General features: G+C 39.4%; 41 protein-coding genes and 1 pseudogene. 25 read left to right on the top strand and 17 right to left on the bottom strand.

All coding sequences use genetic code 11. The annotated features are described in order from the left end of the window. The first annotated feature begins 364 nt into the window (after window positions 1-364). The 5 genes from ACEN36_RS11145 to ACEN36_RS11125 all read left to right on the top strand — a co-directional run bounded on the left by ACEN36_RS11145 (window position 365) and on the right by ACEN36_RS11125 (window position 2,894). A complete protein-coding gene (locus ACEN36_RS11145; RefSeq protein ID WP_407102068.1) occupies window positions 365-547 on the top strand; it encodes a hypothetical protein in 183 nt (60 codons plus the stop codon). Next, the gene (locus ACEN36_RS11140) at window positions 544-1,446 is read left to right on the top strand and encodes a helix-turn-helix transcriptional regulator (RefSeq protein ID WP_407126600.1); all 903 of its coding nucleotides are present in this window, start codon (window positions 544-546) and stop codon (window positions 1,444-1,446) included. Before ACEN36_RS11145 ends, ACEN36_RS11140 begins: the two co-directional genes overlap by 4 nt. Window positions 1,447-1,511: 65 nt before the next feature. After that, on the top strand, window positions 1,512-1,859 hold the full coding sequence (locus tag ACEN36_RS11135) for a nuclear transport factor 2 family protein (protein WP_407102070.1): 348 nt from the start codon (window positions 1,512-1,514) through the stop codon (window positions 1,857-1,859). A gap of 102 nt (window positions 1,860-1,961) precedes the next feature. Then, entirely contained in the window at window positions 1,962-2,279 is a 318-nt protein-coding gene (locus ACEN36_RS11130; protein ID WP_407102071.1) for a MazG-like protein, read from the top strand. 15 nt (window positions 2,280-2,294) lie between these two features. Further along, window positions 2,295-2,894, top strand: a complete 600-nt coding sequence (locus ACEN36_RS11125) for a GyrI-like domain-containing protein (protein WP_407126599.1) — start codon at window positions 2,295-2,297, stop codon at window positions 2,892-2,894. A 163-nt stretch (window positions 2,895-3,057) separates the two neighbouring features. Here ACEN36_RS11125 and ACEN36_RS11120 read toward each other — a convergent pair whose 3' ends face one another. After that, complete coding sequence (locus tag ACEN36_RS11120; RefSeq protein ID WP_204211935.1) at window positions 3,058-3,423, bottom strand: helix-turn-helix domain-containing protein; 366 nt, start codon at window positions 3,421-3,423, stop codon at window positions 3,058-3,060. Window positions 3,424-3,562: 139 nt separating this feature from the next. On the opposite strand from ACEN36_RS11120, the gene ACEN36_RS11115 reads away from it, so the two are divergent. The 3 genes from ACEN36_RS11115 to ACEN36_RS11105 all read left to right on the top strand — a co-directional run bounded on the left by ACEN36_RS11115 (window position 3,563) and on the right by ACEN36_RS11105 (window position 5,800). Then, window positions 3,563-4,399 (top strand): aldo/keto reductase, encoded by an 837-nt coding sequence (locus tag ACEN36_RS11115; RefSeq protein WP_407102074.1) that lies wholly within the window; start codon window positions 3,563-3,565, stop codon window positions 4,397-4,399. 16 nt (window positions 4,400-4,415) lie between these two features. After that, window positions 4,416-5,210 (top strand): SDR family NAD(P)-dependent oxidoreductase, encoded by a 795-nt coding sequence (locus ACEN36_RS11110; RefSeq protein WP_407126598.1) that lies wholly within the window; start codon window positions 4,416-4,418, stop codon window positions 5,208-5,210. Between the two features lie 332 nt (window positions 5,211-5,542). Continuing rightward, complete coding sequence (locus tag ACEN36_RS11105) at window positions 5,543-5,800, top strand: hypothetical protein (RefSeq protein WP_407126597.1); 258 nt, start codon at window positions 5,543-5,545, stop codon at window positions 5,798-5,800. 247 nt (window positions 5,801-6,047) lie between these two features. Here ACEN36_RS11105 and ACEN36_RS11100 read toward each other — a convergent pair whose 3' ends face one another. Genes ACEN36_RS11100 through ACEN36_RS11075 form a run of 6 tightly spaced genes read right to left on the bottom strand, consistent with a single transcriptional unit; the run spans window position 6,048 to window position 11,336 of the window. Then, window positions 6,048-6,311, bottom strand: coding sequence for a chorismate mutase (locus tag ACEN36_RS11100; RefSeq protein ID WP_204211916.1), 264 nt, complete (start codon window positions 6,309-6,311; stop codon window positions 6,048-6,050). Next, entirely contained in the window at window positions 6,304-7,401 is a 1,098-nt protein-coding gene (aroC, locus tag ACEN36_RS11095) for a chorismate synthase (protein ID WP_407126596.1), read from the bottom strand. Before aroC ends, ACEN36_RS11100 begins: the two co-directional genes overlap by 8 nt. Continuing rightward, window positions 7,382-8,635, bottom strand: a complete 1,254-nt coding sequence (gene aroA, locus ACEN36_RS11090) for a 3-phosphoshikimate 1-carboxyvinyltransferase (protein ID WP_407126595.1) — start codon at window positions 8,633-8,635, stop codon at window positions 7,382-7,384. The genes aroC and aroA overlap by 20 nt, the downstream gene beginning before the upstream one ends. Continuing rightward, on the bottom strand, window positions 8,632-9,720 hold the full coding sequence (gene aroB / locus ACEN36_RS11085) for a 3-dehydroquinate synthase (RefSeq protein WP_407126594.1): 1,089 nt from the start codon (window positions 9,718-9,720) through the stop codon (window positions 8,632-8,634). The genes aroA and aroB overlap by 4 nt, the downstream gene beginning before the upstream one ends. Window positions 9,721-9,738: 18 nt before the next feature. After that, window positions 9,739-10,779 (bottom strand): 3-deoxy-7-phosphoheptulonate synthase, encoded by a 1,041-nt coding sequence (gene aroF / locus ACEN36_RS11080; RefSeq protein WP_407102081.1) that lies wholly within the window; start codon window positions 10,777-10,779, stop codon window positions 9,739-9,741. 20 nt (window positions 10,780-10,799) lie between these two features. Continuing rightward, window positions 10,800-11,336 carry a hypothetical protein gene (locus tag ACEN36_RS11075; RefSeq protein ID WP_407096623.1) on the bottom strand — a complete coding sequence of 179 codons (537 nt, stop codon included), beginning with the start codon at window positions 11,334-11,336 and terminating at the stop codon, window positions 10,800-10,802. A 474-nt stretch (window positions 11,337-11,810) separates the two neighbouring features. On the opposite strand from ACEN36_RS11075, the gene aroE reads away from it, so the two are divergent. From aroE to ACEN36_RS11055, 4 genes are all read left to right on the top strand, one after another. Beyond that, window positions 11,811-12,626: a shikimate dehydrogenase gene (gene aroE, locus ACEN36_RS11070; RefSeq protein WP_407096622.1), complete on the top strand. Its 816-nt coding sequence runs from the start codon at window positions 11,811-11,813 to the stop codon at window positions 12,624-12,626. Beyond that, window positions 12,623-13,156: a shikimate kinase gene (locus ACEN36_RS11065; RefSeq protein ID WP_079650605.1), complete on the top strand. Its 534-nt coding sequence runs from the start codon at window positions 12,623-12,625 to the stop codon at window positions 13,154-13,156. The genes aroE and ACEN36_RS11065 overlap by 4 nt, the downstream gene beginning before the upstream one ends. Continuing rightward, window positions 13,153-13,995, top strand: coding sequence for a prephenate dehydrogenase (locus ACEN36_RS11060; RefSeq protein ID WP_407102082.1), 843 nt, complete (start codon window positions 13,153-13,155; stop codon window positions 13,993-13,995). Before ACEN36_RS11065 ends, ACEN36_RS11060 begins: the two co-directional genes overlap by 4 nt. Before the next feature lie 81 nt (window positions 13,996-14,076). Next, window positions 14,077-14,712, top strand: coding sequence for a pentapeptide repeat-containing protein (locus ACEN36_RS11055; RefSeq protein ID WP_407126593.1), 636 nt, complete (start codon window positions 14,077-14,079; stop codon window positions 14,710-14,712). A 114-nt stretch (window positions 14,713-14,826) separates the two neighbouring features. On the opposite strand, the gene ACEN36_RS11050 is transcribed toward ACEN36_RS11055, so the two are convergent. Both ACEN36_RS11050 and ACEN36_RS11045 read right to left on the bottom strand, forming a co-directional pair. Then, window positions 14,827-15,861 carry a YdcF family protein gene (locus ACEN36_RS11050; RefSeq protein WP_407126592.1) on the bottom strand — a complete coding sequence of 345 codons (1,035 nt, stop codon included), beginning with the start codon at window positions 15,859-15,861 and terminating at the stop codon, window positions 14,827-14,829. A 415-nt stretch (window positions 15,862-16,276) separates the two neighbouring features. Continuing rightward, window positions 16,277-16,861 (bottom strand): TetR/AcrR family transcriptional regulator, encoded by a 585-nt coding sequence (locus tag ACEN36_RS11045; protein ID WP_407096618.1) that lies wholly within the window; start codon window positions 16,859-16,861, stop codon window positions 16,277-16,279. Between the two features lie 192 nt (window positions 16,862-17,053). Here ACEN36_RS11045 and ACEN36_RS11040 point away from each other — a divergent pair, with 192 nt between their 5' ends. Beyond that, window positions 17,054-19,849: a YhgE/Pip family protein gene (locus ACEN36_RS11040; RefSeq protein WP_407126591.1), complete on the top strand. Its 2,796-nt coding sequence runs from the start codon at window positions 17,054-17,056 to the stop codon at window positions 19,847-19,849. A 915-nt stretch (window positions 19,850-20,764) separates the two neighbouring features. Here ACEN36_RS11040 and ACEN36_RS11035 read toward each other — a convergent pair. Beyond that, window positions 20,765-21,451, bottom strand: coding sequence for a YjjG family noncanonical pyrimidine nucleotidase (locus ACEN36_RS11035; protein WP_407126590.1), 687 nt, complete (start codon window positions 21,449-21,451; stop codon window positions 20,765-20,767). A 75-nt stretch (window positions 21,452-21,526) separates the two neighbouring features. Between ACEN36_RS11035 and yeiL the strand changes: the two genes are divergently transcribed. Then, window positions 21,527-22,210, top strand: coding sequence for a transcriptional regulator YeiL (gene yeiL, locus ACEN36_RS11030; RefSeq protein WP_407096615.1), 684 nt, complete (start codon window positions 21,527-21,529; stop codon window positions 22,208-22,210). 237 nt (window positions 22,211-22,447) lie between these two features. Here the strand turns inward: yeiL and ACEN36_RS11025 are convergent, their stop codons facing one another. Both ACEN36_RS11025 and ACEN36_RS11020 read right to left on the bottom strand, forming a co-directional pair. Then, window positions 22,448-23,905, bottom strand: a complete 1,458-nt coding sequence (locus ACEN36_RS11025; RefSeq protein ID WP_407126589.1) for a PTS transporter subunit EIIC — start codon at window positions 23,903-23,905, stop codon at window positions 22,448-22,450. 144 nt (window positions 23,906-24,049) lie between these two features. Further along, on the bottom strand, window positions 24,050-24,400 hold the full coding sequence (locus ACEN36_RS11020) for a YbaN family protein (RefSeq protein ID WP_407126588.1): 351 nt from the start codon (window positions 24,398-24,400) through the stop codon (window positions 24,050-24,052). Window positions 24,401-24,889: 489 nt separating this feature from the next. On the opposite strand from ACEN36_RS11020, the gene codB reads away from it, so the two are divergent. The 4 genes from codB (at window position 24,890) to ACEN36_RS11000 (ending at window position 29,513) form a co-directional block, all read left to right on the top strand. Beyond that, window positions 24,890-26,152: a cytosine permease gene (gene codB / locus ACEN36_RS11015; protein ID WP_407102087.1), complete on the top strand. Its 1,263-nt coding sequence runs from the start codon at window positions 24,890-24,892 to the stop codon at window positions 26,150-26,152. Beyond that, window positions 26,153-27,424, top strand: a complete 1,272-nt coding sequence (locus ACEN36_RS11010; protein ID WP_407096611.1) for a cytosine deaminase — start codon at window positions 26,153-26,155, stop codon at window positions 27,422-27,424. A gap of 308 nt (window positions 27,425-27,732) precedes the next feature. Beyond that, entirely contained in the window at window positions 27,733-28,341 is a 609-nt protein-coding gene (locus ACEN36_RS11005) for a DUF1819 family protein (RefSeq protein WP_407096610.1), read from the top strand. Window positions 28,342-28,553: 212 nt separating this feature from the next. Continuing rightward, the gene (locus ACEN36_RS11000; protein ID WP_407126587.1) at window positions 28,554-29,513 is read left to right on the top strand and encodes a glutathione S-transferase family protein; all 960 of its coding nucleotides are present in this window, start codon (window positions 28,554-28,556) and stop codon (window positions 29,511-29,513) included. Window positions 29,514-30,574: 1,061 nt separating this feature from the next. On the opposite strand, the gene ACEN36_RS10995 is transcribed toward ACEN36_RS11000, so the two are convergent. Together ACEN36_RS10995 and ACEN36_RS10990 are read right to left on the bottom strand one after the other, a co-directional pair. Continuing rightward, window positions 30,575-31,546 carry a nuclease-related domain-containing protein gene (locus ACEN36_RS10995; RefSeq protein WP_079650488.1) on the bottom strand — a complete coding sequence of 324 codons (972 nt, stop codon included), beginning with the start codon at window positions 31,544-31,546 and terminating at the stop codon, window positions 30,575-30,577. A 54-nt stretch (window positions 31,547-31,600) separates the two neighbouring features. Beyond that, window positions 31,601-32,479, bottom strand: coding sequence for a MurR/RpiR family transcriptional regulator (locus ACEN36_RS10990; protein ID WP_079650490.1), 879 nt, complete (start codon window positions 32,477-32,479; stop codon window positions 31,601-31,603). Window positions 32,480-32,666: 187 nt separating this feature from the next. Between ACEN36_RS10990 and ACEN36_RS10985 the strand changes: the two genes are divergently transcribed. The 3 genes from ACEN36_RS10985 (at window position 32,667) to ACEN36_RS10975 (ending at window position 36,460) form a co-directional block, all read left to right on the top strand. Then, window positions 32,667-34,103, top strand: coding sequence for a 6-phospho-beta-glucosidase (locus ACEN36_RS10985; RefSeq protein ID WP_407126586.1), 1,437 nt, complete (start codon window positions 32,667-32,669; stop codon window positions 34,101-34,103). A 61-nt stretch (window positions 34,104-34,164) separates the two neighbouring features. Continuing rightward, window positions 34,165-35,004: a Cof-type HAD-IIB family hydrolase gene (locus ACEN36_RS10980; RefSeq protein ID WP_407126585.1), complete on the top strand. Its 840-nt coding sequence runs from the start codon at window positions 34,165-34,167 to the stop codon at window positions 35,002-35,004. Between the two features lie 157 nt (window positions 35,005-35,161). After that, window positions 35,162-36,460 (top strand): M20 family metallo-hydrolase, encoded by a 1,299-nt coding sequence (locus ACEN36_RS10975; protein WP_407126584.1) that lies wholly within the window; start codon window positions 35,162-35,164, stop codon window positions 36,458-36,460. 57 nt (window positions 36,461-36,517) lie between these two features. Here ACEN36_RS10975 and ACEN36_RS10970 read toward each other — a convergent pair whose 3' ends face one another. Then, entirely contained in the window at window positions 36,518-37,339 is an 822-nt protein-coding gene (locus tag ACEN36_RS10970) for a hypothetical protein (RefSeq protein WP_407126583.1), read from the bottom strand. After that, window positions 37,329-37,673 carry a PadR family transcriptional regulator gene (locus ACEN36_RS10965; RefSeq protein ID WP_407126582.1) on the bottom strand — a complete coding sequence of 115 codons (345 nt, stop codon included), beginning with the start codon at window positions 37,671-37,673 and terminating at the stop codon, window positions 37,329-37,331. Before ACEN36_RS10965 ends, ACEN36_RS10970 begins: the two co-directional genes overlap by 11 nt. Before the next feature lie 308 nt (window positions 37,674-37,981). Here ACEN36_RS10965 and ACEN36_RS10960 point away from each other — a divergent pair, with 308 nt between their 5' ends. From ACEN36_RS10960 to fghA, 4 genes are all read left to right on the top strand, one after another. After that, window positions 37,982-38,473: a PH domain-containing protein gene (locus ACEN36_RS10960; RefSeq protein ID WP_079650557.1), complete on the top strand. Its 492-nt coding sequence runs from the start codon at window positions 37,982-37,984 to the stop codon at window positions 38,471-38,473. Continuing rightward, entirely contained in the window at window positions 38,466-39,908 is a 1,443-nt protein-coding gene (locus ACEN36_RS10955) for a PH domain-containing protein (RefSeq protein ID WP_407126581.1), read from the top strand. The genes ACEN36_RS10960 and ACEN36_RS10955 overlap by 8 nt, the downstream gene beginning before the upstream one ends. 1,019 nt (window positions 39,909-40,927) lie before the next feature. Beyond that, entirely contained in the window at window positions 40,928-42,037 is a 1,110-nt protein-coding gene (locus ACEN36_RS10950; protein WP_407126580.1) for an S-(hydroxymethyl)glutathione dehydrogenase/class III alcohol dehydrogenase, read from the top strand. 38 nt (window positions 42,038-42,075) lie between these two features. Beyond that, on the top strand, window positions 42,076-42,915 hold the full coding sequence (fghA, locus tag ACEN36_RS10945; RefSeq protein ID WP_407096599.1) for an S-formylglutathione hydrolase: 840 nt from the start codon (window positions 42,076-42,078) through the stop codon (window positions 42,913-42,915). Between the two features lie 105 nt (window positions 42,916-43,020). Here fghA and deoC read toward each other — a convergent pair. Beyond that, window positions 43,021-43,452: pseudogene (deoC, locus tag ACEN36_RS10940) on the bottom strand (deoxyribose-phosphate aldolase); the annotation flags it as partial. Window positions 43,453-43,579: the final 127 nt, after the last annotated feature.

Here is a 43,579-nt window from a genome sequence, read left to right as displayed (position 1 = left end):
CATAAGTTGGGTCCTTTTTATTGGTCTTGGATAAGTCATCCAAGTTCAGTATAAAGGACTTTTTTGCATATTGGAATAGGATACATAACATTGTGAAACATATTATGTTTCATGCAACACTAGTGAATTAGATTATATATGAAAATGATTGAGAGAAGCTGTTACACACCCATTAAGGTTCTGATGTTCTTTTTTCTTCCAACTAAAAAGGTATATCCTGAACATTATGTTCATAGATGACCTTCATAAAAAGTTTACAGTGTACTTCAAGAATTAAAATAGTAATATAAAACAAAGGTTTAGAAGAATTTTGAATGGAATATAAAATAGAAATTATATTGATTGCTGTTGGGAGGTAGTTGATATGGAAAAAATTATTAGGATTTTTCTAATTTTAGGATTAATAATTACAAATATTTTTAGCTATCAATCAAGACAATCAAGAAGTTACAAGATAATTGAACATAAGATTGGAATCAGTATTAAAACCCATAAAAGAAGATGTAAGCAATTTTTTAAAATTCAAAATGAAAGTGTGTTTATATGAAATCAAATCGCTTGTTTCAAATGGTCTATTTATTAATGAGTAATGAAAAGCTGTCAGCGAAAATGTTAGCCGATAAATTAGAAGTTTCAGTAAGGACTGTTTATCGCTATATTGATAATCTGTCAGAAGCCGGTATCCCAATTTATGCTAGTCAAGGGAGGAATGGCGGGATTTCTTTGTTGCCCCAGTTTAGAATAAACAACACCTTAGTTTCAGAGGACGAGCAGATAGACATATTATCCTCATTGCAAAGTTTAGTAGGAGTTGGGCAAAGCGATCAAGAAACGTTGGATAAACTATCCGCAATTTTTCAAAAAAAACCTATTTCTTGGATTGCAATTGATCCTACGAATTGGAGTAATAGTCAAGAACAAAGGTCGACATTAGCTTTGATAAAGCAAGCCATTTTCCAATCTGAATTACTTGCTTTTAACTATCTGAACTCTAAAAATGAAGAACTATCAAGAAAAGTCTATCCCTACCAGGTGATATTTAAAGATAAGGCATGGTACCTGAAGGGGTACTCCGTTGAAAGAAAAGATTGGCGGTTATTTAAATTAAATAGAATGCACGAGACTGCAATAGTTTCTACAGAATCCAAGTCCCAACGGACCATTGCTCCCGTAACTGCACAACAGGATGATAAAAAAACAGCTGAGTCAATATCCCTAACGTTAAAAATTCATACTAAGATGCGGTATCGCTTATTTGAAGAATTTACGCAAGAACAAATCAGCAAGATCGATGACAACTATTATCTTGTCAATTGTTTAGTCGATGACGGCGAATGGCTAGAGGGCTATTTGCTTTCATTCGGGCAAGATTTGCAAGTGTTGTCGCCGAATATAATCCAACAACGATTAAAAAAAGAATTAAAAAATATGCTTGAATATTATTAAAACATGACAGACTATTGTCATGTTTTTCTTTGTATACTTCAATTATTAAGAAAGGAAGTGTCGGGATGGGAGAACAATTGCCAGAGGTTATATTAAACTATATTGAAGCTAGTAATAATTATGACGAGAATGGATATGCCGACTGTTTTGCTGAAAATGGTGTCATCGATGAACAGTCAGTCGGCAGGGAGTTTGAAGGTAAGGAAGAAATCAAAGAGTACTTCAGAGATTATTTTATTGATTACAAGACTAGTACGAAAATCAAAAAATATCAGATTGAAGACAATGTGGTCACTGTAATGGTTATGTTTAAAGGTATTTTTCCTAATGGAGATCAAGGGATTTCAGGATATTATCAGTTCATTCTGTCACCGACAGGAAAAATTGAAAAGCTGATCGCTGATCTTAAATAGAATAGAGACAGCAGAATACAAGCTATGTACAAACTGCCTCCAGAACAAGTCTCTTTCGCTGCGGTTCTTTGGAAGTAAATTAACAATAAAGGAGAAAACAAGATGGATATCAATGAATTAATACAACGTTCTAATGAGGTTAGAGAGCAATATCATCGAATTGAGGAAGCAACACAGGGGAAAAAATGGACGATCGAACAAGATACACTAGCATTTTTGACCGACGCTGGTTTAGTAGGCCGGTTGATCATGGATAAAACAGGCAGTTGGCCGACTGGAGAAGATAACGAGAAATTATTGGAACACAAAATCGGAGAAAATATTTGGTGGCTTACAATTCTTGCTGATCAAGCGAATATTAATGTTGAACAAGTCTTAGATACTTTTTTGACAGAAACCCAAAAAAGATTATCAAATTAATAAGGGGACTTTTAAATGGCAGAGATTAAATCAACTGAACACTATTCGGCAACAAACACTCCAGAGATTGTCCATACAGAAGCTGTCCACTATTTATCAGTTCTTGGGAAAGGTGCTCCAGGAAGCGCTGAGTTCTATCGAAAGAAAACCTTGGTTGCAGACTTATTAAAAGTTTTAGATGCACAGATAGGTTTTCCAATTATAGAAGTTCAATATTGGTATCCAAAAGGCGCTGAATCAGTAAATATTGCTGATTTCTATACTGCTAATCCGTTATCATTGCTGGAATATCGTATCCTGACAAAAACGTCCCAACTTTTAACAAAGGAAAAAATTGAAGAGATCGTTTCTGCTAGTTCGAGTTCATATAAGACGCCTTCTGATATCGATATCCTTGAACCTTTTTCAATTCCAGCCCAAACAGTCATCCAAGTCATGCATCACGGCCCTTTTGCAGATGAATTCAGCACTCTCGCTGATTTAGAGCAGTATGCTGAACAAAATGGAGTAAGACGCAGCGGTCCTCATCTTGAAATTCATCTTGACTCATTTACAGCAAAAACACCTCAAGATAATCTGCGTACAATTCTTCGTGATCCTGTTCGCAATATATGAAAAGCAGCTAATATAATGCAAGTACCCCTAAAGTTAAATTAAAGGCTAACTTTAGGGGTACTTTTATAAATAAAATACGAGAAAGAATTTAACAGTGCGTAGTTGAGTCATACTCATCTGGAGCAACAGCCATGATTAATGATCTGTTTTCCTATTTGAAAGGTTAAAGTTCAGTATGTTCTAAAATAATATTCTCATTAAATTGTGTTTTTCGGCGATCAATATGTTCTTCGCCCCAAGTACATAATAATTCTAAAACAGGTTCCAAAGAGCGACCGTAAGTGCTTAAAGAATATTCGACTTTAGGTGGAACTTGTTCATAAACGGTGCGATCGATCACTCCAGAATCTTCTAACTCACGTAATTGTTGAGTCAACATTTTTTGGGTAATTGTGGGCATGAGGCGTTTTAACTCAGAAGGACGTCTAGTATTATGCTTTAAATGACACAGAATAATTGGTTTCCATTTTCCACCAATTACTTCAATGGTAGCTTCAACACCAATACCATAAACAATCGCTGGTTTCATTTTATTCTATTTCTCTCCTTTTTTATAGGTACTTTTTAGTTCCTATAGCACAAAAAAGTACCTACTTTCCATTAAGTTATATAGGGTCTATAATAACGACATGTTAGGCAAATGTAAATACAAAATTGGAGGAATATTTATGAAAATGCAAGAAATGGTCACTTTGAATAACGGAGTTGAGATGCCGACTTTAGGATTAGGTGTTTTTCGGGTGGAAGATTATCAAGAATTAGTTGAGGCAATTAAAACGGCTATTGTTGCAGGTTACAGAAGTATTGATACAGCAAGTATTTATGGCAATGAAGAAGCAGTAGGTGAAGGTATTCGTCAAGGGATCGCTGCAGCGGGAATTAGCCGTGAAGATTTGTTTATCACTTCTAAAATTTGGAATGAAGATATACGTAGTGAAAAAGTAATAGAAGCTTACGAAACAAGTTTAACTAAAATAGGCGTTGATTATTTGGATTTATATCTGATTCATTGGCCAGTTGCAGAACACTATGTTGCTGCATGGCAAGAAATGGAAAAAATTTATGCCGCTAAAAAGGTTCGTAGTATTGGGGTAAGTAATTTTCAAGTTCATCATTTAGAAGAATTGGCGAAACACAGTACTGTGACTCCGGTTATTAACCAAGTGGAGTACCATCCATTGTTAACTCAAGGGGAACTAAAGGGTTATTTAACAAAAAAACATATTCAAATGGAAGCTTGGTCTCCTTTGATGAATGGGGAAATTTTACAAAACGATTTAATTTTAGCATTGAGCCAAAAATATGGGAAGTCAGCTGCCCAAATTATTTTACGTTGGGATCTACAAAATGGTGTCATCACAATTCCTAAATCAACCAATAGAGGTCGTTTACTTGAAAATAGAGATATCTTTGATTTTGCTTTAACTGAAGAAGAAGTTGCAAGTATTACAGCACTAAACCAAAATCGTCGAATTGGACCAGACCCAGATAATTTTGAATTTTAGAAAGGAAGAGTAGACTATGAAAATGCAAATGACTGGATTAACCGCTCTTGTAACCGGATCGACTAAGGGGATCGGAAAAGCCATCGCTCTAGAGTTAGCCAGTGAAGGTGTAAATGTGATTATTAACGGTCGTAGTGAGGCAGGGGTTGAGGCAGTAATCGATGAAATTCAAACAAAGTTCCCTACCACTCATCCTCAAAGTGCAGTTTACGATCTAAGCCAGAAAAAAGAAATCAATCAATTGATGGAGAAATTTCCGCAAGTGGATCTGTTGATCAACAATTTAGGTATTTTTAAACCAACGAATTATTATGAGATTGATGATGAGGAATGGTTGCGTTTTTTCAAAACGAATGTACTGATCAGCAATACTTTAGCGAAATACTATTTGCCGCATATGATCAAAGCTGATTTTGGACGGATCGTTTTTATTGCCAGTGAAGAAGCGTTAATGCCTTCTGGGGAAATGGCTCATTATAGTATGACTAAAACCATGCAGCTTTCTCTAGCCAAAACCCTAGCCACCCAAACCAAAGGAACACAGGTTACAGTCAATACTGTTTTACCTGGACCGACTTTAACTGAAGGAGTGAGCGGGATGTTAGAAGAACTTTATGGAAAAGAAAACATAAGCTTTGAAGAACAAGAACGTCGCTTCATGGCGGAACATCGCAGTGCTTCTTTAATTCAACGATTTATTCCGGCAGAAGAATTAGGTCGCTTAGTTACTTTTGTTTGTAGTCCTCTAGCAAGTAGTTTTAGTGGTTCGGTTATTCGAGCAGATGGCGGAATGGTACCCACTATATTTTAGAAAACGAACAAGGAGCAGCTCGTTTAAGAGAAATAAATACAAGTTATGATAACAAGAGAGGTTGACAGATGATTCAATCATCTGTCAACCTCTAACTTTTTTATTGCCCAATTGACCCCAATAAAGTGTTTTTGTTGTTGGATGCTAATAGAACCAGCTAAATAAGCAAATTTTTTCTGGAAATAGTCACCCTTTGCGTAAGTATGAGAGTTTTTCATTTTTTTCCAAAAAAATAAAAAGCCGGAATATTTTTAATCTATCTTCCTATAAGTAATGTAAGCGATTATAATTCAAAGTAGAAAGATAAAACTGAGGACTGAAGGTGCTGCTTTATGAAGATTAAGTTTTTCTTAGCCAGTGTAACTCTTATGCTTATATTAAGTGGTTGTTCAACCATATCCCAATCTAAAGCTGAAGAATTGATCAGAGAAGAATACAGAAATCATTTAGGAGACACCACTATTATTTCTACAGAAGAGGACGCTGACGGCTATATTATCGAATGGGAAAATAAAAATAATAAACATCGTGGCACCAGTAAAATTTCGAATAATGGAGAGATCACCATCATTTATGCTGAAATCGAATAGAATTTGATACTAAAGATTAAATAGGCTAGTCAGCCGGAGCAAAACCAGAAAAAAAGCGAGAATACATCGTTCTCGTTTTTTTGCGTTCCATTGTGCATGAAAAATTCGGGAAAAGGGAACGCAAAATCAATTTGCGTTCCCTTTAAGATGAGTTTGCTCCAAAAAAAGGAACGCAAAACTAATTTGCGTTCCTTTTCGGGCGTAAAATTTGTCAAAAGGGCACGCAAATTGATTTTCGATACTTCAACTACAGCTTCTCTTGTGTTTCCTTCGTAATATCCATCATAGATTGAAAAAACTGAGTGACTTGCGGTTCGAATTGCGGGTCTTTTAAACGACTAATATTTTTCTCGATGACCGCTTGTTCGCGGCTAGCATCCAGTACCGGTAAATCATGTTCTTTTTTATACTCACCAACTTTTAAAACTGTGTTCAAACGTAATTCAAACAAACGAGTCAACTCTTGATCAATTGCATCAATGTCTTTGCGATATTGTTCTAGTTCACTCATTCGATTGTCCTCCCAGCATCAAATCCATCAAAACGATAGCGGTCACTGCCTCTAAGACGGGCAATACGCGAGGGACGATACAAGGATCGTGGCGACCTTCAACTTCCAGTTCGGTTTCTGTACCTTCTTGGATGTTGATCGTTTGCTGTTTTTTCTTGATGGAAGCAGGTGGTTTTACAGCAGCTCGAAAGACGACCGGCATCCCGTATGTAATTCCGCCGATGATTCCGCCATTGTTGTTGGTACGCGTTTTGATCTGACCTTGTTCATCGTAGTAGTATTCGTCGTTAGCTTCGGATCCACGCATCTTAGTGATGTCGAACCCTGTACCAAATTCAATTCCTTTGATGGCTGGAACAGCGAATACGAGGTGAGCCAATTGAGATTCAACCGAATCAAAGAATGGATTTCCATACCCGGCATCTAATCCCAAGATAAATGTCTCAACAATGCCACCTACAGAATCGCCGTCTTCTTTTGCCTCTAAAATCAGCTCGGTCATTGCCGCTTCTTTTTCAGCATCAAAGAGGGGAAGTTGCTGTCCTTTTAACTGCTCGATTTGTTCCAATGTGACATTTTCTTGATCATTAAAAGTCGTGTCTTCAATCGTTCCAATAGATTGAATGTGAGCGCCTATCGTAACGCCTTTTTGTGCCAGCCATTGTTGGCAAATAGCCCCTGCAAATACTAATGGAGCAGTAATCCGTCCTGAGAAGTGGCCGCTGCCTCGATGGTCGTTGTGCCCATTGTAACGGACACGTCCAGGGTAATCGGCTTGTCCTGGACGCATGACATTTTTCAGCACACTGTAATCTTTTGAGCGTGTATTGGTGTTCCAGATGATAGCTGTCAATGGTGCACCAGTTGTTTTCCCATCTAAAAGTCCGCTTAAGATCTCTGGATGGTCTTTTTCTTTTCTTGGTGTGGTCAATGCATTTTTTCCCGGTGCTCTACGCGCCATTTCAATTAAGACTTGTTCCATATCCAATTCCAAACCTGGCGGCAGGCCATTGATAGTGATTCCGATAGCGACACCATGTGATTCTCCAAATAATGAAAGTTGTAAATTGTTACCCCATATTCCGCTCATGAATTTCTCCTCCTAGTTGCTGAAATATTTCCCAAAAATCAGGATAAGACTTTTTGACACAGTCGCTGTCTTTTACGTGAATCGGATCAAGGCAGACAGTTGAAGCAATAGCCAACATCATAGCTATTCGATGGTCCTTATGGCTCCAAACATCTTGACCGCCTGCTAATTGAGAAACTCCTTCAATCAACAGTGAATCTTCTATGATTTCAATATGCGCTCCTAAAGCAGCTAACTCTTTTTGAGTAGCAACTAAACGATCGCTTTCTTTGATTCGCAATCGTTCCAAATTGGTAATCGTTGTTTTGCCTTTACTTAATGAAGCAACTAAAGCAACAACTGGAATGATATCCGGTATTTGGGCTCCGTCGATGATGTGTTCGCTCTCATCAGATCCGGTGCTCAATGTATTTAAAACATCTATAATAGCACGATCTCCTTGTAGAGAAGAGGAATCTAAACCTGTTACGGAAAGAGTATTTCCTAGTGCATTTGCACTCAGCCAGAATGCCGCTTGCGAATAATCTCCTTCTACTTCGTATTGACGGGCTGTATAAGCCTGATTGCCTTTAATCCGGAATTCTTGTCCATTTTCATCTTGTTTGACAACAATGCCAAATGATCTCAACACAGAAAGGGTCAAATCGATGTAGCCTTTTGATTCCAAATGAGTCGTGATTTTCAAGACAGAGTCTCCATTTAGTAAGGGCAAAGTCAGCAGCATGCCGGTAATGAATTGCGAGCTGATATCGCCGCGCATTTCATATATTCCAGGAGTTAGTGGTCCTTTGACGGATAAGTGCAAGTTTTTTGAATCAGCCAAATGGTAAGGGAGAGATTGATTTGCAAATAGTTCTTGATAAGGTTCAAGTGGACGTTTGCCTAATTGTCCTTTACCGACAAAATGGGTTTCCCCGGCAAATAATGTCGCTAAGGGAATTAAAAAGCGCAGTGTAGAGCCTGACTCATTGCAATCGATCGTGCGACTCTGGGAAGCTGTACCAAAACCTGCTCCATCAATAGTCAATGTCTGATGGTCATAGGAAATGACTGCTCCAAACGAGCGCATGCCTTCAATAGTAGCAATAATGTCATCTGATAGCTGGATATTTTTGATTGTGCTGCGGCCTGTTGCCAAACTGGCACAAATCACTGCTCGATGAGCCATACTTTTAGAGGGTGGGACAGTGACTTCTCCAGTTAGTTTTTTAGGAGTCAAAGTTAAATTCGTCATGCTGTTTTCCCTCCAGTTTTTAAAGAATCAAAGAATGAAAGAGCTGTTTGATGCCTTTGGGCAGAGCCGATGTCAGCTAAAAGGATCACCGTCAAATGTCCCTCGATATTTTTTTTGTCTTTAGTGATGTAAGGCAATAATCTAGGGTAATCCTCAAGAGACGCTAGTTGTGTAGGTAAATGATGCTGCTGTAAGAGCGCCGCTAGTCTATCAGTGGCTCCTGCTTTAGTCAGCTGCTGAGTTTCTGCGATCCTTGATATCGCGACCATACCAATGGCAACGCCTTGACCATGAGTGTATTTTTCATAATGGTAGTAAGCTTCGATCGCATGTCCCAATGTGTGCCCGAAGTTCAGCAGCATACGCTCACCCACATCTTTTTCGTCTGCTTGCACCACCGTTTGTTTGATCGTGCAGCACGTTTCAATGATCCACTCAATGTGCTGCATGACTTCTGTCCGTGAATAGAACTCCATGAGACGATCAAATAGATCCAGGTCTCTGATGCAGCCATATTTGATCACTTCAGCCATTCCATCAGCAAAAGCTGAATCAGTCAATGTCTCCAACACTAAAGGATCGATCAAAACAAGAATCGGATGGTAAAAAGCCCCAACTAAATTTTTCCCTTCTGGTAAATCGACACCCACTTTTCCGCCGACACTGCTGTCAACTTGAGCGAGCAGCGTGGTAGGGATCTGGACATAGGAGATGCCACGTAAGTAAGACGAAGCTGCGAAACCAGTTATGTCGCCAATCACACCGCCCCCCAAAGCAACGATCAAGTCGCTTCGGGTCAAACCAAACTCTGCTAAGGCGCTGTAAATCATGGGCATGGAGTCAAAGGTCTTGGTCTGTTCTCCGGGAGGCAAAACAATACACTGCACTTCAAATCCCGCTGCTTCCAGGTCTTTGACGACAGATGTACCGTAATGTTTATAAACGTTCTCATCTGTGACAATGGCGATTTTAGCCCCAGTAAAGACTTTTGAGACTTCATGACTGATGCTGTTGAGTAATCCTTTTTCAATTTTTAACTCATAAGTTACTTCCTGTGAGGGAAGTTTAACGGTCAGTACAGACATATCTTATCCCTCATCTTCTTAGTTTGTTAGAATAGTTGATGCTTCTTGTATCGAACGTCCTTCGAGATCAGCCAGCTTGCGAGCTTTTTCCATCAGTCCAGCGAATTCATCTGGTGTCAGACATTGTTCGCCGTCGCTCCAAGCATTGGCTGGGTCGTTGTGGACTTCGATCATCAATCCGTCTGCTCCGGCGACGATACCTGATTTAGCCCCTGCTTCCACCAAGTAAGACATTCCGCCAGCATGGCTCGGATCGACAATGATCGGCAGATGAGAGAGTTCTTTGATGACCGGAACGGCCTGGATATCTAACGTATTGCGTGTGCCAGTTTCGAATGTCCGGATGCCGCGTTCACACAAAATAACATTTTCGTTTCCTTCCGCCATAATGTATTCCGCTGACATCAACCACTCTTTGTAAGTTGCCGACAATCCGCGTTTCAACAGAACCGGTGTCTGCGTGCGGCCAACTTCTTTTAACAAATCAAAATTTTGCATATTGCGGGCACCGATTTGGATGATGTCAACAGAGTCTACAAATTGATCGATCCATTTGGTAGACATCAATTCTGTCACGATAGGCAATCCAGTTTCAGCTTTTGCTGTTTCAAGCATTCTTAAACCTTCCAGTTCAAGCCCTTGGAAACTGTATGGAGACGTTCTGGGTTTGAAGGCACCCCCGCGTAAGAAGTTCGCGCCAGCTTGCTTCAATTGTTTAGCGATTGCGACAATTTGTTCTTCACTTTCTACCGAACACGGTCCAGCAATAATCCCCAATTGATTTCCACCAATCGTTTCATTTCCAACAGTCACGATAGAGTTTTCGGGATGGAATTTTCTGTTTGCACGCTTGTAAGGTTCCTCTACTCGAATCACTTGTTCTACATTCGGAGAAGCTTGCAATTGATGCATTTCGATTCCACTAGTATCGCCGATCAATCCTAAAAAATCGCGTTTGATATCTGTAAAGTGACTCACAGCCACTCCTTTTGCTTCTAATTTAGCTGATAAATCTTTAATCGAGTTTGCATTAGTTCCTTGTTTTAATACGATAATCATAGTCATTCTCCTCTGTATTGTTAGTTTATTTTGTACAAACACCACACCATTACTGGTTCATATCGAGCTTCTATCGTGTAATCTGCTTTCTTTTCTCTTTCAAACACATCCTCACTGATGATTGTGTATTTCAAATTTTTCTTGCAGAAGGCTATCCAAGCTTTGTATTTACTGTCTGCAAATTCAATGGCTGTCTGCTCTTGTTGGGCAGTTAAGTATTTTTTCAAAAAAATCGTGGTGGCCGGATGGATCATCGCTCGGTCTTCCGCATAATATTTATTCTTTACTAAGACCATGGGCTTGGTTTTAAGTTGGAAAACGTCTACCAAATCTACTTTGTCCCAGTAATCATAGTTGAATTCTTTCCAGCCGTAATCTTTTCGAGCGCTTTTGAAAGCTACAGGAAACAACACGTACTGTTCAGAAAGGGAATCAATGCTGTGCAGCAAGCTATCAAAAGACGGATACTCCACAATCCCATCGTCTTGGGATTGCAGTAAAGATTCTGCGACGGCATAACTATCGGTGCTGCTTGGACCTAACGTATGAATAATCATCTATTCTTCCTCCACAAAAATTATTGAAAAACGAAAAAACGCCACACCCGATAGTCTTGTGAAAGAGTATCGAATGTAGCGTTGGGTGAGTTCACTAATAAATTGATGTTAGTTTAGTTCGTTGCCCCATTCGATTTCTTTCAAAATCTATAGGGCAACTGTTGTCAGCAGCTTAAAAATCTCTAGCCTCTATAGATGTGTTCCTAAAGAAGCTAAAGAAATAACTATTCAATTGTGGGGCCATTTTAGTTTGAAGTTGTAAGTTCATGTTGGTCTCTCCTCAAATAGTTATTTCAGCTGTTGTTCAACTGTGAGACCAATACTAACAATTAAAAAATAGGTTGTCAACAGATTAATTAGAAAAATATTAAAATGACCTAAGGGGCTGGTAACAGCAGTATGAAATTTACCGTTGTTTTTTAGCGTTCTTTTGTCTATACTTCAAACAATATCAAATTTTGAAAGGAGTTCGTCATGAAATTCTATGGATTATTCGGAGAAAAACTAACACATAGTTTGTCGCCAGATTTGCATCAGCTCATTTATCAAAAAATAGGATTGGATGCTGCGTATAAACTTTTTCCGTTCCCTCCAACACAGTTGCAACATGCGATGGATGGGATTCGAGCGCTGTCCATCAATGGAGTTAATGTTACGATTCCTTATAAAGAAGCCGTTCTCCCATATTTGGATGAGATCGATTCATTTGCTGAGAAATTGGGAGCAGTGAATACGATTGAAAACGTCAGTGGAAGATTGACAGGGCACAACACGGATTATAGCGGATTTGGGCTGATTTTGGACCGCAGAGGTTGGGATGTTAAAAACAAAACAGCTGTCGTTTTAGGGTCCGGAGGTGCATCTAAAACGGTTGAAGCATATTTAATAGATCATGGAATTAAGCACCTGTACATTATTTCTCGGGCTCCTGAGCGATTTGAAAACACAAAAAGGAAGACGTATACCAATTATGAAGAAGCGGGGACACTTGCTGGCGATTTTTTGATCAATACGACTCCTGTTGGGATGTATCCTAACGTCAACGGCACTCCGATAAGTAAAACGATCATCCAACGATTTGATTACCTGATCGACTTAATCTATAACCCTGGCGAAACAACTTTCTTAAGGCTGGGGCGGGAACAGAACAAACAAACTGCTAACGGCTTAGATATGTTGATTGGTCAGGCTGTTCGGGCAGTCGAGATTTGGGAAAAGTGTTCCATTGATGAGCAGGTCACGGAACAATTGATCTCTGAATGGAAAGGACGACAAGGTGAGGGGCTATGAAAACAAATATTGTGTTGATCGGGATGACGGGCAGTGGGAAAACCAGTATTGGAGAACTGCTGAGCCAACAGTTAACTTTACCGTTTAGAGATATGGATTTGTTTATTGAACAAATCACTCTTCAATCCATTCCAGAATTATTTGAAGTGAGTGAAGCTCACTTTAGAGCCATAGAGACGAAAGCTTGTAAAACACTGGCTGCAAAAGAAACTCACACGGTCATTTCATGTGGTGGGGGAGTTGTTCTCCAGCCAGAAAATATACAGGCTCTAAGTGAAACAGGCTGGATCGTATTTATTGATCGGCCGGTTGAACACATTATCGAAGATATCATCATCGGGCACCGGCCTTTATTAAAAGAAGGGGTAAATAAGCTATACCAATTGTATGAAGAACGGATCGATTTGTATCGATCAGCAGCTGACTTCAGAGTAGAAAATCAGACTACTTTGGACGACGTATTAAATCAGATCAAGGAGCAGCTTCCAGAAACGATAGCTTCTGTATGGAAGGAGGGGAGTAAAAAATGAACATTGCGATTGTTGGATTAGGTGTTATTGGCGGATCATTTGCTATGGGGCTTCAAGCGGCCGGGTATAAACAAGTGTACGGAATAGATGTCAATGAATCAACGCTGCAAACTGCGGTAGAACAAGGAATGATCCAAAAAGGATTTGTAAAAGCTGACGGTATTTTACAAGAGATGGATGTCGTTTTGATTTCTCTTTACCCAAGTCAGGTGGCACCTTTTGTCGAACAGCACAAAAACAACTTAAAAAAAGGAGCTATTCTGACTGATGTGACAGGCGTTAAGACAGCGATTATTGAAGAAGTGACTAAAGTACTGCCTTCAACTGTGGATTTTGTTTTTGCGCATCCGATGCGAGGCAGCGAAAAAAAGGGCATCTCTGGAGCAGATCACACGCGTTTCATAGGGGCCAATGTTTTACTTACTCCTACCTCGACAAATAAAGAGGCTTCTTTACATACCATTGAAAAGCTGTACAAGGAGATTGGATTTGCGGAAGTGACAAGGGTTTCTCCGGAACAGCACGATGAACAGATTGCGTACGTCAGTCAATTGATGCATGCTTTATCCGTGGCAGTCGTCAATAGTGCACAGGCTTCAAAAGAAACTCTGACGTTTGCGGGAAATAGTTTTCAAGAACTGACCAGAATTGCGGATATCAACGCTGACTTGTGGAGTGAATTGTTTTTAAACAACCGAACAGCCTTGTTAAAATCGATTGAACAGTTTGAGGTGGAATTGAAGGCTCTGAAACAGACGTTGGAAGGAAATGATGAAGAAGAATTGAAAGAAATCTTCAATAAAGCTGTTCAGCAGCGAAGAGAATGGTATATTGAATGATTCTTTTAATCGAATTTACAGGCTAGGTTGTTGCGCGAAATTTGTGTATGATAAGGGAGAAACTGATTGAGGAGGCGCTTCATGTTACAGCCTAACGTAAATGAAAAAACGAATGCAGAAGGATCTTTTTTTCAGATTTTTGAAGACGAAGATTTTTTGATCGAGAATGTCAATATATCTAAAGAAGTGATTGAACAACAAGCTATTCAGCATCCTGTTATTGAGCGGTGTGTATTTGAACACGTCATATTCGCAGCCAATGATTTCATTGGTATTGAGATCAGTAACTGTATATTTAGAAATTGCGACTTATCTAATTGTGATTTGTCCAAGGGATCGATTCACCGGACACATTTTTTCAATTGCAAAATGGTGGGGACTTTGTTCAGTGAAAATTATATCGGTGATGTTGATTTTCAAGACTGCAAAATGAATTTCGCTAATTTCAGCGACTCGAAAATTAAAGCGGCTCGGTTTGAAGGATGTCTGCTGAATAGCGCTGATTTTATTGAGTGTCTGTTTCAAACAACTGCTTTTTCTCAGTGTGATATCGATCAGGTTAACTTTTCAGGAACTCATTTGAAGAAGATGGACTTGAGCTCGTGTGATTTTAATCAGCTTTCCATCCAATCAGAGAATTTAAAAGGCTGTAAAATCAATTCTCGCCAAGCCAATTATTTCATCCAATCCTTTTTAGGCATTACGGTGGTGGAGTAAGGAGAATGGACTGGGTAAATTAAAAACTCATTCTTCATTTTGATGAAAATTCATCAAAACGAGGAATGAGTTTTTTTGATAGGCACGATTCTTTTAAACTAATTTGCATAAAAATCAGTTGATCCATTGCAAGAATATCGTAGAAGCCAGCAAAATGAGAAATACGAGACTAAGAATGGCGAAATGGATTTTGCGATACAATACGATATAAGCAATAAATTCGCGGATGAAAGCATTGGGCCAAAAATAGAAAGCTGTTTTTGAACCGATTCCTTGTGCTTTTAGTCCAGCGCGTTTAGCGTACATCCCAGCTCTCAATAAATGAAAGTTGTTGGTGACATACACAGCCTGATAATCATCCATTTTCCGTTCTTCCATTTTTTGTTTTGAAAAGCGCATATTCTCTTCGGTATTGACCGACTGATCTTCAAGAATAGCATCTTCTGGCGGCAAACCGTTGCTCAAAGCAAATTGTGCCATAGCTTCAGCTTCCGAGGTGGTTTCATTGGGTCCTTGTCCACCTGAAAAAATGATTTTAGCTCTCTTGTCCGTTTTTTCTCTTTGTTTGTGGTAGAAAGATAAAGCTTTATTGATTCTGCTTTGCAATAATGGAGGAACTTGGTTTCCATTTATCAGCCCGCTTCCCAAAACAATAATAAAATCTTTGTTGTATTTGGGAAAATAAACTTGGTACAGCATGGAAGAAATAAAAAATTCGATAAAGAAAAAGGCGATGTATTGAATACAAAAAATCGAAAACGTAAAAAGAAAGTGCAGTTGTTCAGGAAAATAATCTTGGATTGGAAAAAACGATAATACAAATAAACTTAAAATACCTAAGCCGGTGGCTAACGTCAGCGAGTTTCGTAAGCGTGCGCCTTCTCTTTTAAACAATATTCTGGCATTAATGAGCAGGAAAACCATCAATGCGAAACCACCTAGTAAAAGAAATGCCAGCCCAAGGATCGTGATAATAATAAATAACCAAAAAATAACAGGTGGGCGTGTGGTTAAAGCTTCATAAGTGATCGATAGATACAGGCTCAATAGAAACAAGGATAAAAAGAATCCATTGCTCACTTTTCGCCGATCTTGGAGATAAACCAGTAAAAAAATCAGCAATAAAACACCCGTCACAATATGTACCATTTCTTCTCCTTTCTGCAAATAAAAATCAGACAACTTCTGGTCAGCTGCTCGCTTCTTATATGATACAACTAATTGGGAAGGAGACGTAGTTTAACTAAAAGCTCTACCTCCTCTTATAGTACTATAAAACAGCGAAATACATCAGGCATTTGGCCTGGACAGATTGTCGTCTAGACAAAAAAACTGTAGGCACCGTTCAATTGTGACCACCACATTTTTTAAAACAATTAAATGCAGTTGGGTAATTTAAAAGCGCCCTCATTGGTTCTGAGACTCTTTTTTTACACCGCCTGGCTTGCGGAACATCAACTAGCGGATCTGAATGATAAAGTCTGGCACTTTAACGTTATTTAGCAGCCCAGAATGATGATGTCTAGCGATTGAGCTAACCCAGGCAAGCAGCTGGAAATGAACGTTAGTGGGGTTTTTCCACTAAATGGCCCAGCAGGAAGTTCAAATAAGTGTGTGCTTCTTCAAGAGTAATCGGTTGTCGTTTTAAGAAAATAGCCTCTAAAATCAACATCACCGTATTGCTGAAGTGATCAACAACTAACTCTATGGGAACTTCTTTGTTATCGAAGTGCAGATATTCATGAAACACATCTTGAATAACACGTTTCAAATAAATACTAAAATTAGCAATCAGTGAACTGTTGAGAGGATTGTGTTTTAAAATGTCGTTCAATAATTCGTTGTGAGAGGACAATAAATAATAGGTCCGGTCAAATAGTGTCGCCAATATTTTCTCTGAGTCAACGTGTTGCTGCTCATTAAGGTAGATTTGACTGCTTAGTAAGTGCCAGCAGTAATTCAATAGGTCGTATTTGTCATCAAAATAGTTGTAAAAAGTAGCTCTAGGGAAATTGCTGATCTCACAGATCTCGTTCACACTGATGTTTTCAAAGGGCTTTTTGGCCAGCAGAATGAACATGGTCTTCGAGAAAGCTTCGAGGGTCCGTTGAGCGCCACGAGTCGGTTTTTTAGACAAGTCATATTTCATGATCTCACTCACTTCTTTTTCAGATTTGCAATTCTGTCTAAGTTTAAACAGATAACAAAATCTGTTTCTTGTCTTAGAGTCAAATAGAATTTATCATGGTTCTAGTAGTTTGACAAGTGTCCAAAACTATTCTGTTGAAAAAATAGTTTAAAGGATGCGCGAGAGCAAAAAAAGAAAGAAGGAACGGTTTTAATGATGAAAAAAGAGTGGGGATTTATGTTCAAGCATAAGTTTCTTTTAATTGTATTAGGGGCTATTATTCTAATACCGGCTTTATACAATCTGATTTTCCTGGGAGCTTTATGGGATCCATATGGGAATGTGGACCAGCTGCCGGTCGCGGTAGTCAATAAAGACACAGCGGTAAATTTTCAAGGGAAGACTTTAAAAATAGGGGATGAACTGGTAGATAATTTGAAAGAGGGCAACAGTTTAGACTTTCATTTTGTGTCGGAAAAAGACGCTGATGAGGGACTAGCTGCCGGGGATTATTATTTGAAGATCACTATCCCAGAAAGCTTTTCAGAGAATGCGACGACGCTCTTGACTGACGAACCAGAACAGATGACGATCGATTACCAAACGACTCAAGGGAGAAATTTGACAGCTTCCAAAATGGCGTCATCGGCTATTACAGAGTTGAAAAGTGAAGTTTCCAATCAAGTAACGGGAATGTATACGGAAACGATTTTGGAACAATTTGGCAATGTAGGTTCAGGTATGGAAGAAGCAGCAGAGGGAAGTCAAAAACTGGAAGATGGAACGACTCAATTGGTGGACGCTAGTGAATTGATCCAAACCAATCTGGAAACATTAGCGTCTAGTTCGCTTGAATTTGCAGAAGGCAGTCAAACATTGAGTGTCGGTCTGAAAGATTACGTAGCTGGTGTAGACCAAGTCAATAATGGTGCGGGCCAATTGGCAATAGGCATCGATACGCTGTCTGGAAACATACCAACATTGACGACAGGAATCAACCAATTGAATGACGGCGCCGGTTCTTTGGCAAATGGGGTCCAACAATACACAATAGGTGTCGGCACATTATCTTCAGCTGCTTCTCAATTGAACACTGGAATTATCGGTCTTTCTGAACAACTGCCAGCATTGACAACGGGGATCAGTCATTTGGCAAATGGGGCTTCAACGTTGATGACCGGTATTGAACAATACACATCCGGCGTGAGCGCAGTCAACGACGGTGTCGGTCAATTGGATGACGGGTTGTCGCAATTAGTCGAACAGACCGAAAATCTGCCGACACAAGTTCAACAATTGAATGATGGCGCGACTCAGTTGGCGAACAGCCTGCAAGGGCTAAACTTGAGTGCGGAAAATAAAGAGCAGTTGGAAAACTATTTAATGGGAGTACAAGCGTATATTCAACAAGTATCTGACGTGTTAGCTGCCTCAGATTCTTCATCTGTAGTTGAAGAGTCAAGCCAAACGGATTTGACAGCTACAGCGGATGCTGTGACACAGGCCTTAGCAGATAGTGGAGTTGAATTGACCGAAGAACAAGAGGCTTTGGTGTTGGGGACGATGCAAAATCAAAGCGGTCAAACAGAAGCGGCAGATCCAGCTGGTGTCAGCCAAGCAGAAATTGATTTGAAAACAAAGACAGAGCAATTGGCTAAAGTGACTGAGGCACAAATGCCAGTCTTAGAAGCATTCGTTGACAGTGTATACCAACTTTCTCAATCAGCAGGGCCAGCTGCACAAGGCATTGCTGATGCAACCAGTCAATTGAACCAATCAATGCCTGTGCTGACAGGCTCTTTGCAACAATTGCAAGCAGGCAGCCAGTCGATTTTAGACGGTACGAAAGAATTGGTTGGTAAAGCAGATACACTGAACAATGGCGTTATTCAGCTTTCTGAAGGGTTAGCAACCGTAGATGGAAAAACACCAGCATTGGTATCCGGCGTGGACCAATTAGCCGATGGAGCTAGTCAAATCGCCGATGGGGCGGAGCAATTGGACAGCAATGCTCCAGCATTAACGAACGGTGCTGAATCTTTAGCAGACGGTTTGACGACTGTTGCAAGTAAAATTCCGGCCCTCAGCAATGGTGTCACAGCTTTACTTTCAGGCTCGCAAACTTTAGCGGACGGGACTTCACAATTAGCCGGGAACAGTAGTAAATTAGTAGAAGGCGCAGGGCAATTGACGAATGGCGCGCAACAAATCTCCTCTGGAAGTGGACAATTGGCTGAAGGGGAAGCAAAAGTTGCTGGTTCATTAAAACAAGTTGATGATGGTTTGTTGACACTGACCGATAGTTTGACGGCAGGAGCTGACAAAATTCGTGAAGTCAATACAGGAAAAGATTCTGCAGAAGCGATTTCTGCACCGGTATCTTTGGACCACACAGATGAAGATAAAGTGGCGAACAACGGAACTTCCATGGCTCCTTATATGATGTCAGTAGCGTTGTTTGTAGGAACATTGACAGCTAATATGATGTTTGATGCTTACAAACCAAAAACCCAACCTACTTCAGGTATCGCTTGGTGGGCAAGTAAGATGTCGATCCTTGGCATAGTGAGTGTTTTACAAGCTATAATCGTGTTCGTTGTATTGATTTATGGCTTAGGTATGGAGCCGATTTATCCAGGAAAAGTAGTGGGATTCTTGATTCTTGAATCGATGGCCTTTATGTCGATGGTGACTTTATTCAATGTCGTCTTTGGCAAAGTGGGGGCCTTCTTGATGTTGATCTTTATGATCTTGCAACTAGCCGGTTCTGGCGGAACATACCCAATCGTTTTATCAAATGGAATCTACCAAAGTATTTACCCTTATTTACCAATGACGTATGCGATCGAGGCTTTGAGAAATGCCATTTCGATCGGCGGATCGATGTCGACAGCTGTTTGGTTGTTTGTGGTCTTGTTGGTTGTAAGCAATGGGTTGATGGTCGTTTATTTTGGGATTAAGAAGAAGAGTTATTTATTTGATGATGAGGAAGTGGCAGAAATCAATTAATGATTTTATCAAAAGGAAGGTAGAAGATAGTTCGCTCCTACGCTAAACTGATTATTCAGCTGGTGTAGTAAACTACAGAACGTATCATATGCCTTACCAGAAAAGAATCCTTTACTATAGACAAGGTTGTATTGTGTCTATAGTAAGGTTTTTTTTGTATAGAGTTAAATTGTTTAAGGGGAGAAAACGAATGGCTGGAGCAGAAGACAATCTAGACCACATTCTTTATCAAAGCGGTTTTACCTTTGATGTTCAAACGCTGATCTTCATCAAGGAGTCTACTTCCCTGATGTTCAAACGCTGATCTTCATCAAGGAGTCTACTTCCCTGATGTTCAAACGCTGATCTTCATCAAGGAGCTTACTTCCCTGATGTTCAAACGCTGATCTTCATCAAGGAGCTTTCTTCCATGATGTTCAAATGCTGATCTTCATCAAGGAGTATACTTCCATGATGTTCAAACGCCATTATTCATCAAGGAGTCTACTTCTCTGATGTTCAAACGCCATTCTTCATCAAGGAGTCTACTTCCCTGATGTTCAAACGCTGATCTTCATCAAGGAGCCTATTTCCCTGATGTTCAAACGCTAATCTTCATCAAGGAGTCTACTTCCATGATGTTCAAACGCTGATCTTCATCAAGGAGTCTACTTCTCTGATGTTCAAACGCTGATCTTCATCAAGGAGTCTACTTCCATGATGTTCAAACGCCATTCTTCATCAAGGAGTCTACTTCTCTGATGTTCAAACGCTGATCTTCATCAAGGAGCTTACTTCCCTGATGTTCAAACGCTAATCTTCATCAAGGAGTCTACTTCCATGATGTTCAAACGCCATTCTTCATCAAGGAGCTTTCTTCCATGATGTTCAAATGCTGATCTTCATCAAGGAGTCTACTCCCATGATGTTCAAACACTAGTCTTCCAGCAAGGAATAAATGTGGAGCAACTCATTTACGGTGTAAGTTGCAGTTGAAGACGTCATATTTTTCTCCGAAGTATACAAAACACTATCGATTTGAGCATTCTGAGCTCCTAAAATATCGGAAGACAGACTGTCTCCAATCATTAAACAGGAGTCTTTCTCCGTAATCTGTAATGTCTCAAAGATGGTATCAAAAAAGCGGGTATCTGGTTTTTCATAGCCTATTTCTTCGGAAATAAACAATTCATCAAAATATGGCAGCAAGTGTGAATCCAGCAATCGTTTTCTTTGTGTAATGCCCATTCCATTGGTACCCGCATAGATACGGTAGTTTTTTTTCTTTAATTTGCTCAAAAGCAAACCGGCATTTTCGATAGTCTTGCAGCCTTCATTTAAAAAGTTGCGGTATAGTTGTTCTGCTTTTACGCCATCCACTTTCAAGCTGTATTCGTTAAAAAATAAAGTGAATCGGCTATTAAAAATTTCTTCTCGCGTGATCGCACCTTGTTCTAAAGAAGTCCACAAACCTTTGTTGATCATTTTATATGTGTCAAAGGTTTCAATGGTTTCAGGAACTTTAAATTCTTTAAACACGCTTTTAAGCGCTTGTTCTTCTGTATCGTTAAAATCCAGTAATGTGTTATCCAAGTCGAAAATCAAGTGTTTGTACTGTTTCATTTCTTTCACCTCGCTACTAATTTACACTCAAATGCAGTATATTAATAGGAGATATATCCTATTTGAGGTGATTAGTTGAAAAAAATAGTCCTAAAAGATGTGGACCAAATTGATATTCTAGAAAAGATCCAAGCAATTGAAGAAATGATGGTGGAAACTCCAGCTGCAATAGCCAGCCAAGCCGTAATAGTTGAATTTGAACCAAAGGAAATGGTTTTGAATTTGGGTGAAGATTCGGAGTATCTCTATTTTATTCTTCAAGGTCGGGCTAAAATCTATATGATCCATGAGAACGGGAAACGGTCATTACTGCAATTCATTGATAGTGGAGATATGATCGGTGAGTTATCTTTGCTGGAGGTCGAAAAACAGACAAAAGATATTATGGCAGTCAATAAACTGACTTGTCTAGTGATACCGTTGTCAGTAGCCAAAGCTGTCTTGTTGAAGGACAACCAATTCATGAATTATTTATCTACCTATTTAGCCAAAAAATTGTTGATTCGAGTCAATCATTTTACGAATAGCCAGAATTATGAGTTGAAGTATAGATTGGCTACATATATTTTAAAAGTAGAAGTTGATGGGATTTACATGGAGAAACAAACAGAGACTGCAGAATTCTTAGGCGTTAGTTACCGACATTTGTTCCATACCTTAAAACAATTTCAGCAAATGGGGTTGTTGATAAAAGAAGGGAAAAATTATCGCATTCATAAAGATAAACTGAAGAAATTAGAGATAAAGAATTTTTTCTAAGCGTTAAATAGAACGGGATAGTTCTTTTGAGATTAGAAAAAGCAATCGAATGGCTGTGATTAGGCGATTAGCAGCTATTCGAAGGTAGTAAAAGTAGTTGGATGGCTCTTACCTCTTGCCAAGCAATCAGTAACTTGTTCAGACAATAAAAAAGAAGCTTTCCCAAAATCGAATAACACTACTCGAATTTTGAGTCAGCTCCTTTTTCTTTCGAATATTTTTAACAGACTGTACTGTTTAAGCCATTGTTTGTTTAGCTGGGTTTTTAGGTTTCTCACGTTTCTCATGCATTTTCATATTGTCATTGTAGCCCCAGATATAAGTAAGTACAAACGCAGAAAACAGAGTAACTGCTGTTACAAGGAGAGCGTACCAAAAGTTAGCTGTTATACCATTTTCTGGATCGATAAAAGAAGGCAGTCCAATAATAGAGCCAATAATGCTCCACATATTGACTTGGAAAACTCCAGCAAGGAAGCCACCAATCGCACTGGCAATACTAGCGCAGATAAAGGGTTTACGGAAGCGCAGATTGATTCCATAGATTGCCGGTTCAGTGATTCCGCAAAAAGCAGAGATCGTTCCCGCGTATCCTAGTTCTTTAATGTCGTCTTTTTTTGATTTGACCGCTACCGCTAAAGCCGCACCACCTTGGGCGACGATGGTCATACTTACCATGGCTGACAAGTAACTATACCCTAATGTGGCAAAGTCATTGACGTAAATAGGGATGATTCCCCAATGCAAACCAAAGATAACCAATAGTTGATAAAAGCCGTTAATAACGGCTCCAAAAATAGGCGCATTCAAGCTCAATAAGGCTTGAAGTCCATGTGCTAAACCTAGAGAGAGCCATGTGATGACAGGGCCGGTAAGTAAAAAGGTAATGGAAGCTACAATTCCAATGATAAGAATCGGAACCAAAATAGCTTGAATATAGGTAGGAATCCAATTTTTTAACCCTGCTTCTAGTTTTTTTACCATCCAAGCAGCTAATATCATGGGAAAAATAGAATAGGTATAAGCTACGTAAGGAAAGTCAAAGGTACCAACAGATAAAATATTCAGTCCATTGTTTGCTGCTTCAAGAACGGTTGGGTGAATGATGACACCACCAATTACGGCTGTTAATAAAGGATTTCCGCCCAATCTTTTGGCAGCATTGAATCCAATCAGAATAGGCAAGAAATAGAAGACGGCATCCGCCATTGCGCTGATGATCAAATAAGCGCTGCTTGTTTCAGCAATCAGATTGGATGCGGTCAATACAGCTAGCAGACTTTTTATGATACCTGAAGCAGCCAAGATATTGATGATTGGCATCACTGAGCCTGTGATGACACCGATAAGCTGGTTTCCGCCGTGTTTGATCTTTTCAAAGGTAGTACTGTTCTCAGAAAGAGTTGCTGCTTCATGGTGCGGCTCGTCATCGGATAGATTTAATTGTGCCAAGACCTCTTTATGAATATCATCGACAGCTTGACCGACCACTACTTGGTACTGCCCTCCTGCTTTCACTACCCCCATAACACCTTTTAAATCAGTTAATTTCTCCTCATCAGGCAGTGTGTCATCTTTCAAATAAAAGCGAAGACGTGTTACGCAATGGATAACATTATCAATATTGTTTTTTCCGCCTACAAGCTGGATAATATGAGTTGCTAAAATTCGGTATTCCTCTTTTTTATTTTTCATGTTGGTTTTCTCCTTATTTTCAATGATCGCTAAGAGTATCATCCCATAATGAATGAGAATCCAGCAAGAAAAAGCCCTCCAACAGTTCGACGAATCCATCGAACTGTTGGAGGGTGATCATGATTTAGAAAGCCGTCTTTTTTTTTAGCTGCTGGGAATGAGTACAAACAAGAAAAACGTGATGCCGACCGTCAACAAGGCTAATCCTATTTTTACTGGGAGTATAGGTGCACAAAATATCGAAAAACCCATCAAGAGATAAATATTGAGCAGAATTTTCCATTTGCGATCCATAGGAATAGTGCGTGTTTCCATGTAGTCAGCGACATAGAGACGAGTTTGTCTGATCCAGACATCAAAACGGTCAGAGCTTCTAGTAAAACAAAATGCACTTAACAACAAAAAAGGTGTAGTAGGCAAAATCGGCAATAAAACTCCGATTGAACCTAAACCAAATGACATAAATCCGACCGTTATTAATGCAATTCGTTTCACTGTTTCTCCTCATTTCTGAATAGCTGTTAGAAAAAGACTGCTTACTAAATTATAAGTCATTGTTACCTTGATTTTTAATGCTCAAAGGTGAACTTGTTCTGAGGCAAATCCCTTTGTTAAAACTGGTTATTACAAACTTTCACTATTAAGGTAACCCTATAGTACCACAAAAAAATTTGTGAACAAAGACGCTTTTCCATAAGATATCGTATTTCTTTTATAAATGAAACGCAAAAATGATGGATAGTATTTTTTCTGTTTGACAGACAAAGGGTTTTCTGGAATAATAAGTGTAATCAAATAACAGGTACCTTTAAATCAGTCCAGAGAGACTGACAAGGAAGCGGATAAGAATAGGGAGAAGTGTAGGCAAGCAATTGTGTATGCTGTGTTTTCCTGTATTTAAAAAAGAGGCTGATTGTCAGGTGAAAACTGATGATCCGTCTCTTTTTGTGCTTTTCGGTACCCATAGAAATGGGAGGAAATAAAATGAAGAAAACAGATACAGAGTTTTCGTTACAAACGGTACCGCAATCGAACCGGAATTCTTTTGCAAAAACAATGGCAGTGATGCTAGGTTTCACCTTCTTTTCAGCCAGTATGTTAGCGGGAGGTCAGTTGGGATTAAATTTAACATTCTCGCAATTTTTACTTGTTGTTTTGCTGGGGAACTTCGCGCTCTGCCTTTATACTGGCGCACTGGCGCATATTGCAGCAAAAATGGGATTGTCTACTCACTTGCTGGCCAAGTACTCATTTGGGGAAAAAGGATCCTATTTCCCCTCATTCTTGTTAGGCTTTACTCAGGTCGGCTGGTTTGGAGTTGGTGTGGCAATGTTCGCTGTTCCGATCGCAAAAGAAATGGGCTGGAATAGTTACTTACTGATTTTTGTCTTTGGGGTTGCGATCACACTGGCTTCTCTATACGGGATGAAGTCGCTAGTTATTCTAAGTTTTATCGCTGTTCCTTTGATTACCGTCCTAGGAAGTTATTCAGTTATTGAAGCAACTGAAGTTATAGGTGGGTTACGTGGTCTTTTTGATTATGAACCAGAAACAAGTCTTGCGTTATCAGCTGCTTTGACGATTTGTATCGGATCTTTTATCAGCGGTGGGACATTGACAGCTGACTTTGCCCGTTTTGCAAAAACTTCGCGTTCTGCTGTCGGGGCTACTTCAACAGCTTTTTTCTTAGGTAATTCGCTAATGTTCTTATTCGGAGCAGTGGGGGCTATGGTTTACGGGCTTTCAGATATCTCAGAAGTCCTATTCTTGCAAGGCCTAACGATACCAGCAATATTAGTATTGGCACTGAACATTTGGACAACCAATGATAATGCGCTTTACGCTTCTGGATTAGGATTTGCCAACATTACAAAAATCTCTAAGAAATTCTGGGTTTTTGCGAATGGAATTATTGGAACTGTATTGGCTATGTGGATGTACACTAATTTTGTCGGCTTTTTGAATCTGCTAAGTGCGGCTATTCCTTCGATTGGAGCAATCATTATTGCTGACTACTTTTTCGTGAAACGCTGCAACTATACCAAATTTGAAGAAGCAACTTTCGTATCCGTCAACTGGACAGCGCTTCTGGCGTGGGTCATCGGTGTCATTTTGGCTCAATTTGCACCTGGAATCTCCCCGCTTAATGCACTAGTAGGCACAGCCGTGGTGTATACAGGGCTGATGAAATTACCAATCACTAAGACAATGGGAATTGAAAAAAACACTAAAGGAAGTGTAGAATAGATGATTATTCAAAATGCAGCATTAAGAGGAAAAAAAGGTCTTTGGCAAATTAAGATCGAAAATGGAATGTTTACGAGTATTGAACCCCAGCCAGAATCCATAGAAAAAGGAACGGGTGTATTGGATGTCAGGGGCTCATTAGTGCTGCCTCCTTTTATTGAACCACATATTCATTTAGACACAACATTGACTGCGGGTGAACCAAATTGGAATCAAAGCGGAACATTGTTCGAAGGCATCCAACGTTGGTCTGAACGAAAAGCTTCTTTAACGCATGAAGATGTTAAAACACGAGCAAAAAAAGCTTTGCAATGGCAGATAGCTCAAGGAATACAATATGTGCGCACACATGTGGATGTGACTGATCCTCATTTGACAGCGTTAAAAGCTATGTTGGAAGTGAAAGAAGAGATGGCACCTTATGTCGATATTCAACTCGTTGCTTTCCCGCAGGAAGGTATTTTATCTTATCCAAATGGAAAAGAACTAATGGAAGAAGCCTTGAAAATGGGAGCTGATGTAGTAGGCGGCATTCCACACTATGAATTCACTAGGGAATATGGTGTAGAATCTCTTAAGATTGCTTTTGACTTAGCGGAAAAATACGATCGTCTAGTGGACATCCACTGTGATGAGATCGATGACGAACAATCACGTTTTGTTGAAGTTGTGGCAAAAGAAGCATACGAAAGAGGAATGGGTTCGCGAACAACAGCTAGCCATACAACAGCGATGGGATCGTACAACAATGCGTATACGTCTAAGCTGTTCCGTTTACTGAAGTTATCTGATATTCGTTTTGTTTCCAATCCGCTAGTCAATATGCATCTGCAAGGACGGTTTGATACCTATCCGAAACGGCGAGGGCTGACACGAGTCAAAGAATTATTAGAAGCTGATTTAACCGTTTGTTTCGGCCATGATGATATCTATGATCCTTGGTACCCGTTGGGAACAGGAAATATGCTGCAGGTTCTATTGATGGGGCTGCATGCTACTCAGTTGACAGGCTACGAAGAAATCATGAGTGCTATGGACTTGATCACGATCAACAGCGCAAAAACACTGCACATTGAAGAACGTTATGGAATCGAAGAAGGTAAGCCGGCTGATTTTATTGTGCTGCCAACTGAGAATGAATATGAAGCGATCCGCAGACAAGTACCGGTCCGCTACTCTTACAGACATGGTGAAAAAATTGCAGAAACTAAATTAAGCGAAACAAGGACCTTGATAGATGGATTTGAGGATCCCGTGCAATTTAGCCGCTGAAGTAAGTAGGAGTATAAGAAAGTCTCTTAGATAATAAATAGGCTTGAAAAAAGTTTTATTGATTGTTGTACACTGTTGCATTCAGCAAAGATTAAATTATTATAAAGCAAATATAAAATCAAAAAACTCATTCTTTAATTTTGATGAAAGTTGTCATGACCATCAAAATGAGGGATGAGTTTTTTTCCAATCTCATCCCTAGGTTCAGTCAAGTTATTATTCAATTGAATTTAGCGACTTAAATAGTTGTCTTTTTGAATAAATGGTATACTTATACTAGACAATTCTAATGAGAAGAGTGAGGATATATGGCTGCTAAAAAATACTTAACCACATTGAATACCCGACCATTTTTGTATGCAGAATCAAAGCAAGTTGCTGCCTTTTTGCATCAAGGGAAAACATATGATGAAATAGCGGAAACAATTGTACAGGAAAATAGTTTTCAACTCGCCAGTGAAGATAGATCAAGCAGGTTTTATAGCGAAATCCAAAAACGGTTAGAAGAATTAGACATCTATTTATTTAATCAGTTTTTAGCAACCGATATTCCAACAAGCAAAGCGATTCTGTTTTACGCCTTGTTGAAAAAAGATCAATTAATGTATGAATGGATGCGTGAAGTCGTATGGGACAAATTTTTGGTGTTGGACTGGCAGTTAAACAGAGAAGAAACTGAGGCTTTTTTTGAACAGAAGTCAATGGAAAATCCAACAGTAAGACAGTGGACTCCTGAAACGAAAAGCTTATTAATGGATTCCTATCATCGGTTATTGCACGAAGTTGGAATGGCTTATACAGAGGAAGATGATATCCGGTTACAGCGATTGGTCGTTAATTATGATATTCGAAATTATTTAATCGAACGAAAAGAAACTGACATAGTAGAAGTCGTTCTAGGCGAATTGATTGACTAGTGTACTGTGAACGTTTTTAATCAATTGGCAAACAAAATATGCTGTCGTTAATGAATAGGGCAGGCAATATTCCATTTTTAATTCAATCGAGTGGGCTGGGGGGGTTAAATCAATAGCTGTTCTATTTGTTAAATCTCTCACCGGTCTTTATAATAGATATATAGTAAGCAAACAGACAAAATAATAGAATGGATTTTTGGAAGGAGAAACAGATGGGGTTATTAGTAGATGGGAAATGGCATGATCAGTGGTATGACACAGAAGGTAACGGAGGACGCTTTATTCGTACGGAAGCTCAATACCGCAATTGGATCACTCCAGACGGCAGCCCTGGTCCGACTGGTGAAGGCGGCTTTAAGGCGGAGCCGAATCGCTACCACTTATATGTAGCTATGGCTTGTCCATGGGCAAACCGCACGTTGATCATGCGTAAATTAAAAGGATTAGAAGACATGATCTCAATATCCGTTGTGAATCCATTGATGGCAGAAAACGGATGGACATTTGAACCAGGTGAAGGTGTGATTCCTGATCCTATATTCAATGCCAAGTACATGCATGAGATTTATACACATGTGGACCCCCATTACAGCGGTCGCGGAACAGTTCCAATGCTGTATGATATGAAACAAAATAAAATCGTGAATAATGAGTCTTCTGAAATCATGCGCATGTTGAATACAGCTTTTTACGGTGTGGGCGCCAAAGAAGGCGATTTTTATCCAGAAGATTTGCGTGAAGAAATCGATACGATCAACGAAGTCGTGTATCAAAATGTCAACAACGGCGTTTACAAAGCTGGATTTGCAACTAAAGAAGACGTTTATCAAGAAGAAGTGACTAAGTTGTTTGAAACATTGGACCAGTTAGAGACACGGCTAGAAAATCAACGCTTTTTAGTTGGCGATCAAGTTACAGAAGCCGATTGGCGCTTATTTACGACATTGATTCGCTTTGACAGTGTCTATTATGGTCATTTCAAATGCAATATCCGTCAAATCAGAGAGTATAAAAATCTATGGCGCTATACCAGAGAATTGTACAATTGGCCAGGAATCTCGGAGACAGTGAACTTTGACCACATCAAAGAACATTATTACCGCAGCCATAAAAATATCAACCCAACAGGAATCGTGCCTGTGGGACCAGAATTGGATTTTACGTTAGATTAGAATAAGACTTAAAAAAACTGCTAGGATAAGTGCCTCCAAAAGTTAGATTTTCATTCTAACTTTTAGAGGCACTATCTGGGCGGTTTTTTAATTCAAGCTGTTACTGTCTGCAAAAGAACTTTTTATGGGTAGTGTTGATAGTTTCTTTGAACATCAAGGGTAAAATGTCCTTGATGAAGAAAGTGGTTTGAACATCAAGGGTAAAATGTCCTTGATGAAGAAAGTGGTTTGAACATCAAGGGTAAAATGTCCTTGATGAAGAAAGTGGTTTGAACATCAAAGGTAAAATGTCATTGATGAAGAAAGTGGTTTGAACATCAAGGGTAAAATGTCCTTGATGAAGAAAGTGGTTTGAACATCAAAGGTAAAATGTCCTTGATGAAGAAAGTGGTTTGAACATCAAGGGTAAAGCGTCCTTGATGAAGAAAGTGGTTTGAACATCAAGGGTAAAATGACCTTGATGAAAAAATGGTTTTGAACATCAAGGGTAAAATGACCTTGATGAAGAAAGTGGTTTGAACATCAAGGGTAAAATGACCTTGATGAAGAATCGGTTTTGAACATCAAGGGTAAAGCGTCCTTGATGAAGAAATGGTTTTGAACATCAAGGGTAAAATGACCTTGATGAAGAAATGGTTTTGAATATCAAGGGTAAAACGTTCTTGATGAAGAAATGGTTTTGAACATCAAGGGGACAACATCCATGATGAAGAATCGGTTTTGAACATCAAGGGTACAACGTTCTTGATGAAGAATCGGTTTTGAACATCAAGGGTACAATGTCCTTGATGAAGAAAGTGGTTTGAACATCAAGGGTACAACGTTCTTGATGAAGAATCGGTTTTGAACATCAAGGGTAAAGCGTCCTTGATGAAGAATCGGTTTTGAACATCAAGGGTAAAGCGTCCTTGATGAAAAAATGGTTTTGAACATCAAGACTAAACCCGCCTTGATGAAAAATGTAGTTCAAACATCAAGAGGAACTATTTTGTGATGAACTTGCGCACAAAAAGGATACAAGCTCAATTCTTGTACCCTTTTCATGGTTATACTATACTCCTTTATTCTATTCTCAGAATCTTACTGTCTTTTGTTGCTTCAAACACAAACTCATATAGCATCTTTGGATTTTTGTAAAAGGTGACTCTGCTTTTTCCAGTAACAGGAACGAAAAAGCGCTGCAGTTTTCGATAAATAAATTGTTTTGGAATTTTTTTGTCTAAAAACTCAAAAAGATTGTTTACTGAAAGTTCCTTGTTGTTTTGCAACACTCCATACTCGCAAATAGAACGGAGTACCGCCTGTTCTTTCTTTTCTTTATGGCCACAACTGCAACTTATGAAATATTCTCCAATCTCCAAATGAAAGCTACCACATTTGAAGCAATAAATTCCTTTTTTTAATTTTTTAAACTCTTCATCTGAGCATATATAGTTGTGGTCATATGGGTTGGGAATAATAAATTGTTTGATTTGTTCAACCGTTTTGTGAATTGGTATGCTGTTGCCTGGAACAGGCTGCTTTAGGCTGTCAATCCAATCGTAGATTTGATAGCGCAACAAATAATTTACAGGCATTTGATCCATGATATTTGGTACAGCGCGTTCGTTTATAAAGACAATGGTACCTTGAGTATCCTTCATCGCAGGAATCACTTTGCCAAGGGATTGGCATTTGACAATGTTGTCTAATAGTTGTTGATTGATATTTTTTGATAGCGGCTTATTTTGATAGGTCCACATGAAATTTGTATAAGTATAGTGATTGGTATAATTCTTGATGTCTGTTAAAAAAACGCCATTTTCAGTAACCAGTAAAGAATCAAGTTGAGTACGGCCAAGGTAATCAATCCAAATATTTTTAAAATGGTACCATGACGGGCTGCTATTTTCTTCAACGATTTGGTCATAATCTATTTCACCGTTGTGTCCTTTATCATCTCTGTCTAACTGCCGCTTTTGATCAGTGGTTAATTTGCTGCGCTTGGAAAGAGTCAGCAGCAAGGCGTGTTCCATGGTTAGATTACGTTTCATCTTAAAACCTCCCTTTACATATAGATACGCAAAAGGGAGGAGCTTTCTTTTTGTCTAATGATTTTCTTTAATGATGTCCAAAGTTGTTGTGCGAGTGTCTGACGCGCGCCCCATTTGAATCAAGCGGTTAAGGTTGGCTTCATAATCAGCGGTGAAGACGATTGAATAGAGTAGATTCAATAAGTAAATGACAGAAGTGTTCGAAGTAAAGTTACCGATTTTAGAGTACAGCTTTTCTCGAGTGGTTATTTTCAGGGAACAATCGCTTTGAGTTGAAATCGGGTTATCGCCGATACTGGTTAGACCGATGATCGGTACTTCTTGTTTTTTCAAAATATCCAGACAATTTACGTAGGCCTCGTTTTCTCCTGTGTAAGAGATAATAATGGCGCATGTTTTTGCATCGCTATTAAAAGCTTCATAAGTACTGTAATCATAAGTAGAGGAAATCGTGACTTTCTTATTGATGCGACGCATTTTTGTGACAAAATCTTGAGCAATGAGTGCGTTGGTTTGACTCGCGAAAATCTTGATCTCTTCGGCTTCCAGCAGCAGTTTTTGTGCTAGTCGCAGGCTTTCTGGATCGACTAACGACAACGTATCTTGCAGAGTATTTTGCTGCAACGCACTGACTTTATTCGCAATGGAAATCAAATGATCTTTTTGATCAAATGGTAAGTTGGCATCAACAGTCGTAAAATGGCTGTTCAAATACTGCCATTCCTCTAAGTAGGCTTCTTTCAAATCTGTCCAGCCATTAAATCCCAGTTTCTTCGCTACACGAATCAAACTGGTAGGATTGGTGTGAGTAATAGCGGCCAGCTTTTTAGTGGTCAAATCCGGCAATTGTTCTGGATGGTCAAGAATGTAATCAGCCAATACTTGTTCTGCATCTGAAAATTCTTGTTCTTTTATTTGTTCAATGAGCAGCATCTTCATTCCCCTTTTCGGCAAACCTTTGTACACAACTATTATAGAATTTTGTGTACAACATTTACAAGATATACGGCCAAATTTAAGAAACCTGTGTTGAGTTGTACTAATTTGTTAGGAAGGATTGAGTAAATGAAACCGTTTCGATAAAATGAAGTCAAAGACAATAGTATTAGGAGGAAAAAGAATGAGTTTTAGAAAAGATTTTCTGTGGGGCGGCGCAACTGCGGCTAACCAAAGTGAAGGTGGATACAACGAAGATGGACGTGGAGTAGCGAATGTGGATGTCGTTCCAATTGGGGAAGATCGCTATCCGATCATTACCGGTCAAATGAAACATTTAGATTTTGATGACCATCATTTTTACCCAGCCAAAGAAGCGATTGATATGTACCACAACTATAAAGAGGACATCGCTTTATTTGCAGAAATGGGCTTTAAATCTTACCGCTTCAGTATTGCATGGACGCGTATTTTTCCAAATGGGGACGAGTCGGAGCCAAATGAAGCAGGCTTGAAATTTTACGATAACTTGATTGATGAGTGCCTTAAATACGGCATTGAACCTGTCGTGACGATTACGCATTTCGATATGCCGATTCATTTGATCAAAGAATACGGCGGTTGGCGCAATCGTAAAGTAGTCGACTTTTATGGAAACTTGGTTACCGCGTTGTTCAACCATTACAAAGGAAAAGTGAAATACTGGATTACGTTTAATGAAATCAATATGATTTTGCACGCGCCGTTTATGGGGGCTGGGCTGGTATTTGAAGAAGGCGAGAATGCGGAGCAAGTGAAGTATACTGCCGCTCACCACGAGTTAGTGGCAAGTGCGTTAGCGACTAAAATCGCTCATGAAGTAGATCCTGAAAATATGGTTGGTTGTATGGTGGCAGCGGGGCAATATTACCCGAATACGCCGAATCCAACCGATGTTCGTCAAGCGCAACTGGACAATCAAGAGAATTATTTCTTTATTGATGTGCAATCTCGCGGGGAATACCCGAATTATGCATTGGCTCGTTTGAAACACGAAGGCATTGAGATTCCATTTGAAGAAGGCGATAAAGAATTGCTGAAAGAGCACACTGTGGATTACATTACGTTCTCTTATTATTCTTCACGCGTTTCAGCTGCTCAAAAAGACCAAGAAAAAACAGGTGGGAATATCTTCGATTCAATCAAGAATCCTTACCTAGAAGAAAGTGAATGGGGCTGGCAAATTGACCCGCTTGGATTCCGTATTACCATGAACGAGTTGTACGACCGCTACCAAAAACCGTTGTTCGTAGTCGAAAATGGGTTGGGTGCAGTGGATACTCCAGACGAAAATGGCTATGTAGCAGATGACTACCGCATCGATTACTTGCAACAACACATTGAAGCGATGAAAGATGCTGTGGAAAAAGATGGTGTGGACGTTTTAGGCTATACTCCTTGGGGCTGTATCGATATTGTGTCAGCGTCTACCGGCGAAATGAAAAAACGCTACGGCTTTATCTATGTCGATCGTGACAATGAAGGAAATGGATCAATGAAACGCTCGAAGAAAAAATCGTTTGATTGGTACAAACAAGTCATCGCTTCTAACGGAGAAGACTTAGATTTTACAAAAGAATAATTAAGTGATTAAGACCATGCTGGACACTTCAGCATGGTCTTTTAAGAAAAGGATGATTGCAATGAAGACAAAATATCTATTTTTAGATGTAGACGGAACGTTGGTCAATTACTCGAATGAATTGCCGAATTCAGCAGTTAAAGCCATCAAAGCAGCACAAGCAAGCGGACATAAAGTGTATACGGTAACGGGCCGGAGTAAAGCAGAAATGTATGACAACATACTGAATATCGGGTTTGACGGTTACATCGGCGGCAATGGAAACTATGTAGAAAGCGACGGCGAGGTTCTGTTGCACCAATTGATGACTGAGGAACAAGAACGAAGTATCGTAGATTGGCTGCATGAGCGTAAGCTGGAGTTTTATTTGGAATCCAACAATGGTTTATTTGCGAGTGAGCAATTTGAAATAAGAGGTGAGCAGACGGTGAAAGATTACATGGCTTACAAGGAAAAGCCGGGTGCAGAATCGATAACCGTACGGAAAGTATTCCCGGAAATGATTTTTGACGGTGAGCTGTACCGCGATGACGTGAACAAGATCAGTTTTATTCTGGAGGATTACCAAGATTATTTAGATGCTGTGGAAACTTTTCCTGAGCTGAAAGTAGGGACTTGGGGCGGCGTCGGCGAAAAAGCTTTATTTGGTGACATTGCTTTAGACAATATCAATAAGCAAACTGCGATTGAGACATTGTTGAATCATTATGGAGCGGACAAAAACGATACCATTGCATTTGGTGATGCCAAAGTAGATATTCCAATGTTGGAATATTGTAAAATCGGTATAGCGATGGGCAATGGAGGAGAAGAAATCAAAGCCATGGCAGACTATGTGACGGATACGGTTGACGAAGATGGATTACAAAAAGCGTTTCAGCATTTTGGATTAATTGATTAAGCCGAAGGGCCAAATAGAAGATTTAAGACGCTTCTTACAGTAGAGGCGTCTTTTTAGTCTGAGATTTTAATTCAAAGTACCTGAGCCTCCTGAATCGGGAAAATCGATTTTCAACTAGGGTCTTTTTTGCTAGTATAGAGAGATAGGGGGAATAAGGATGAAAAAAGACACATTGCATTTGCGAGGACGCTTACTAGAAAAGTATGATAATAAATTAGATAAGAACGGGATATCAGGAAAACGATTGGCTGAGAGGCTGGATGCCTTATCTCGAATTGGCCGAACAGAAAGCAACGGCTCGGACCGGCCTGGCTTTTCTCATGAAGAAAAAGCAGCCAAAGAATTGATCATGCAATGGATGAAAGAGGCTGGATTGACTGCCCGAATGGATGGAGCAGGAAATGTATTTGGGCGTTTAGCAGGAAAGAATGGAGATGCACCTGCAATTTTGAGTGGTTCGCACGTGGACTCGGTACCCAATGGTGGACACTTTGATGGGCCGTTGGGTGTGTTGGCAGCTTTAGAAGTGGCTGAATCTTGGAAAGAAACAGTATACCAACCGGAAAAGCCTTTTGAAGTAGTTATCTTTACAGATGAAGAAGGTTCTCGTTTCCAAGAAGGCTTGAGTGGAAGTGAAGCGATGATGGGCAAAGCGGATCTGGAAGCTAAGAAAAAGCGCCAAGATGCAAATGGCCTGTTTTTTGAAGAGGTGCTTCAAGATGTTGGATTGAGCTTGGACAGTTATGTATCTGCTAAACGGAATCTTAATGAAATAGACAGTTTTGTAGAAGTGCACATCGAACAAGGCAAGCGTCTGGAAAAGGAAGGCCTGTCTTGCGGAATCGTTACCGGAATTGCCGGCCCTCACTGGTTGAAGTTCACATTTGAAGGGCAAGCGGGCCATGCCGGGAATACGCCGATGGATGATCGGCAAGATGCATTGGTAGCTGCGAGCGAATTTATTTTCACGTTGAATACTATTCCTCGTCAAGTCAATGAGTCTGCTGTAGCAACTGTAGGTAAATTATTTGTGGAACCAAACGGCGTCAATGTGATTCCCGGAAAAGTGACTTTATATGTAGATGTGAGAGACATTCAAGAGGAGACACGCAAAGAAGTGGTTGCTCGGATATTGCGTCTTAGTGAAGAGCTTTCCCAAAAACATTCGGTCCAAGTGCAATACGAAGATTTATTAATTACTCCGCCAGTACCTATTTCAGAAGAACGGCAAGATCAAATGAAAAAAGCACTTGAAGCAAATAATATTCGTCCTTACTCGTTACCGAGCGGAGCTGGACATGACAGTCAAGTGGTGGGAAGCGAGCTCCCAGTTGCCATGCTATTTGTGCAGAGCAAAGACGGGATCAGTCACAACCCAGCAGAATGGAGCAGCTTGGATGACTGTGTACAAGCTGTTCATGTGTTGAAGAGCTATGTTGAAAGCTTGCAAAGTTAATTGAATGTTATGAGCCGTCTTTCTAAAGACCAACTTTAGAAAGACGGCTCATAACGGTTAGCGGCTATCGTTTTTTGATAAGCGATGAGTTAAATAGACTGAAACAAGCACGCTGATAATCATAATGATACTTGCAGTTATTTTACCAGAACCAGATACTAAATAGTGCTGTGTAAGTTCGAGTCGATATAATACTCCTAGCAAGGCACTTACAAATATTATAGGGATAAACGTGGCGAAAAGAGGTTCATGGCTTGCTTTATAAATGACAATTGCAGCAATGAATAGAATCAATAGTATCCCTAATGTACCATCTAACGAAAAAGTTAATGGAGTCTCAAAATGAAGGACAGATTTCAATACAAACGGAGCTGATGAAAGCAAAATAAAGACTAAAAAAACTGTGATTTCAATGACTTTAGGTATAGTACGATAAATTGTTTGTCCAATTCCCCAAATAAGTATGGTAGCAAGGAAAAAATAATAAATACCAGAAAGTAGAAAAACCCCAGCATCAAAAGCGGTCTCAGGGAAAATCAAATTAGGTAAAATACTGAAAGCTGCATAAGCTAAGAATGCATACAAGAATGTAGTTAGAACATTCTTGAAATTAAAAGGAATCTGTTCAATAATTTGATCGGCCGTTTCTTTAGGGCTGTTGCCAAAGTAATCTGCAGCACTTACACCATTTTTTTGCGCCTCTAATATGTCTTGCAAGACTTCCAACAATAATTCTTCTGTTTTTAGTTCATCTCTGAAAAAAGTTTTCGTTCTAATATAAACTAGTAAATCACTATAGTAAGTTTCATTTTCTTTAATCAGTTGTTGCTGTAACGTTGCATTTTTTTGCGTCAAAGCTTCAGCTTCTTTAACCGCCATTTTGGTCAGCTCCTTTAATTAAATGTTCAACAGTACTTTTTAATGAATTCCATTGTAAAATAAACTGTTCTTTTTCCTCGAGACCTGTTGCTGTTAAGTGATAGTATTTTCGATCAGGTCCATCTTTAGAAGGTTTTTTCACTCCTTTGATGAACTCCTTTTTTTCTAAAGATAACAGCAAGGGGTAGATAGTTCCCATGGGAACATCAAAACCAAATTCTTTTAATCGATCATTTAAACGGTAACCATATAAGGATTCGTTTTCTAGTAATATTAAAATACAACCAGATAAAATTCCTTTTAGCATCTGTGTGGATAAATTAGATTGTGCCAAAACACCCCTCCTGACTCGCTATGTTGTATTACATAATAGTGTAACTTTAATCGGACTATATTGCAATACATAATAGCGTGATTTCTTAAACTTCTGTTTAAGAAATACAATTTGAATTGCAGAAAATATATAATTTTTAGGCGGACGCGCTGCGGAAAGAATCCTGATTTTAGGAGTGCTTATGATTTTATCGGCTCTTTACTTTATGTTTTGGACCGTTTATTTAGTTAAAATTCTTAATATTCATCCGTGATTCCAGCGCATAGAAGTGTATAATAAAAGAAAAAAGAACATAGAGGAGAATGAGATTGGATTATCCATTATTACCAAAACAAATGCCGGATCGAATCAAATCGGTGTGGAAGAAAAGCAGTATTGTAACAACAGGTGTTTTTTTACTAATTGGAATCGGGGTGACAGCTGTACTCAATTGGTTTGATGTTTTAAATGGGGTATGGTTATGGATTATAGGGGGATATTTTGCTGTAGTTCTTGTTGTGTTTATTATTGACATGTTATTGATTCCTTATCGCTATCAATATCACAGGTACGAAATTACTTCTGAAGATCTGTCTTTTCAAGAAGGTTACATATTTAGAACCATTACTCATGTTCCAATTAACCGTATTCAACATATCGAAACGGAACAAGGACCTTTCCTGCGCAAAGAAAACTTGATGGAAATCGTCATCCATACAGCGGCATCTAGTCACAACATCTCCGGTTTAGATGTGGAGGAGGCTGTTAGCCTGCGACAACAAATTATCCAAATGGTAAAGGTGGCGAAAGAGGATGTCTGAACGAAAAAGATTTCATCCTCTCGCCCTTGCGATTTATGGGTTTAATGGATTGAAAAGACTTTTATTTGTTATTTTTTTACTGATCGTTAACGGAGAATTGACGACTACTTTTGGAATACTAGTTTTACTAGCGGTCTTTTTATTTGTAACAGCTCAATCATTGTGGAAATATTTTTCTCAGTCCTATCAAATTTCCTCTGAGAAAATTATTCTTTATCAAGGAGTATTTCGTAAGCGAGAAACAGATATTCCCTATGAACGCATTCAAACGATCAAACAACGCCAATGGTTTTTCTTTAAACCATTTAATACGATTCAATTATTGATCGAAACGGCTGGAGGAGACAGCACTAAAGCTGAAGCGTCTATGCCAGCGGTAAATTTTGAACTGTTGGAGCTGATAGAAAGTTACCGTCAAGGTGAACAGCCAGAAAGCGATCATCAGGTACTAGAGGATAGTGTGGAAAAGCCTGCCGCAGTTGCATCGGATTATCGAGTAACGAATAGTCAAATTATTTTATTTGCTGTGACTGATTTGAGCATTATCGCATCCTTTATCGCTCTGATTTTTTTTGTGACAGAGTTTATTCCGGAAAACTGGATCACGACAGCCACTTCACTTGCAGAAAATGTCTGGAGAACAGGTTGGTTAGTAACAATAGCAATTTTTGTTGTGACGTTAATTATTGTAATGCTGCTATCTTTAGTTAAAACATTTATCCAATATTACAACTTTCAAGTTAAGCGCACGAACCATACACTGACTATCGAAAGTGGGCTATTTGAGCGGAAAATCCAAAAGATTCCCTTGGAAAAAATCCAAGGTTTGAAAGTTCGGCAACAGCCTCTGCGAAAAATTTTAGGGATTTCTTCTGTCGAACTGCTTTTAGCAGGGGGCCAAGAAAGCGAAGGGGAAAATGGAGAAGTAAAAAAACTTTATATTTTACCGATCATTTCTGATACTGAACTGTACACGGTGCTAAATCAGTTGATGCTCGAATGGAACTTTAAGCGTCCTGAAATTGGTTATGTGTCGCGCCAAAAACTTTGGTACTTCTGGCGATGGAAGCTGCTGCTGATTCCGGTTGCTGTGGGCGTGGCATTTTTGAATCGTTGGATAGCGTTAGCGGTGGTAATTATTTTGCTTTTGTCACTGCTTCTTTCATGGTTCAACTGCCGAACTCAAGGCTACCACATTCAATCGGCTAATCGAGTCTGCATACAAGACGCAGAGTGGTTTACTAAAGTGCATACTTTTGTAGAACGCCAAAAAGTCCAATCTTTTTCAGAAGAAACCTCTAGATGGTTGTTTCCTAAGCAGATTGGACACATCAGTATGACCTTGAAAGCCGGTCTCGCCACCGAAGTGCTTAATCTGCGTTTTATGGATTTTTCTCATGTACAAAAACTGAAAAACTTTTACCAAACTAAATGATAGTTGATGAACAAAAGAGCGCTGTTTCCTCCAGGTTCAAATAGGGAGGAAACAGCGCTCTTTTGATTCTACAACATTTGACGTTGGTAAGTAAAAATCACTGTCTTTTTAAATAGAATCTTTTAGAAACTCATTCTTAGAAATTCCTGGAGGGATATGGGACTGCTTAGGTTATTCTTCATCAAGGCGAATTTACTCTTGATGTTCAAACCGCATTCTTCATCAAGGCGAGCTTACCCTTGATGTTCAAACCCATTTCTTCATCAAGGCGAGTTTACCCTTGATGTTCAAACCTCATTCTTCATCAAGGCAGTTTTACTCTTGATGTTTAAACCTCATTCTTCATCAAGCCCAGCTTACCCTTGATGTTCAAACCTCATTCTTCATCAAGGCGAATTTACTCTTGATGTTTAAACCTCATTCTTCATCAAGCCCAGCTTACCCTTGATGTTCAAACCCATTTCTTCATCAAAGCGAATTTACCCTTGATGTTCAAACCGCATTCTTCATCAAGGCAGTTTTACTCTTGATGTTTAAACCTCATTCTTCATCAAGCCCAGCTTACCCTTGATGTTCAAACCCATTTCTTCATCAAGGCGAGTTTACTCTTGATGTTCAAATCATATCTTCACTTCACTATACTTTGCCGTAAAAAAATGCCCACCAAAAAATTAGTTTTTTACTCTAACTTTTTTGGGTCGCTACCAAGGCGGTCCCATGGATTTTCATAAGGAACCTCATAGGCCGGAGGAAATTTCTTTACCAATGCTAGAAGATGAAGAGCTACTCTTTCCAATAAGAAACACCGTCTATTCTTCCGTGGAACGTAAGTTAATCATTTTTATTGGGTTGAAGTCTGATAGAAAATGTCTATCGTGCAAATGAGACAAGTTGTAGCAAAAGAATAACCATGTTATCATTTGGCTAAGATGCATTTTTAGGGGAAATAATAGTGAAACAATAAGGGTTATCCCCCCTCAATTTTGGATTAATTGGATAGTGAAAAGGAGATCAATAACATGAAATCACGCGCAGCAGTAGCATTTGGACCAGGTCAACCTCTTGAAATAGTAGAAATTGATGTAGCAGGACCTAAAAAAGGGGAAGTATTAGTTAAAATTACAGATACAGCGGTTTGTCATACAGATGCGTATACATTGTCTGGTGTGGATCCTGAAGGTGTTTTTCCGGCAGTACTAGGACACGAAGGCGGCGGGGTTGTCGTAGAAGTCGGCGAAGGAGTTACTTCCGTTCAAGCAGGGGATCATGTGATTCCTTTGTACACACCTGAATGTGGCAAATGTGAGTACTGTACTTCAGGCAAAACGAATTTGTGCCAAGCGGTTCGTGAAACACAAGGTAAAGGATTAATGCCGGATGGAACGACGCGTTTTTCTTACAAAGGAGAACCTATCTATCACTATATGGGAACAAGTACGTTTAGTGAATATACCGTTGTTTCTGAAATTTCATTAGCTAAAGTGAACCAAGAAGCTCCTTTAGAGAAAGTATGTTTATTGGGTTGTGGCGTAACCACAGGAATTGGCGCTGTAAGCAATGCAGCGAAAGTAACAGAAGGCGATACCATCGCTGTTTTCGGTTTAGGTGCTATCGGTTTAGCAGTTATTCAAGGCGCCGTTCAAGCAAAAGCGGGACGAATTATTGCTATTGATACAAATCCAGACAAATTTGCATTGGCTAAAGAAATGGGAGCGACAGATTTCTTGAACCCTAAAGAATACGACCGTCCTATCCAAGAAGTGATTGTTGAGTTAACAAATGGCGGTGTGGATTATAGTTTTGAATGTATCGGAAATGTTGATGTGATGCGTTCAGCTTTAGAATGCTGCCACAAAGGCTGGGGAGAAAGTGTTGTGATCGGAGTAGCCGGAGCTGGAGAAGAAATCAGCACTCGCCCATTCCAATTGGTAACGGGACGCGTTTGGCGCGGATCTGCTTTTGGCGGAGTTAAAGGACGTACAGAATTGCCGGGCATGGTTGAAAAAGCGATGAGCGGTGAGATTCAATTGGATCCATTCATCACACACACGCTGCCTTTCGAAAAAATCAATGAAGCGTTTGACTTATTGCATGAAGGAAAATCGATTCGTACAGTTCTTTCTTACTAATCAGTTGTTTCAACCTATTTCAAATGAGGAGGGTAAGGATGTCAACATTAGAATTGCTTGAAGAACACGTTGTTTTTGACGGAACACAATACAAATACCGTCATGATTCACACACTTTAGGTTGCCCAATGACTTTCAGCTTATTTTTACCAAATAAAGAAACGTTCGCGCAACCACCTTTATTGTGGTGGTTATCCGGTTTAACGTCTACCGATGATAATTTCACGCACAAAGCTGGCGCACAAAAAGCTGCTGCTCGTTTAGGGATAGCGATGATTATGCCGGACACTAGTCCTCGAGGAGAAGAGATAGCCGATTCAGAGGATTGGGATTTAGGTCAAGGAGCAGGGTTCTATCTCAATGCTACCGAACAACCTTGGGCAGCTCAGTATAAGATGTACGATTACATCACTAAAGAGTTATCCGCTATCGCTCATGACCAATTTCAACTGACTGGACCAGAATTTATTTCCGGACATTCTATGGGAGGACATGGAGCATTGGTGATTGGACTGCGTAATGCAGAACGATTTACTTCCATTTCTGCTTTTGCGCCCATTGTGAACCCGATGGAAGTTCCTTGGGGAATAAAAGCTTTCAGCGCGTATCTTGGCAGTAATCAAGAAAAATGGCGTGAATGGGATGCAACCGAATTGCTTAAGCAATACACGGGCAAAAATATTCCGGTCTTGATTGATCAAGGAGATGCAGATCCTTTTTACGATAAACAATTGCAGCCTTCTAAAATAGCGGCGATTGCAGAAGAAAAAAATTACCCATTGACGGTTCGTATGCTGCCAGGACACGACCATAGTTATTACACGATCGCGAGTTTTATTGAAGAACATTTGGAGTTTCATTTATCTCAAATCGGCTGATTATTGATAAGCTGAGTTTTTCTTTAAAATAATGGGTTGAAAATAGACAGCAATACCCACACAACGGTATTGCTGTCTTTTTCTTTGTATCAATAAAACGAACTTTTAAGAATTTTTCTCCACTTTTCTGTATTCTTCGATCACTTTGATTCCCGCACTCATACCTAAACGCTCGGCACCAGCTTCAATCATTTTTAAAGCCGTGTCCAAATCACGAATTCCACCAGCAGCTTTTACTTTGACTTGGTCCCCAACGATTTGTTTCATCAACGCCACATCTTCTACAGTCGCTCCGCTTGGTCCAAAACCAGTGGAAGTTTTGACGAAGTCCGGTTTCACTTCTTTGGCGATTTCACACACAGCGATTTTTTCTACATCTGTCAAATAGCAGTTTTCTAAAATAACTTTGCTGAGAATTTCTTCTTTTCGACAAACGGCTACGATTGCTTCCATTTCTCGGCGAATGTATTCCACATCACCATCTTTTAATTTGCTGACATTAATGACATAGTCGATTTCGTCTGCGCCGTTTTGAATGTAAGCGCAAAATGAAACGGTATATAGATATAACAAATAACCCTTGCTACAATAGTTTTGTATTACAGTAAGGGTTATTTGCAGCTTTCTTGAACTTCTTTACTCCATGGTAATAGATTTTGAAGTA

This window comes from Desemzia sp. FAM 23989, assembly GCF_045528345.1.
Lineage (GTDB): Bacteria > Bacillota > Bacilli > Lactobacillales > Carnobacteriaceae > Desemzia.
Note: the sequence above shows the minus strand (reverse complement) of the source record. Positions and strands in the feature narration are given on the sequence as shown.

Bases quoted from the DNA above. Each gene is read 5' to 3' on its own strand.
- ACEN36_RS11145 (WP_407102068.1), top strand. From the start codon at position 365: ATGGAAAAAATTATTAGGATTTTTCTAATTTTAGGATTAATAATTACA.
- ACEN36_RS11140 (WP_407126600.1), top strand. From the start codon at position 544: ATGAAATCAAATCGCTTGTTTCAAATGGTCTATTTATTAATGAGTAAT.
- ACEN36_RS11135 (WP_407102070.1), top strand. From the start codon at position 1,512: ATGGGAGAACAATTGCCAGAGGTTATATTAAACTATATTGAAGCTAGT.
- ACEN36_RS11130 (WP_407102071.1), top strand. From the start codon at position 1,962: ATGGATATCAATGAATTAATACAACGTTCTAATGAGGTTAGAGAGCAA.
- ACEN36_RS11125 (WP_407126599.1), top strand. From the start codon at position 2,295: ATGGCAGAGATTAAATCAACTGAACACTATTCGGCAACAAACACTCCA.
- ACEN36_RS11120 (WP_204211935.1), bottom strand. From the start codon at position 3,423: ATGAAACCAGCGATTGTTTATGGTATTGGTGTTGAAGCTACCATTGAA.
- ACEN36_RS11115 (WP_407102074.1), top strand. From the start codon at position 3,563: ATGAAAATGCAAGAAATGGTCACTTTGAATAACGGAGTTGAGATGCCG.
- ACEN36_RS11110 (WP_407126598.1), top strand. From the start codon at position 4,416: ATGAAAATGCAAATGACTGGATTAACCGCTCTTGTAACCGGATCGACT.
- ACEN36_RS11105 (WP_407126597.1), top strand. From the start codon at position 5,543: ATGAAGATTAAGTTTTTCTTAGCCAGTGTAACTCTTATGCTTATATTA.
- ACEN36_RS11100 (WP_204211916.1), bottom strand. From the start codon at position 6,311: ATGAGTGAACTAGAACAATATCGCAAAGACATTGATGCAATTGATCAA.
- aroC (WP_407126596.1), bottom strand. From the start codon at position 7,401: ATGAGCGGAATATGGGGTAACAATTTACAACTTTCATTATTTGGAGAA.
- aroA (WP_407126595.1), bottom strand. From the start codon at position 8,635: ATGACGAATTTAACTTTGACTCCTAAAAAACTAACTGGAGAAGTCACT.
- aroB (WP_407126594.1), bottom strand. From the start codon at position 9,720: ATGTCTGTACTGACCGTTAAACTTCCCTCACAGGAAGTAACTTATGAG.
- aroF (WP_407102081.1), bottom strand. From the start codon at position 10,779: ATGATTATCGTATTAAAACAAGGAACTAATGCAAACTCGATTAAAGAT.
- ACEN36_RS11075 (WP_407096623.1), bottom strand. From the start codon at position 11,336: ATGATTATTCATACGTTAGGTCCAAGCAGCACCGATAGTTATGCCGTC.
- aroE (WP_407096622.1), top strand. From the start codon at position 11,811: ATGAAATTCTATGGATTATTCGGAGAAAAACTAACACATAGTTTGTCG.
- ACEN36_RS11065 (WP_079650605.1), top strand. From the start codon at position 12,623: ATGAAAACAAATATTGTGTTGATCGGGATGACGGGCAGTGGGAAAACC.
- ACEN36_RS11060 (WP_407102082.1), top strand. From the start codon at position 13,153: ATGAACATTGCGATTGTTGGATTAGGTGTTATTGGCGGATCATTTGCT.
- ACEN36_RS11055 (WP_407126593.1), top strand. From the start codon at position 14,077: ATGTTACAGCCTAACGTAAATGAAAAAACGAATGCAGAAGGATCTTTT.
- ACEN36_RS11050 (WP_407126592.1), bottom strand. From the start codon at position 15,861: ATGGTACATATTGTGACGGGTGTTTTATTGCTGATTTTTTTACTGGTT.
- ACEN36_RS11045 (WP_407096618.1), bottom strand. From the start codon at position 16,861: ATGAAATATGACTTGTCTAAAAAACCGACTCGTGGCGCTCAACGGACC.
- ACEN36_RS11040 (WP_407126591.1), top strand. From the start codon at position 17,054: ATGATGAAAAAAGAGTGGGGATTTATGTTCAAGCATAAGTTTCTTTTA.
- ACEN36_RS11035 (WP_407126590.1), bottom strand. From the start codon at position 21,451: ATGAAACAGTACAAACACTTGATTTTCGACTTGGATAACACATTACTG.
- ACEN36_RS11025 (WP_407126589.1), bottom strand. From the start codon at position 23,905: ATGAAAAATAAAAAAGAGGAATACCGAATTTTAGCAACTCATATTATC.
- codB (WP_407102087.1), top strand. From the start codon at position 24,890: ATGAAGAAAACAGATACAGAGTTTTCGTTACAAACGGTACCGCAATCG.
- ACEN36_RS11010 (WP_407096611.1), top strand. From the start codon at position 26,153: ATGATTATTCAAAATGCAGCATTAAGAGGAAAAAAAGGTCTTTGGCAA.
- ACEN36_RS11005 (WP_407096610.1), top strand. From the start codon at position 27,733: ATGGCTGCTAAAAAATACTTAACCACATTGAATACCCGACCATTTTTG.
- ACEN36_RS11000 (WP_407126587.1), top strand. From the start codon at position 28,554: ATGGGGTTATTAGTAGATGGGAAATGGCATGATCAGTGGTATGACACA.
- ACEN36_RS10995 (WP_079650488.1), bottom strand. From the start codon at position 31,546: ATGAAACGTAATCTAACCATGGAACACGCCTTGCTGCTGACTCTTTCC.
- ACEN36_RS10990 (WP_079650490.1), bottom strand. From the start codon at position 32,479: ATGCTGCTCATTGAACAAATAAAAGAACAAGAATTTTCAGATGCAGAA.
- ACEN36_RS10985 (WP_407126586.1), top strand. From the start codon at position 32,667: ATGAGTTTTAGAAAAGATTTTCTGTGGGGCGGCGCAACTGCGGCTAAC.
- ACEN36_RS10980 (WP_407126585.1), top strand. From the start codon at position 34,165: ATGAAGACAAAATATCTATTTTTAGATGTAGACGGAACGTTGGTCAAT.
- ACEN36_RS10975 (WP_407126584.1), top strand. From the start codon at position 35,162: ATGAAAAAAGACACATTGCATTTGCGAGGACGCTTACTAGAAAAGTAT.
- ACEN36_RS10970 (WP_407126583.1), bottom strand. From the start codon at position 37,339: ATGGCGGTTAAAGAAGCTGAAGCTTTGACGCAAAAAAATGCAACGTTA.
- ACEN36_RS10955 (WP_407126581.1), top strand. From the start codon at position 38,466: ATGTCTGAACGAAAAAGATTTCATCCTCTCGCCCTTGCGATTTATGGG.
- ACEN36_RS10950 (WP_407126580.1), top strand. From the start codon at position 40,928: ATGAAATCACGCGCAGCAGTAGCATTTGGACCAGGTCAACCTCTTGAA.
- fghA (WP_407096599.1), top strand. From the start codon at position 42,076: ATGTCAACATTAGAATTGCTTGAAGAACACGTTGTTTTTGACGGAACA.